Below are 54726 nucleotides of genomic sequence, written 5' to 3'. Positions count from 1 at the left end.
TCGTCGTCAACAACGCCGGGATCTCCATCTCCAAGCCGCTCCTGGAGACGTCGGCCAAGGACTGGGACCTCCAGCACGACATCATGGCCCGGGGTTCGTTCCTCGTCTCGCGCGAGGCCGCCCGGGTGATGATCGCGCAGGAGCTGGGCGGCGACATCGTCTACATCGCCTCCAAGAACGCCGTCTTCGCCGGCCCCAACAACATCGCCTACTCCGCCACCAAGGCCGACCAGGCCCACCAGGTGCGACTCCTCGCCGCCGAGCTGGGCGAGCACGGCATCCGGGTCAACGGGATCAACCCGGACGGCGTGGTGCGCGGTTCCGGGATCTTCGCCGCCGGCTGGGGCGCTCAGCGCGCCGCCGTGTACGGCGTGGAGGAGGAGAAGCTGGGCGAGTTCTACGCGCAGCGGACCATCCTCAAGCGCGAGGTGCTGCCCGAGCATGTCGCCAACGCCGTCTTCGCCCTCACCGGCGGGGAGCTGACCCACACCACCGGTCTGCACATCCCGGTCGACGCCGGCGTCGCGGCCGCCTTCCTGCGGTGACGGGCGTGAAGTCGTACGCCGCGGTCGACCTCGGCGCGTCCAGCGGACGTGTCATGGTCGGCCGCGTCGGGCCGGACAGCCTGGAGCTGGCCGAGGCGCACCGCTTCCCGAACCGGCCCGTGCGGACTCCCGAAGGGCTGCGCTGGGACATTCTCTCGCTGTACGGCGGTGTCCTGGACGGACTCCGGGCGGCGGGGCAGGTCGACTCGGTCGGCATCGACAGCTGGGCCGTGGACTACGGGCTCCTCGACACGGACGGGTCGCTGCTCGGCAACCCCGTGCACTACCGGGACTCCCGGACCGACGGCATCGCCGAGAAGGTCTGGGCGACCGTGCCGGCCGAGGAGTTGTACGCGGCCACCGGGTTGCAGTACGCCCCCTTCAACACGCTGTACCAGCTCACGGCGGCCCGCTCGTCGGCTCAACTGACGCAGGCCGAGCGGCTGTTGCTCATCCCGGACCTCCTCACGTACTGGCTGACCGGCGAGCAGGGCACCGAGCTCACCAACGCCTCGACGACCCAGCTGATCGATCCCCGGACGCGCGAGTGGTCGTACGACATCGCCGCGCGGCTCGGGATCGACCTGGACCTCTTCGCGCCGCTGCGGCAGCCCGGCGATCCGGCCGGTGTGCTGCGGCCCGAGGTGCTGGAGGAGACCGGGCTCGCCGGGCCCGTGCCGGTGACGGCCGTCGGTTCGCACGACACCGCCTCCGCGGTGGCCGCCGTACCGGCCGGGGGCGAGCGGTTCGCCTACATCTGCACCGGCACCTGGTCGCTGGCGGGCCTCGAACTGGACGCGCCCGTGTTGACCGAGGAGAGCCGGGCCGCCAACTTCACCAACGAGCTGGGGCTGGACGGCACGGTCCGGTATCTGCGGAACATCATGGGGCTGTGGCTGCTCCAGGAGTGCGTACGGGCCTGGGGCGAGCCGGAGTTGGGGGCGCTGCTCCTCGACGCGGCCAAGGTGCCGGCGCTGCGGTCGGTCGTGGACGCGGGGGACGCGGCGTTCCTGGCGCCGGGGCGGATGCCGGAGCGGATCGCCGAGGCGTGCCGTGCCTCGGGGCAGCCGGTGCCCGCCTCCCCTGCCGAGATCACGCGCTGCATCCTCGACTCGCTGGCCCTCGCCCACCGCAGGGCGATCGCCGACGCACAGCGGCTCGCCGGGCATCCGGTCGACGTCGTGCACGTCGTGGGCGGCGGCACCCGCAACGCGCTGCTGTGCCAGCTGACCGCCGACGCCTGCGGGCTGCCGGTGGTCGCGGGCCCGACGGAGGCGGCGGCCCTCGGGAACGTCCTGGTCCAGGCCCGGGCCCATGGGCTCGTCGGCGACCTCGCGGACGGCCGGCGGCTGCTCACCCGTACGCAGCCGCTGACCCGGTACGAGCCCCAGGGGGACACCACGCCGTGGCGCGAGGCGGAGGCCCGGCTCGCCGATCGGTGAGCGGGGTCTCCCCGGCGCCCCCCAGCCGCACTACGCTTCACTCATCCGATGATCGATCACAAGGAGCCGCGATGCGTGTCGCCCTGTTCCTGACCTGTGTCAACGACACGCTCTATCCGGACACCGGGCGCGCCGTGGTGAAACTGCTGACCAGGCTGGGCGTCGAGGTCGACTTCCCGATGGCCCAGACCTGCTGCGGACAGGCGCACTACAACACCGGCTACCGCCATGAGGCGGAGCCGATGGCCCGGCATTTCTCCGATGTCTTCGGGGAGTACGAGGCGATCGTCACGCCGTCCGGATCGTGCGGGGCGATGGTGCGGGAGCTGTATCCCCGGATGGGTGAGCGGGCCCGGGCCGAGGGGCGCGGGGACGGCCTCGCGACCACGCTGGCTCCCGTGATCCCGAAGACGTACGAGCTCACGGAGTTCCTGGTGGACGTCCTCGGGGTCACGGATGTCGGCGCCTACTACCCGCACAAGGTGACCTACCACCCGACCTGCCACGGACTGCGCAGCCTCGGGCTGGGCGACCGGCCCCGGCGGCTGCTCCAGGCCGTGAAGGGGCTGGAGCTGGTGGAGCTGCCGGGTGCGGACGAGTGCTGTGGGTTCGGTGGCACCTTCGCTCTCAAGAACGCCGATGTCTCGGCGGCGATGGGCGCGGACAAGGTGCGCAACGCCGAGTCGACCGGCGCCGACGTGCTGTGCGCGGCCGACAACTCCTGTCTGATGCACATCGGCGGCACGATGGCCCGGCTGAGCACGGACATGCGGCCGGTGCACATCGCGGAGATCCTGGCGGGCACAGAGGAGGAGCCGACGGCATGAGCGGAACGTTCGTAGGGATGCCGGCCTTCCCCGAGGCCGCGCACGAGGCCGTCAACAACCAGACCCTGCGCGGCAATCTGCGGCACGCCACGCACACCATCCGCGGCAAGCGCGAGAAGGCCGTCGCCGAGGTCTCCGACTGGGCGGAGCTGCGCGAGGCGGGCAAGCGCATCAAGGACCACACGCTCCGTCATCTCGACCGGTACCTCGTGCAGTTGGAGGAGTCGGTGACGGCCGCGGGTGGCAGCGTCCACTGGGCGGCCGACGCCGACGAGGCCAACCGGATCGTGACGCGACTGGTCGAGGAGACCGGGGAGTCGGAGGTCGTCAAGGTCAAGTCGATGGCCACGCAGGAGATCGGGCTCAACGAGGCGCTGGAGGAGGAGGGAATCCGCGCCTACGAGACCGATCTCGCCGAGCTCATCGTGCAGTTGGGCAAGGACCGGCCCTCGCACATCCTCGTTCCGGCGATCCACCGCAACCGGGGCGAGATCCGCGACATCTTCGAGCGCGAGATGAGCCAGTGGGGGCGTCCGGCCCCCGAGGGGCTCACCGACACGCCCGCCGAACTCGCCGAAGCCGCCCGCCTCCACCTCCGCGAGAAGTTCCTGCGCGCCAAGGTCGGTGTCTCCGGCGCCAACTTCATGATCGCCGAGACCGGCACGCTGGTGGTCGTGGAGTCCGAGGGCAACGGACGGATGTGTCTGACCCTGCCCGAGACGCTGATCTCGGTCGTCGGCATCGAGAAGATCCTGCCGACCTGGCAGGACCTGGAGGTCTTCCTGCAGACACTCCCCCGCTCGTCGACGGCCGAGCGCATGAACCCGTACACCTCGATGTGGACCGGCACTTCGGACGAGGACGGTCCGCGCGCCTTCCACCTGGTCCTGATCGACAACGGCCGCACCGACACCCTCGCCGACGAGGTCGGCCGCCAGGCCCTGCGCTGCATCCGCTGCTCGGCGTGCCTGAACGTCTGCCCGGTCTACGAGCGGGCCGGCGGCCACGCCTACGGCTCGGTCTACCCGGGCCCGATCGGCGCCATCCTCAGCCCTCAACTGAGGGGTACGCAGAGCGAGATCGACGCCTCGCTGCCGTACGCGTCCTCGCTGTGCGGGGCCTGCTACGAAGTGTGCCCGGTCGCCATCGACATCCCCGAGGTGCTGGTACATCTGCGGGAACGGATCGTGGAGGGCGGCCCGGTGGTCCGCGAGGGCAACAAGGTCGTGCTCAAGCCGGCCAAGGGACATGCCGCCGAGCGGGCGGCCATGCGGGCGGCCCGTTGGGCGTTCGCCCACCCCGGAGCCCTGCGCACCGGCCAGCGCCTGGCCTCCCGCACCCGCCGCCTCCACCCGCGCAAGCTGCCGGGTCCCGGCAAGGCGTGGAGCGGCACCCGGGATCTGCCGCCGCTGCCGGCCGAGCCGTTCCGGGACTGGTGGCAGCGGACGAACGGTGGAAAGGGCGGTGCGAAGTGAGCAGCAGGGAACGGATCCTGGGCCGGGTGCGGCGCGCGCTGGCGGATGTCCAGCAGGACGACATGCCGTACGACCAGGCGGTCGCGCGGGACTATCTGCGCGAGCACGGCGACCGGAGTGTCGCGCAGACCGTCGATCTGTTGGCCGAGAACCTCGCCGACTACCGTGCGGTCGTGCACCGTTGCACCGCCGACGACCTGGCTGTGACGATCGCCGGGATGCTGGCCGCACAGGGCGCGAAGACGGTGCTCGTGCCGCCGGGTCTCGAACCGTCCTGGCTCGCCGAGACCGAGGCGGAGCAAGTGCCGGATCGGATCGAGAGCACCCCTCACGAGCTGGACCGGATCGACAGTGTCGTCACGGCGTGCGCGGTGGCCGTGGCGGAGACCGGCACGCTCGTGCTGGACGGCTCCCCCGACCAGGGCCGCCGCCGCATCACCCTCGTCCCCGACCACCACATCTGTGTCGTACGGGTCCCGGAGCAGGTCGTCTCCTCCGTGCCCCAGGCTCTCGAACGCCTCGACCCGACCCGCCCGTTGACCTGGATCTCCGGTCCTTCGGCGACCAGTGACATCGAGCTGGACCGGGTCGAGGGGGTGCACGGGCCGCGCACCCTGGAGGTCGTACTGGTGGGCTGAGCGCTCGGTCATCGCGGGACCCTCACCGGCCGGTCCGCCCGGGCTCCGTGCGCGCGGCGGACCTGCCGGAGTCCCCCGCCGTCAGGTACCGGTCGAGAGGCGGCGACTCGGCCAGTACCGCGCCGATGGTCACCGCGAAGGTGATCGCGGCGCACAGGACGATCAACCACGACAGCAGGACCAGGACCAGCCCCAGGGAGCCGTACGCGCCGAGGGCCCGGTTCAGCGCGGCGGGCATGTAGAGCCGGGCGGTCAGCCCGAGCGCGGTCGTCGCGGCCGCGGCCAGGACGGCGCCGGGCAGCAGCGGCAGCCAGGGCACCCGGGCGGCCAGCAGCAGACGCTGCGTCCAGAGCCATACGCCCGTACCCATCAGGAACAGCAGCGGCGTGCCGAGCCAGAGGCCGGCGCCGAAACCGTCGCGGACCGGGCCCTGTATGAGGATCACGAGCGTCATCGCGAGCAGCCAGGCCACCCAGCGCCACGCGGCGATGCGGGTGCCGGCCCTCGGCAGTCGCCACGCGCGCTCGCAGACCCGGGCCATGGCACGGCTGAAGCTGGTCGCGGAGATCAACGCCACCGCCACGCCGATGGCACCACCGGTCTCACGGAAGCCCGGGTCGGTGGTGCCGCCGAGCAGCTGGTCCAGTTCCTGGCCGGACCGGCCCGTCAGACCGAATATGGCGCGCAATGACTCGCCGAGCTGGTCGCGCACGCTCTGCGGGGTGAACGCGGCGATGGCGAGCAGCAGCGGCACGGCGGCGAGGAAGGCCTGTGCGGCCAGCCTGGTTCCGGCGTCCAGCAGGTTCCCGGACAGCAGCCGGCCCGTCAGGTCGGTGATGACGGGAAAGCGTCGTTCGGCGCCGGTACGCAATCGTTCCAGCCGCTCGGTCCACGCCATGCCGCCTCCCGATCATGCGCAGGGTGAGAAGAAACGTCAGCCGTCGAGAGTGTCCCCGGCGGCCGCTCCGCCGAGCCCCTGCCGCTCCGGCCGGGCCGCCACCCGGCTCAGCACGGGATCGGTCGGCATGCCGAAGGTCAACCGGTCCAGGGCATCGCGGCGCTCGACGACGGGTTCCCTCCGGTCGGCGGGTGCGGCCGCCGCCAACCGGTCGAGCAGGGCCCGCAGTCGTCGTACGGTCTTCGGATTCGAGGCGCCGGCGACGGTCCGGACGACGAGGGCGATGGCCGTGACGACGAAGCCGGCGAGCGTGATCATGCCTCCGACGACCGCGGCGAGGGCCGCCTGGGGCGTGGACGCGTCGAAGCTCAGCCCGTCCGCGGGCAGGTGCCGTTCCCAGCGTGGCATGACCCGGCCCAGAAGTGCCCCCGCGGTCACCATCAGGAGTGCGGCGCCGTGGCCGCGGGCGCGCCGGGCCCGCTGACTGCCTCGGCTGCTGTGCGCGCCGGGCGCGCAGGGGCTGCGTCACGAGCGGCCGGAGCCGGGCGTGCGGGACCCGCGCCGGTGCCGGGAGACGGTCGCCGCGGCATGGGCGCCCGGTCCCCCTGGGCGGGGCGGACGCGCGGAGTCCTGCGTGCTCATCGGCCTCCTCGGTCGCCGGTTCACCGGAGGGAACCTCGAGTGTCGGACGCGGTGGGCGGACGGGCCAGCCGTGGCGGGCCGTCGGTGTGACACCTGCCTCGGACAGGGCGGGCCGTCGCTCCCCGGGGCGCCCGCCGTCGCCTCGTGGGAACCGCGGACCGGTCCGCCCGGCGTTCAGCCGTACTGCGTACACCGGGTCGTGGGCGGGAGGCGACCGGGTGAGGGTGGCACTGGCCGAGTCCGGCGTCGTCCGCGAGGGAGACCGAGATGTCCCAGACCACCGAGCCCAAGCCCGCCGCGCCAGGGGTGGCGCGGGCCAACCAGGCGGTGCGTCAGCGCTTTCCGTTCGACGACACCCAGGACCTCGAAGACGCGCGGCGCGGCTTCATGGGCACGGCCCGGGACAGCGTGGTCCGCGACGCCGAGGGCGCGCGGTGTGGGACCTCGACGCCTACGGGTTCCTCGACCAGGACTGCCCGGACACGGCCAAGGCCACCTGAGCGATCCGGACCCGGACTTCGCCGTCGTCACGCCGTGATCCGGGAGCCCGGCGGCGGACCCGTGCCGTCGCCGGGCGCGTCGACCGGTCAGCCCCGAGCGGACGTGATCTCGTACCGGCCGGACGGCAGCCGATAGCTCGCGACTCCGTCCTCGAAGCCGAGGAACCCGACACCCGGCGCCCGTGACAGCGGCGTCCGCCCCTCCCGGACGGTCGCCGGGTCGGTGGCGGGGATGCGCAGGGTCGCCGTGCTGTTGGCGGGGACCGCTGCCCGGTAGGTCAGCTCACGGTCCTGCACGGTCCACTCGCTGACGATCTCGCCGTACGGCGACAGGTGCGAGCCGGACACCCGGGTGATCTTCCCGGTCGGGTCGAGGTGCGGCCTGAGGAAGAAGTGCTTGAAGCCGGGGTGGGCCGGGTCCTTGGCGATGCCGGCCATGCTCTCGTACATCCACTCCATGATCGCGCCGTAGGAGTAGTGGTTGAACGAGTTCATCTCGACGGGCCCGAAGCCGTCCTCCTTCGAGTACGAGTTCCAGCGCTCCCAGATGGTCGTGGCGCCGTTGCGCACCGAGTACAGCCAGGAGGGCATCGCGTCCTGGTGGAGCAGGGCGTACGCGAGGTCGGCGCGGCCCTCGTCGGTGAGCACCGGGGCGAGGACGTTCACGCCGAGGAAGCCGACGGCGAGGGTGTTCTCGCCGTAGCGCACGCGGGTGCTGTCGGGGTGGGCGGCCTTGTAGGCCTCGTCGTTGCCGATGTTGTCGGCGAGCAGCGTGACGAGTTGGCGGCGCTGGGCCTCGGTGTCGTAGAAGCCGAGCTTGAGGACCCACAGGAGGGCGGTCTGGCTGTCGTCCTCGGGCGTGCCGCCGAGCCACTCGGGTGCCTTGCCCAGGCTGGAGCGGACGGTGACCTGTCCCGTGGTCGCGTCGGTGGCCAGGTACTTGGTGACGAAGGCCCGCTTGATGCGGGAGAAGAGTTCCTCGTAGGTGCCGGCCTCGGCGGTGCGCCCGGTGGCGTGGGCCATGTCCGCCATGAGGCGGGCGCTGTGGCCGTAGTAGATGTCGCTGATCAGCTGGGTGCTGGTGTCCTGGAAGGCCAGCCAGTCGCCGAAGATGGCGCCCTGCCCGGCGTAGGTGTCGCCGGTGCGCCGGCGGATCCAGTCCAGGTACTTGGTCATCGCGGCCCAGCTGCGGTCGATGACGGTGGTGTCGCCGGACATCTGCCACACCGTCCACGGCACGACCACACCGCAGTCCGCCCAACCGCTCGCCGGGATGGGCTGGTTGTAGCGGCTGCCGGGGGCCACCCAGGTGAACTGGGCGCCGTCCAGGCCGTAGATCCGCTGTGAGTCGATCAGGGATTCCTCGAAGTGGCTGAGGAAGTTGACCGTGTCGGCGTTGTAGAGGCCGGTGTTGGAGAAGAGCTGCGTGTCGCCGGTCCAGCCGAGGCGTTCGTCGCGTTGCGGACAGTCGGTCGGCACCCACAGGTAGTTGCCGCGCTGACCCCAACGGACGTTGCTGATCAGCTGGTTGATGTCGGCGTCGTCCGTCTCGACGGTGCCGATGTCGTGGATCGCGGAGGTGGCGACCCGGCCGGTGAACCCGGTGAGGGTGACGGTGTCGGTGGTGGTGACGGAGACGTAGCGGAAGCCGTAGAAGGTCAGCGAGTCCTGGTGGGTCTCGCCCTGCGGGTCGCCCTTGAGGGTGTACGTGCTGGTGGCCTTGGCGGCGCGGAGGTTGGCCCGGTAGACGGAGCCCTCGGGGCCGTCGGCGCCCTCGCTGGTGTCGTTGAGCATCTCGCCCGGTTTGAAGGCGACTTGGGCGCCCTCGAGGCCGCTCAGGGTGTAGCGGGGGACGCCGACCAGGTTCTGGCCGAGGTCGATCACGGCGGTCTCGCCGGGGCGGAGGGTGACGGGGAGGGTGGCGGTGCGGCTCTCGCGGAACGCGTCGCCGTACACGGTGATCGACTCGGGCTCGCGGTCCCACTCGGGCATCAGGCGGGCGCTCTCACCGGGGTGGGCCACCAGCCGGGAGTCCGGGAACCTGGTCGTGAAGTCGTGCTCCTCGACGCCGGACCAGGCGGAGGCGTCGAAGCCGCCCGCCGTCCAGCCGGGTATCTCCTCGCGGGCGTCGTAGGTCTGCCCGTCGTAGATGTCGTCGGCGCGGTACGGGCCGGTGTCGGCGGCCTTCCAGTCGTCGCCGGGTGCGGTCACGACGGTCTGGGTGGAGCCGTCGGCGTACCGGATCAGGAGCCGGGCCTTGAGGGCGAGACGGTCGCCGCCCGCGGTGTAGTACGAACTCCCTTCGGAGACGCGGCTGTTGTACCAGCCGTTGCCCAGCACCGCCGCGAGCGTGGCCTGCCGCTCCCCGGCGATCAGGGCGGTGACGTCGTAGGTCAGGTAGCTGACGCGGGCGTCGTAGTTGGTCCAGCCCGGCGCGAGGAGTTCGAGGGTGGTACCGCTGCCCTGCGGCACCGCGACCCGGTGGCCGTTGACGTAGGCGTCGTACACGCCGAGGGCGGAGACGTAGAGCCGGGCCTCGCGCACTCGTCCCCGCCGGAGGGCCGCCTCGGTGCGCAGCAGGGGCGCGCCTTCGCTGTTCGGTGCCTTGCCGGCCATGGTGATCCACCGGGCGCCGTCCCAGCCGGTGACGCCGTCGGTGCTCAACAGGCCCGTCTCGAAGTGGGCGGTCGGGGTGCCGGGGAGGGCCCGGCCGTTCTCGTCCCAGACGCGGACCGTCCAGTGGTAGCGGGTCGAGGGGCGAAGGTCGTCGCCGTCGTAGCGGACCGCCACCGACCGCGCCGAGGTGATGCGTCCGCTGTCCCACACGTCCCCCTGACCGTGGGCCAGGCGGTCGGGCGAGGAGGCGACCAGGATGCGGTACGCCGTCTGGCGGCGGCCGCGGGTCGCGGAGGCGGTGCGCCAGCCGAACCTCGGGCGGGCGGCGTCCACGCCGAGCGGGTTCGTGCGGTGTTCGACCGTGAGGCCCTCGACGGCGGTGCGGTCCGCGGCGGGCGCGGCGGAGGCGGCTCCCGCGCCGCCGATGCCGCCCGCCATGGCCACCGGTACGGCGCCCAGCGCCGTGGTGAGAACCGTTCTGCGGCGTACTGTCCTGCCGTTCGTGCTGTCGACTCCGTCGGTCATGCCGTAGTCCCTTCGGCTGCTCGGAGTTGTATCGATTCAGCTCGGTTGGCGGTTGAAGCTAGTGGCGATCGGTAAGCATGTCTACCGGCTGGGCAGTGCGGGTTTCGGGCAGGTGATTGAAACCGTTCAAAACCGGAACCCGCTCTACGCCAGCCGGTGGGACCCCACGGGAAGGCGGTACGCGACGCGCGCCGTTAGCGTGAGTGCATGATCCGGTTCGAGCAGGTCGGCAAGCGGTATCCGGACGGCACGACGGCCGTGGACGGCCTGAGTTTCGAGGTGTCCGAGGGTGAACTCGTCACGCTCGTGGGCCCGTCCGGCTGCGGCAAGACGACCACCATGATGATGGTCAACCGGCTGATCGAGCCGACCTCGGGACGGATCCTCGTGAACGGCGACGACATCGCCGCTGTCGACCCGGTACGGCTGCGGCGCCGGATCGGGTACGTCATCCAGCAGGTCGGGCTCTTCCCGCACCGCACGATCCTCGACAACACGGCGACCGTGCCGGCGCTGGTCGGCTGGAAGCGGGCGAAGGCGCGGGCGCGCGCCGCCGAGCTGCTCGACCTGGTGGGTCTGGACCCGAAGCTGTACGGGCCGCGCTATCCGGACCAGTTGTCCGGCGGACAGCGGCAGCGCGTCGGCGTGGCACGGGCGCTGGCCGCCGATCCGCCGGTACTGCTGATGGACGAACCGTTCGGCGCGGTCGACCCGGTGGTGCGCGAGCAGTTGCAGGACGAGTTCCTGCGGATGCAGGCCGCGGTGCGCAAGACGGTACTGCTGGTCACGCACGACATCGAGGAGGCGGTACGCCTCGGCGACCGGATCGCCGTGTACGGACAGGGCCGGATCGAGCAGTTCGACACGCCCGGCGCGGTTCTCGGGGCTCCGGCGACGCCGTACGTGGCCGAGTTCGTGGGCGCCGACCGTGGGCTGAAGCGGCTCTCGGTCACCGACATCGAGGCCGACGACCTGGAACAGCCGCCGCTGGCCCGCCCGGACGAGCCGGCCGGGACGGCGGCGGCGCGGCTGGGTGCGGAGGGGGCGCGCTGGGCCGTCGTCCTGGACGACCGGGGCGAACTGCACGGCTGGGTCGGCGTCGACGACCTCGGGGCGGGCGGCACGGTGGGCGACCGCGCGCACCGGATGAACGCCTGGGTGCCGGTGGGCGCCCCGCTGAAGCAGGCGTTCGGCGTGATGCTCCAGCACGACGCGGGGTGGGTCGCGGTGCTGGACGGGGCGCGCTTCCTGGGGGTGCTGACTCCGGCGAAGCTGCACGAGGCGCTGCGGAGGTCGGTGGACGCGGACGCGCTCGGGGTGCCGCGGGATCAGGTGCGGTTCGACTCGGTGGCCGACGCGTAGGCGCTCCGCCGGGTGCGCCGGTGGGGTGGGTGCGCCGTGATGGTTGCCTGTCGTCTGCGGGTCCGTTGTGGCTGGTCGCGCAGTTCCCCGCGCCCCTGAAGGGCCCTGCGGGCCTCCTCAGGGGCGCGGGCCGTGCGCTGTTGTCAGTGGTGCGTCCTACGCTCGCGGCTTGAGAGCTTCGGGAACCTTCGATGTCGCGGACTTCACGCCTGCCTCCGTACCGGCCTCGGCGATCGAGACGGCCGTGCCCGTCGGGGTCGCACGCACCGGGTGTGGTTCGACTACGAGTTGGACGCGTAGCTCACGAGCTCTTGCCCGGCCGGCGGGTCGAGTCGCGGCCCAGGATGCCGAAGGCCCAGCGTTCGTTGAAGCCCGCCACGAAGCCGATGGCGCACCAGAAACCCCAGAAGTCGGTGCCCTTGACGGCGGAGCCGGCGCTGCCCGGGGCCGGGCAGATCTCGGCCGCCGTGGCGGGCGTCTGGAAGACCGGCACGATGCCTCCGCTGAACAGGAAGTAGACGGCCAGCGCGAGGACCCAGCCGACGAAGACCCGGTAGAGGCCTTCGTGGCGCATGCTGCGGGCCATCTGGCCGGGTACGACCACGCCCTCGCGCCCGTTGGTCTGCCGCCGCGCGAGCTGGTCGGCGCTGCCCCGCAGCCGTACGAGAACGCTGAGCACCGCGCCGAACGCGCCGACACCTCCGCACACGACGGCGCCCAGCAGGCTCCAGCGGTTGGTGCAGTTGAGCGTCACGCCCATCGCCCCGAGCAGACCCACGCCCCACAGCAGCGGTGCGGCGAGCAGCAGCAGGCTGAGGGCGGAGCCCAGACCGAGTCCGATGTTGAGGCCCCGGCTGACGGCCGTCGCGCTGTCCTGCGCCAGCCGGCCCCTCAGGTCGGCGATCTCCTGGTCGAGGTACTCAGCCAGATGCTCGTTCGGCTTCTGGTCGCCGAGCCGCGGGTCCGTCAGCGCGTTGCCGAGCACCCGCACCACGGTCACGCGCGCCGACACCCTCGTCCGGTGTTCGAAGGCGCGCTGCGAGGCCCCGTGGAGCAGTTGCAGCTGGAGCTGCTGCTCGGGGTACAGATCGCCGAACTGCAGATAGGCACTGTCGAAGCCGGCCGGCACCACGTCGACGAGTCCCTCGGGCCGCAGCTCGGTGTCCGCGCCGTCGACCGATTCACGCATTCCCCGCCACCACGGGTGGCGGTCTCCCCCGTTGTTGTCCCCCATGAACCGGGTGTACCCGCACGGCCGGGCCCCGGGAAGCCTCCCCACCGCACCAGTACGGTCACCGTCGTCACGGAGGCGTCACGTCAGCTGTAGACGATCGGGCAGCCGCGGCGCAGGGAGTGCTGGGCGGCGCGCAGATACAGCGCCACGTAGAAGGAGGCGTCCAGATCCTCTCTCCTGCGGAACGGACGGGAACGGCGGCAGACCACGCCTGCTCAACTCCTCGTCGAGCCCCGAGGCGATCTCGCCGTAACCACCCTCGTGGTCACCGCGCCAATCCCGTGCGTCGACACTGACCAGATAGACACCCATGCCCGCAATGTACGGCGCCCCACTGACATCTCACTTCAGCAACCCCTTGTCCTCCAGGTAGCTCCGTGCCACGTCCTTCGCCAACCGCCGCCAGCTGTCCACCTGTTGGTTCATGGAGGCCAGGTCGGCCGTCGTCAGGACGTCGTTGAGCTTGCCGAGCGCCTTGGTGACCCCCTCGCTGCCGGCGCGGGAGCGGTTGACGACGGGGACGACGTAGTCGGCGTTCTGGAGGTGCTTGTCGTCGGCGGGGAGGACCAGGCCGAAGTCCGTGAGGGTGGCGTCGGTCGTGGTGGTCAGCACCATCTGGTCCTGGCCGCTCTGCACGGCCCGTTTGGCCTGGGTGGTGCCGATGCCCTTGGGGTCGACGCCGGTGATGTCGATGCCGTAGGTCTTCTTCAACCCCGGTTCACAGTATGGTCGTTGGACGCACTCGTCACCGGCGGCGAGCCGCACCTCCAGGCCCGAGGCGCCGAGGTCGCTCAGGGTCTTCAGGTCGTGCTGCCGGGCGTAGGAGGCGCTCACGGCGAAGGCGTTCTGGTCGACGGCCTGCCCGCGTCCAGGACCGTGAGTCCGCGTGGCGTGGCCAGTCGGCGCAAGGCCGTCATCGTGGCGTCGAGGTCGGGTGAGCCGACCGGGGCCGCGTCGGCGCCGTTGGTCTTGGCGTTGAGCCAGTCGGCGAAGGTGGCCGCATACTCGGGCACGACGTCGATCTGGCCGGATTCCAGGGCCGGTTCGTACAGTTCGCGGTTGGCGACGGTGAGCAGCGATGTCTTGTACCCGGCCTGGTTCAGCAGCCACGCGTACATCTGGGCGAGCAGGTCGCTCTCGGTGAACCCGGCGGACCCCACGGTCAGTTGGTGGCTGTCGCCGGGAGCGGCGGTGACCGCGCCCTGGTTCTCCAGGGAGGGGCCCGTGGAGCAGCCGGTCAGCAGGAGGACGAGGGCCGTCCCCGCGCATCGCCTCATCGCGTCCCCCTCGCCCAGCGGGGCGCCAGCCGCTCGGCGATCTCGAAGAAGCCCTCCACGATCAGCGCGAACACCGCGACGAGCACCGCTCCGGCCACCACCTGCGGCGTACTGGCGAGGTTGAAGCCCGCCGTGATGATCCGGCCCAGCCCTCCCCCGCCCGCCAGCGCGGCGATCGTGGCCGTCGCGACGAGCTGGACGGCGGCGATGCGTACGCCGGTCAGCACCATGGGGAGCGCAAGGGGCAGTTCCACGTGGAGGAGCATCTGCCGCCCCGTCATGCCCATCCCCCGGGCCGCCCGGACGACGCCGCGGTCCACCTCGCGCATCCCGACGTACGCGTTGGTGAGCAGGGGTGGGAGGGCGAACAGCACCAGGGCGACGACCGTCGGACCCTCTCCCCAGTCCCCGACGGGGGTCACCAGCAGAAGGACCAGCACGGCGAACGTGGGGACCGCGCGGCCGACGTTGGAGATGTTGACCGCCAGGGCGCCGCCCTTGCCGAGGTGGCCGAGGACGAGGGCCACCGGGAGGGCGATCAGACAGCTGATGACCAGGCAGACGACGGTGAGGACGAGGTGTTGCAGCAGCCGGTGCCAGATGCCGTCGTCGCCCGCCCAGTGGGCGGAGTCGGTGAGCCAGTCCCAGGTGTCGGTCAGGGTGGTCATCCGCGGGCCGCCCTCGTCCACGGGGTGATCAGCCGCTGCACACCCAGGAGCAGCACGTCGGCAGCGACGGCGATCACGACGCACAGCACGGAGGCGGTGAGGACCTGTGCCTTGAAGTAGGTGTTCATGCCCGCGTAGATGAGGTTCCCGAGCCCGCCGAAGCCCACGATCGCGCCCACCGTCACCAGCGACACCGCGGAGACCATGGCGATGCGCAGGCCGGCCATCGCGGCGGGCAGGGCGAGCGGCAGTTCGACGGTGAGGAGGAGGCGGATCGGGCCGTAGCCCATGCCGCGGGCGGCCTGTCGGGTCTCCTCGGGGACGGCCCGCAGCCCGGCGAGGATGTTCCGTACGAGCAGGGTGAGCGAGTAGAGGACGAGGCCGGCCACGACCAGGCCGGCCGAGAGTCCGTACACGGGCAGGAGCAGGGAGAACATCGCCAGGGACGGGATGGTGTAGAGGATCGTCGTGACGGCGAGGGCGGGACCGGACGCCCAGCCCCAGCGGCGGGCCAGCACGGCGAGCGGCAGGGCGATGACGAGGCCGATGAGCACCGAGACCGCGGTGAGCTCCAGATGCTGGACGACCGCGTCGAGGAGGATCTGTCGGCGGGTGCTCAGATACTCGCCGCAGATCCTCCCCCAGCTCTCGGCTTCGCTCGAGCCGGGGGGACCCCCTTGTTGCGCGCTGGCAGTCGTCCGGGGGCGCGGTCACGACTCCATTGCACCGGCGGGCCAGGGGGTCGGCTCGCTGGGGTGACCCGTACGGGGTGTCGCTGGGTACACCCCCCGATACGGGTTCTGGGCCCAATGTGGTCCCCGCGACATCTCCGTAATTTCTCTGTCAGGGCACACGGAGTGCCGGACCGAGAGGTGAAGACGATGTTTCGCACAGGCTCGCGACGTACGCACGACACGGGACCCGCCGCCGAGGCGCTGCGGCTGGTCAAGGTCACCAAGACCTACGGCAGCGACGACAGCGCCGTCACCGCTCTGGACGGGGTCACGCTCAGCCTGGGCCGGGGCACCTTCACCGCGGTGATGGGCCCGTCGGGTTCCGGCAAGTCGACGCTGCTGCAGTGCGCGGCGGGGCTGGACCGGCCCGACAGCGGCATCGTCGTCGTGGACGGCACCGAGCTGACGGGCGGCGGCGAGGCCGAGCTGACGAAGTTCCGGCGGGGCCGGATCGGGTTCGTCTTCCAGCAGTACAACCTGCTGGAGACGCTGACCGTCGCGCAGAACACGGTGCTGCCGCTCAAGCTGGCCGGGCAGCGCGTCGACCGGAAGCGGGCCCGGGAGATCCTGACGCAGGTCGGTCTCGGCGACCGGCTCGGGCACCGTCCCGACCAGTTGTCCGGCGGTCAGCGGCAGCGGGTCGCGATCGCCCGGGCGCTGGTCGCCGAGCCCCGGGTGATCTTCGCGGACGAGCCGACGGGTGCCCTGGACACGCGCAGCGCCCGGGATGTGCTGCGGCTGCTCCAGGAGGCGGTGCGGGTGCACGGGCGGACCGTGGTGATGGTGACGCACGACCCGGTCGCCGCCTCGTACGCCGACTCGGTGCTGTTCCTCGCCGACGGCCGGCTGGCCGGCGGGCTGACCGCGCCGACCGCGGACGCGGTGGCCGAGCGCCTCGCGCACCTGGGCGACGATGTGACGGCGGGGGTGTGAGCCATGTTCGTACTGGCCATGCGGTCGATCCGGCAACGCCCCGGACGGTTCCTCGCGACGCTGCTGTCCGCCTTCCTCGGCGCGGCGATCATCATGACGTTCAACTCGATGCACGACACGGCGGCGCGAAGCGGCGTCGACTCGGTGAGCGCGGAGACGCTGACGACCGCGGCGAGCGTGGTCGGGGGGTACGGCTCTCTGCTGGTGTTCTTCGCCGTGGCCTCCACACTCACGGTCAACGTGCGCCAGCGGGCCGCCGAGTTGGAGCTGCTGCGCTGCTCGGGAGCGACGCCGGCGCAGATCAAGCGGATGGTGGTCGGTGAGGCGGTGGCCGTCGCCCTGGTGGGTGCCGCGCTGGCGATCGGCCCGGCGATGCTCGGCGGCCAGGCGCTGCTGGACCTGTTCCAGGACAACGGTCAGGTGGCGGCCTCGGTCGACCACGCCTTCGGTCCGATCGCGTTGATGTCGGGAGTCACCGTCACGCTGCTCGCCGCCGCGGGCGCCGCGTTCCTCGCGGTACGTCGGGTGACGAACGGACAGCACCGACAGAGGGGCCGGGCGCGGAAGTTCTTCACCTACGCCGCTCTCGTGGCCGGCGCCCTGTCGGCCACCTCCACCTTCGCCTTCTCCGGCACGGACGAGGCTCTGATGGCACCGCCGGCGTACGGGGCGATCCTGCTGTCGGTGGGGCTCGCGATGCTGGCACCGCGGCTCCTCGAGGGCGTCCTGGACCGACTGCACCTGTCGGGTGCGGCGGGCTGGCTGGCCGTGCGCAATCTGCGGGAGCGGGCCGGGCACCTCGCCGGGATCCTGATGTCGCTGATCCTGTTCACGGCGATGGCCACGGCCACGCTCACCATGCAGTCGGTGGAGAGCGACGCCATCGACGCCTCAGGACTCGTGAAGACGGTGGACGCGAAGAACCTGGAGACGCTGAACTTCACGGTCGTCGGGATCATCGTGGTCTTCGTCTGCGTGATGCTGGTCAACTCGCTGTACGCGGCGACCACTTACCGCGGCCGGGAGTTCGGCCAGCAGCGGCTGGCGGGGGCGACGCCGAATCAGGTGCTCGGTGTGGTCGGGGCCGAGACGCTGGTCCTGACGGTCACCGGAGTCTTCTTCGGCACGGTCGCCGCGCTGGCGGGGACCGTTCCCTTCACCGTGGTGCGCACCGACTCGGTGCTGCCGGGCCAGGCCTTCGGCATCTGGCTCGCGGTGGTGTCGGTCGCCGTGGTGGTGACGCTGGGGACGAGTCTGGCGACGGCCCGCAAGGTGCTGCGCACACCGGCGACGGAGGCGGTGGGACTGGCCGCCTGAGAAGGACGTACGCGATGAGGGGCGGCTGCTTCGGCAGCCGCCCCTCACCTGTCGTCGGTCGTCGGCGGTCCGGCCTTGCGCCTCGACGCGGATGTGCACACCGTCACGCCGGCAGAGCCGGGCCGGGCCCGGATCCGGGGTGACACGAGCGCTGAACAAGCGCTTAGATAAGTGGACTGTCCTGGACCGCTCACGCCGCCGACCTGGAGGCCCCCGTTGTTCACTTCCGTCGACGACGTCTCCGCGCGCCTCGCCGAGACCGGCTATCTCGCCTCGCCCTCGGTCGCCACGACCGTCTTCCTGGCCGACCGGCTCGGCAAGCCGCTCCTGGTGGAGGGCCCCGCCGGGGTCGGCAAGACGGAGCTCGCCAAGGCAGTGGCCCAGGTGGCGGGGGCGGAGCTGGTGCGGCTGCAGTGCTACGAGGGCGTCGACGAGTCCCGGGCGCTGTACGAGTGGAACCACGCCAAGCAGTTGCTGCGGATCAGCGCGGGCCGCGACGAGACGTGGGACGAGGCCCGCACGGACATCTTCAGCGAGGAGTTCCTCCTCACCCGCCCGCTGCTGACGGCGATCCGCGGCGACGAACCGAAGGTCCTGCTGATCGACGAGACCGACAAGGCGGACGTCGAGGTCGAGGGCCTGCTCCTGGAGGTGCTGAGCGACTTCCAGGTCACGGTGCCGGAGCTGGGCACGATCACCGCCACCCGCCGCCCCTTCGTCGTCCTCACCTCCAACGCGAGCCGCGAGCTGTCCGAGGCGCTGCGCCGCCGCTGTCTGTTCCTCCACATCGGCTTCCCCGAGGAGGAGCTGGAGCGCCGGATCGTGCGGCTGAAGGTGCCGGGGCTCGACGCGGCGCTGGCCGAGTCGGTGGTGCGGGTGGTGGGTGCGCTGCGGGCGATGGACCTGCGCAAGCTGCCGTCGGTCGCGGAGACCATCGACTGGGCGCACACGCTCCTCGCGCTCGGCGCCGACACGCTCGACGAGACCGTCGTACGCGACACCCTGGGCGTCCTCCTCAAGCATCAGGACGACGTCCTCAAGGCGGCGGCGAAGCTCGATCTGGACGCGCTGTGAGCACACCGGTCGCCGAGCGACTCACGTCGCTCGTCGCCGCCCTGCGCGCCCACGGCATCCGCGTCGGCACCGGCGAGACGGTGGACGCCGCCCAGGCCATGACGGCGCTCGGCCTCGCGGACCGGGAGCTGCTGCGCGAGGGACTGGCGGCGACGCTGCTGCACGGCACGGCCCAACGGCCGGTGTTCGACCCGGTCTTCGACCTCTACTTCCCGCGGGGCGTCGGCGCGCCCGAGACCGGCACCACGAGCCGCGACGGTCTGCGCGACCGGCTGGCGGCCGCCCTCGCCGCCAACGACGAGGCCGTGATGGCCCGGTTGGCGGTCGAGGCCGTCGACGGCTTCGGCGGATACGGCTCCTCCCCCGCCTCGGACGGCTGGTCGTCGTACCAGACCCTCGAACGGGTCCGCCCGCAGACGCTGCTCGCCCGGGTCCGCGCCGACGTCCGTGCGCAGGGCGGGAGTTCGGGGTTCGCCGACCGGCTGCTCGACGACGAGATCCGGCGGCGTATCGAGTCCTTCCGCGCCTTGGTGGCCACGGAGGCACGGCGTCGGGTGGCGGAGCGACGCGATCGGGACGAGATCGCCCGGCGTGCGGTGCGGCCCACGGCCGACCGGGTCGACTTCCTGTTCGCCGGGAAGGCCCAACTGGCCGAGCTGCGCAGGACGGTTCAGCCGCTGGCGCGGAAGCTGGCCACGCGGCTGGCGGCCCGTCGGCGCCGGGCGGCCCGGGGCACGATCGATCTGCGGCGGACCCTGCGCGGTTCGTTGTCGACCGGCGGGGTGCCGATGAAGCCCGTACTGCGCAGGCGCCGCCCGGCGCGGCCCGAACTGGTGCTGCTGTGCGATGTGTCGGGCTCGGTCTCCGGCTTCTCGGACTTCACGATGCTGCTGGTGCAGGCCCTGCACGACCAATTCAGCAAGGTGCGGGTGTTCGCCTTCGTCAACCGGATCGACGAGGTGACGGGACTGCTGGAGCACGGCGCGGCCGACGCGGCGGGACTCGGCGCCCGGATCCAGTCCGAGGCGGCGCTCACGGGCTATCACGGCAGCAGTGACTACGGCATGGCGCTGGGCGAGTTCGCGGAGCGCTACGGCGACGCGGTCGGCCCGCGCACGACCGTGTTCGTCCTCGGGGACGCCCGGACGAACATGAGCGACCCCAACCTCGCGGCCGTACGGCAGATCTCCGAACGGGCCCGGCGCGTCTACTGGTTGAACCCCGAGCAGCACGCGCAGTGGGGTACCGGCGACTCCGCCGCGCCGGAGTACGCCGAGCTCGTCGAGATGCACGAGTGCCGCAACGCGAAGCAGCTGGGCACGCTGGTGGGACGGCTCCTGCCGATCTGAGCGCCATACTGTGCGGATGGACATGCGGGCCGGACAGGACGCCCGGCGCTGGCTGGCGGAGGCCGGCGTCACACAGGTCGGCGACGACGCGTGGATCGACGGCGACGCTCCCGAGAAGCAGCTCACCGCCAACGAGGTCGCTCAGTCCTGGGCGGGACAGGCCTTCACCGACGAACGTCTGGACGCCGCCGGGCGGTTGGGGCTGGCGTTCGGGCTGCTGGATCTCCTCGACGACTACTGGGTGACCTGCGAGATCCGCTTCGCCGACCGGGGCCCGAGCGGCCCGCTGCCGCCCGACGTCCTCTGGGACGGCTATCGGCGGCGCCTGGAGGCCCCCGAGACGGCCGACGCCGTGACCTACTCGCTGTGGGTCGACTGGTTCGAGGACCGCGACACCTGCGCGACCGCCTTCGCCGAAGTGCTCGGACGCGACGCCGACCACCTGCGGACCGACAGCCCGCAACCGCTGCTCCGCCGGGCCCGCCGGGTCCTGGAGTGCTCGGGCCCGGTTCCCTGGGCGGTGAAGGAGCGCGCGTACGGCATCGCCGCCCGCCTCCCGGCACTGCACCCGGCGCTCTTCAAGGGCCTGCTGGGCAGTTACCGCGACGTCTACGGCGACCTCGAACCGGCGGCCGCGCTGGGCCTCCTCACCGGGCTGAACCTCCCGGCGGACACCGCGCACTCGGCGGAACTGCGCGCCGTGCTCACCGCCGGGCACAGGAACCACCACCACAGTCCGCACGCCTGGGAGGAAGTCCGCAGGTGACCAGGAGGGGGTTCGCCGGAGGCCTCTCGACACGCAGGAAACCGATCAGTTCACTCTGCGTCAAGCAGGTAGATCGATCGGTTTCCGTACGGCAGGCCGACCCCGAAAGTCAGCTGTCACTCTTCTTGGCGTAGTCCGTGGCCATGCCGCCCGCGAAGTCGTAGACGATGCACTGTTCGTCGCCCACCACCCAGGCGTCGTGCCCCGCCGAGACCACGAAGACATCGCCCGGGCCCACTTCGCCCTCGTTGCCGTCGTCCATGCGGATGTGCATCCTGCCCTGGACCACATAGCCGTTGTGGTGGACCTCGCAGCTGCTGGTCCCCGCGATGGGCGCCACGGACTCGGACCAGCGCCAGCCCGGTTCGAACGTCCCGACAGCGAAGTCGAGACCCGTCAGATGGACGGCTTCCAGATGCCCGCGGGGGAAGTCCCGCCGCTCGTCCGGCTTGTCGAGGATCTTCATCTCCAGCATGTCGACGCTCCCTTCAGACCGCTCGCTCGGACCGGGCCGGTCTCCGTCCCCCGGCCACCACACGCGGCACCGGCGGGGGCCGAGCCCCACCACTCCATCGTCCGCCCGTCAAGCGGGAGCCGCCATTCGGGCGGGCTACGCCCCGGCGCCGCAGAGGCGGGCGAAGCGCTCGGCGTCCACGTTGCCGCCGGAGACGATCACTCCCACCCGCTCCGGAAGCTCCTCCACACGACCGGACAGCAGCGCGGCCAGCGGAGTCGCACCGCTCGGCTCGACGACGATCTTGAGGTGCTCGAAAGCGAACCGCATCGCGTCCCGGATCTCGTCGTCGGTGACCAGCACGATCGCGTCGACGAGCCGCCGGTTCACCGAGAACGTCAGCTCGCCGGGCGTGTGCAGGAGCTGCCCGTCGGCGATGGAGCGGGGAACCGGGATCGTGACACGCCGACCGGCCTCCAGGGAGCGCTTGGTGTCGTCACCCGTCTCGGGTTCGACGCCCACGACCCGGATGCCCGGGTGGAGCCCCTTGGCCCCCGTGGCGCTTCCCGCGATCAGCCCGCCACCACCGACGGGCGCCATCAGCGCACCCATCTCCCCTTCTTCTTCAAGGAGTTCGAGGGCCGCGGTGCCCTGTCCGGCGATGACATGCGGGTGCTCGTAGGGTGGGATCAGGGTGAGCCCCCGCTCGGCGGCCAGGGCTTCGGCGAGGGCGACGCGGTCACCGGTGTAGCGGTCGTACGTCACGATCTCGGCGCCGTAGCCGACGGTGGCCTCCCGCTTGGAGCGCGGGGCGTCCTCGGGCATGACGATCACCGCGGTGCTGCCGAGTTCACGGGCGGCCAGGGCGACCGCCTGGGCGTGGTTGCCGGAGGAGTACGTGGCGATGCCGCGAGACAGCTGCTCGGGCGTCAGCCGGGAGGCCGCGTTGTAGGCGCCGCGGAACTTGAAGGCGCCCACGCGCTGGAAGTTCTCGCACTTGAGGAGGACCTCGGCGCCGACGCGGGCGTCGAGGGTGCGGGAGCGGAGTACGGGCGTACGGTGGGCGACTCCCTTGAGCCGCTGGGCCGCGTCGCGAATGTCGTCGAGGGTGACAAGAGGGGTCGGGATCGGGGTCGTCACTCGGTGCCTCCATCGGGGGTCGTCACTCGGCGCCGCCGTCCGCGTCCGTGGTCGTGGCGCGGGCCTGGGAGAGGTAGCTGTAGGCGGAGGCGCGGGAGATGCCGAGGCGGGTCGCGACCTGCTCGATCGCACGGCGCACGGCGAAGACCCCACGGTCGTCGAGGCTCCGGAACAACGTGAGGCGTTCCGTGCGGTCGAGGGCGCCCCACGGCTGGTGTCGGTGCGTGTCGAGGATGGCGTCGACGACCGAGTCGATGTCGTCGCCGAAGGTGGTGACCGGCAGTTCGGCGGGGGTGCCGCCGATTCCGGCCAGCGCGCCGAGCAGCGCGTGGGCCTCGCTCGCGGCGGTGACGTCGAGGTTGACGCACAGGGCGCCGAACACGGTGCCCGTGGAGTCCCGCAGCACCATCGTGGACGACTTGACCGTCCTGCCGGCCTGGGTGCGGGTGACGTAGTTGAGCTCGTCGCCCGCCGCGTCCCCGCGGGCGACGATCCGCATGCCGATCTCGCTCATCGCCCCGCCCACCGCACGCCCGGTCACCGAACCGGCAAGGGCGACCACGGACTTGTCGGGGTTTCGATAGTCGTGCAGCACCACCTCGCACACCGGGCCGAACGTCGCCACCAGCCCGTCGACAACGGGCGTCAAGGCGGCGACGATCGCGTCCCGCTCCGCTTCCAGCGCTCGCTCGGACATCATGAGTTCTAGACTATCAGTCCAATCTCTGGACATGTAGTCCAGATCGTCGACATCCGACGTCGAACGCGGCGTCCTGCTCTCTGGCACTTCTGGGGACACGTGGCGGGATCGCTGTCCTCGGCCCGCGTGATCCGGCCAGATCCGGCTCCTGTCAGCCCGATGACTGGGAGTTGTCAGCTTCGCGGACTTCCATGACGCCAACTCCCTTCCCCCACCCCGAGGAGTGAGATGACCGACACCGTTCCCGACTTCCCGATGGCGCGCGCGGCCGGCTGCCCCTTCGACCCGCCTCCGGAGATGCTGCGGCTGCAGAGCGAACGGCCCGTCGCCCGCGTCCGGCTGTGGGACGGCAGCACTCCCTGGCTCGTCACGCGCTACGAGGACCAGCGGGCGCTGTACGGCGACGCGCGGCTGAGCGTCGATCCCCGGCGGCCGGGATTCCCCCACTTCGCAGGACTGCGGCGCCTTCGTCCAGCTCTCCGGCGTCCTCAAACGGGTCGCCGTGAAGCTCTCCAAGACCTGCAACGACCTGCGGCTGACCTCGTCCGGGCCCACCGCAGGGCTCGGCGAGATCAACCTGCCGCCGGTGCAGGCGGGTTCGTCGATCATGCCCGGCGTGGTCAACCCGGTCATCCCCGAGGTCGTCAACCAGGTCGCCTTCGAGGTCATCGGCAACGACCTCACCGTCACCATGGCCGCCGAAGCCGGACAACTCCAGCTCAACGCCTTCGAACCCGTCATCGCCTACAGCCTGTTGCGCTCCCTGACACATCTGCGCGCGGCCTGCGACACCCTGGCCCGCTGTGTCCCCGGCATCACGGCCAACCGCGAACACCTCCACGACAGCGTCCACCGCTCCATCGGTCTGGTCACCGCGCTCGCCCCGCACATCGGCTACGCCGCCTCCACCGCCCTCGCCCGCCAGGCCCTGTCCACCGGCCGCCCTGTCAAGGACCTCGCCGCCGAGGCCGGCCTGCTCACCGCGGCCCAACTGGACGTGCTCCTGCGGCCGGAGAACCTCGCCGGGCGCCACTTCGCACAGGGCTCGGCGGCAGCGACTCCGTGAACGACGGCGCAGGCACACGGGCGGACGCCGAGGCCGGTGCGGTGCGGCCGGGGTTCACACCGGTCACCCGAGCAGTCGGATCGCCCTGTCCGCTGGGGTACCGCGCTCAGTCGAGGCGGACGCCCGTGCGGCGCTCCAGGGCCTGGAGCAAGCGGGCCTGGAACTCTTGGTCCTGGGCTGTGGGGTGAGGTGACTGCGGGCTCCGGTGGTACCAGTAGCCGCCGGTCCGCGGGGTCACGTCGGGGTGGGTGGCGAGCCACGTCTGTGTCCGGTGGCCGGCGGTCAGGTCGTCCGGGGCGCCCGCGCCGCCCATGCGGGTGGGGACCCAACCGGGGTCGACCGCATGGCTGGTGGTGCCGTCCCAGCGGGAGGCGAGGGCGAGCGCGAGGGTGGTGACCCACAGTTTGGTGTCGTCGTAGGCGGCGCTCGCGGTGGCCAGCTCTCTCAGCTCGGTGGAGCCGGTTCGGTGCATCGAGCTGCTGAGGTAGATGAGTCTGGCCGGCTTGTCCATCAGCGCCGTGAGCACATACGGCGCGACGGTGTTGACGGTGACCGCGTCCGGAACGTGCATGGTGCCGGCGTTGTGGATGACGGCGTCGAAGCGGCCGAATTCAGCGGCCTGCCGGGCGACGCCGGGGATTTCGTCCGGCTGGGCGAGATCCCCGGTGATGACGCCTCTCCACCGGGCCTTGTCCTCCGGGTCGGTGAGACGGGCCGGGTTGCGCACATGGACGACCACGTCGTGGCCGTCGTCGGCCAGCGCGTCCGCCGTGTTGCGCCCGAGCCCGCTGGACGCTCCGGTCACCAGGATCAGTGCCATGTCGGTGCCCTTTCCTCTGTGGCGTGCCGGGCCTCAATTCGGCGGACTGGTCGGCGACTTCGGAGCGGCGGTGGTGGCGGGGTCGTGCGTGGCGACCCAGGAGACGAGGAGCCTGAGGCCTTCCCCGGAGGGTTACCGGGCCATGGACGAGCGCCGCGCCACGAAGGTGCTCCTCACCCTCTGACCCGCGCGGGATCCGCGGGTCAACGCACCCGTCCGCGCGGCTTCAGCGGCACCGGCGGCAGTGCGGGAGCGGGCAGGGGAGCGCCGTCGTAGCCCTTGACCTCGCCGAAGCGTGAACCGGTCGTCCAGTCCGCACGGGCCTGTTCGATCTCCTGCTGGGTGCGGCCGATGAAGTTCCAGAACATGATCAGCTCTTCCTCGAACGGCTCACCGCCCAGGAGCATCACGGAGGCCTCCGACTCGGCGCGCAGCGGCAGTTCGGTGCGGCCGCAGCCGAGGTAGAGCATGGAGCCGGGCAGGACCGGAACGCCGTCCACCCGTGCCTCGCCGGACATGGACAGCACGGCGTACTCGAAGTCCGGTTCCAGCGGGAGGCGCACGTCCGCGCCGCGGGCGAGGGTCAGGTCGGCGCCGACGATGGGGGTGTACGTCGTTCCGGGCGAGGTCGCGCCGTCGAGGGCGCCGAGGATCAGGGTGGCCGAGAGGCCGGGTGCCGTGACGACCGGCAGTTCGGCGTGGTGCTCGAAGTGCGGGTCGGTGTGGCGGTCGCTGTCGGGCAGGGCCACCCACAGCTGGGCGCCGTGGAGATAGGGGGCGTGCGACTTGGGGCTCTCCTCGGAGTGGCTGATGGCCCGTCCGGAGGTCATCAGGCCCAGCTCGCGCGGGTGGATCGTCTGGAGGCTGCCGGTCGAGTCGCGGTGCAGCACCTCGCCCTGGTGCAGCCAGCTCACCGTCTGCAGGCCCATGTGCGGGTGGGGCGGCACCTGCATACCGGGCTCGTCGGCGATGTCGTCGGGGCCGTAGTGGTCGACGAAGCACCATGCGCCGACCATGCGGCGCCCCAGGTTGGGCAGCAGCCGGCGGACCTCGGTGGACTCGCCGAGCTTGACGGTGCGCGGGCTGAGGAGTTCGCGAACGGGCTCCGCCACCACGAAGCCGCGGCCGCCGCACAGGGCGGGAGCCGCCTCGCGATCAAGATTGCTCATGGCGCCCAACCTAGACCCGCGAGCGGCGTCCCGTCAGTCCGTCGTCGGGGCTGTCCCGGCTCGTTCGAAAAATAGTAGCCATGTACATAGTAGCCATGTACTGTATTTGTCATGAGCGAGGGTTCCGAGAAGGCGACACCTGGATTCCTGGTGTGGCGACTGTCGATGAAGTGGCGCACCGCGGTGGACCGCGCGATGGCTCCGCTGGGGCTCACCCATGCGCAGTACTCGCTGGTGGCGTCCTTGTACGGCATGCAGCGCGCCGGTGAGCGCCCCAGTCAGCGGCGCCTCGCCGACCACGTGGGGCTGGAGCCGCTGTATGTGTCCAAGCTGGCGCGATCCCTGGAGTCCGCGGGCCTCCTGGAGCGCACCCGCGACCCCCGCGACCCACGCGCCGTACAGCTGACCCTCACCGAGCAGGGCCGCGACACGACCCGGCAGGCCATCAAAGTCGTCCAGGGGCTCCTGGAGCAGCTGCTGGCACCGTTCGGCGGTCAGGACAGCGAGCGCACCCGGGACTTCAAGCACGACCTCGTGACCCTGCTCGACGCACCTCTGGATCCGCTCGCCGTCACCGGCGAGCCCGACAAGGAGCAGTCATGACCACCACCACTCCCCTGCTCAACCCCCGAGTCATAGCCCTGGCCCACTACGCCGCCCGTGGCGTCCTGGAGCGGGTACTGGCCCGCCACGGCGCGACGTTCCAGCAGTCCGTCACCCTGCGGGTCGTGGCCGTCGCCGACGGACCGGTCGAGCGGGGCCATCTCGTCGACAGTGTCGTCGGCTCGCTGAAGATCGACGCCGCGGAGGCCCATGCCGTGGTCGACGAGCTGATCGCCGCGGAGCTGCTGGCTCCCCCGGAGCCGTCACGGGTACGGATCACGGACGCCGGACGGGAGCTGTACGACAGGACGTCCGCCGAGACCGCGCCCATCACGGCCCGGATCTACGACGGCATCCCGACGGAGGATCTCGCCGTCGCCGGACGAGTGCTGACCCTCATCGCCGACCGGGCCGACGCCGAGCTCGCGACCCTCGACAAGTAGTGGAATATTGAACCAACTCTCTCCGTTGACGGCCTCGAAGGAGGTCGGAGTGGAGATGACGTACTACGACCACGGAACACCGGCGGAGCGCTGGGAGCGCGCGCGGATGTTCTTCGACGCCAAGGACTACGCCGCCGCGGCGCGCGTTCTCGACGGGCTGGTCGAGGAGGTGCCGGAACAGACCGGACCGCGGCTGCTGCTGGCCCGCTCCTACTACCACTCGGCCCAACTGCGCCGCGCGGAGACCGAGTTGCGCATCATCGTGGAGCGCGACCCGGTCGAGCAGTACGCCCGTCTGATGCTGGGCCGCACGCTGGAGCGGCAGGGGCGGCACGAGGAGGCCGGTCCGCACATCCGCCTCGCCTCCGCGCTCGCGGGCGACTTCGACACGCTCTGAGCACGACAGCAGGGCCCGGTTCCGTCACGGAACCGGGCCCCTGTGCTGCCGTACCGTCAGGCCGCCACGTCGGCGCGCCTCCCCCGCCGGTGGCTGATCTCGCCGAGGACGATGTCGACGACGATGAACGCGGCCAGCGGAATGCCGAGGAGCGGGACGTAGTACCCGAGGACCGCGATGGCCGCCACGCACGGCAGCAGAACCAGCGGGGGCACCTTCTGCCAGGCGCCGCGCGGGATCGGACGGCCGAAGGCTGAGCCGCGGCCGCGCTGCCACCACATCCGGTAGCCCCACACGATCAACAGGATCAGGGAGAGCGCGAGCAGCATCAGGGCGATCTGGTTGACCAGACCGAACAGGACACCCGTGTGCAGGTCGATGCCCCAGCGGGTCAGCTTGGCGAGAACCGGGTGGTCGGCGAACCGCAGCACGTCGGTGACCTCGCCGGTGATCGGGTCGACGGCCACCGCGTCCTGCTTCGTGGGGTAGCCGCGCCCCACCTGCTTCACCACGTACATCGACGCGGCGTCGGCGGGCGGGACGATCTCGACCGGGTCACCGAGCCCCTCGGCCCGCGCCGCCGCCAGGATCGTGTCTAGGCCGACACCGTGCTCGGCGTCCCCGGCCGAGGTGGACGCGCCGTGCCCGGAGTGGTCGCCGCCCGCGCTCGCGGAGATCGAAGGGGTGGCCTGGTGCAGCGAGGTGCGCAGTACGTCGATGTTGGCGCCGGCGTAGGTGGACCAGGTCAGACCGGTCACCGACAGGAAGAGGAACCCGGCGGCGGCCCAGGCGCCGACGCCGCCGTGCAGGCCCAGGGTGCGGCGCCGCCCACTGGTCCCGCGCAGCTTGCGCTGGGCCCGGCGGCGGGTGAACCACATCACCAGGCCGGCGCTCGCGATCACCCACAGCCAGCTCGCCGCGAACTCGCTGTAGACGCGGCCGGTCTCGCCGAGGTGCAGATTGCGGTGGAGCCCGGAGATCCAGGTGCGCAGGGGGAGTGCGCCGGTCGAGCCGTACTGTTCGAGGGCGCCTTCGACCTCGGCGGTGTAGGGGTCGACGAAGACGGCGAGGGTGTGGTCGGCGTCGACGCCCTTGACTCCGGACAGCAGGACCCGGGTTGTCGCGTCGTCCTCCGGGGAGGGGCGGACAGCCGCGACGGCGCCCTCGGGGTGGGCCTCGCGGGCTGCGGTGACCTGCTCGGAGATGGGCAGTTTGATGTCTCCGACCTCGGAGACGGTCAACTCGTCGGAGTAGACGATCTTCTCGGCCTGGAAGGAAGCGGCGTAGAGGAGTCCGGTGCAGGCGGCCACGAGAAGGAACGGCGCGACGAGCAGTCCGGCGTAGAAGTGCAGGCGCAGCAACAGGGGGCGGAGCGGCGCCCAACTGCTGCGTGACGGCATCGGATCGGCGGCTTTCTGGGCCTCGTCCGTGGTCCTCGTGAGAGCGGAGGTCATCGGCGGTTCTTTTCTGGGGCAGGGGACGTTTCTCGGCTGTGCCGGTCCAGTAGTCGGGGGAAGAGGCCTTCGAGTTCCCGGGGATTGAAGTGACCTGCGTCACACAAAGGTGGGCGGGACGGCATGGCATCCTGGCGCGATGGCAACTCCCCGTCATCACGTGCCCCTTGCCGGGCTGGTCGAGGAACTCCTGGCGGGCGAGGGCCCGCTGCCGATCGTGGCGGCCGGTGATCCGGTGCTGCGGCGCGGCACCGAGCGGTTCGAGGGGCAGCTGGACTCCGCAATGCTGGCCCGGTTCGTCGAGGCGCTGCGGATCACCATGCACGCGGCGCCGGGCGTGGGCCTGGCGGCTCCGCAGGTCGGCGTGCCCCTGCGGATCGCGGTGATCGAGGACCCGGCGCCGGTGCCGGACGAGATCAGGGTGGCGCGCGGACGGGTGCCGCAGCCGTTCCGGGTGCTGGTCAATCCGTCGTACGAGGCGGTCGGTACCGCGCGCGCCGGGTTCTTCGAGGGCTGTCTGAGCCTGCCGGGCTGGCAGGCGGTGGTGGCGCGCCACGCCGAGGTGCGGCTGACGGGCGAGGACGAGCACGGGCGTGCGGTGGACGAGGTGTTCTCCGGATGGCCGGCGCGGATCGTGCAGCACGAGACCGATCACCTCGACGGCCTGCTCTACCTCGACCGGGCGGAGCTGCGGTCGCTGTCGTCGGGCCAGGCGATGGCGGAGCGTTGGGCACAGCCGACGCCGGCGGAGGCCGCCGAGTCGCTGGGCTTCGCACTGCCGTAGCCGGGCCGCGAACGGCCGCAACCGAAAATCGGAGGCGCCGATCCACGCGCCTCCCTTACCGTGGCCGCATGTCGACGCCCCGAATTTCCTAGCTGAGGACCCACTTACACGCCACCCGTGTGTCCTCTTGCTAGTTCGGAGCGTTCTCTCATGATCACCGTTCGTGGTGTCGACGTGCGCGTCGGCGCGCGTCTGCTGCTGTCCGACCTCTCCTTCCACGTCTCCCCCGGCGACCGCATCGGCCTGGTGGGCCGCAACGGCGCCGGAAAAACCACCCTGCTGAACACGTTGGTGGCTGCGCGCCTTCCTGGCGAACCTGCGGTCGGGACTGGTCCTGATCAGCCACGACACGTCCCTGCTGGCCGACACCGTCAACCGGGTCTTCCACCTGGACCCGCACCGCGCCACCATCGACGTCCACAACACCGCCTGGGGCGCCTATCTCGCCCAGCGCGAGGCCGACGAACGGCGCCGCACCCGGGAACGGGCGAACGCCGAACGCAAGGCGGCGTCCCTGCACGCACAGGCCGACCGGATGCGTGCCCGGGTGTCGACGGCGACGGCCGCGAAGAACATGGCCCGGCGCGCCGACCGGCTGCTCGGCGACCTCGAACCGGTGCGGCGGGCCGACAAGGTGGCCAGGATCCGGCTGCCCGAGCCGGAGCCCTGCGGCAGGATCCCGCTGGCCGCGATCGGCCTGACGAAGTCCTACGGCGACCATCGCGTCCTTGCGGGCGTCGATCTGGCCGTCGACCGGGGCAGCCGCCTGGTCGTGCTCGGGCCCAACGGAGCGGGAAAGACGACCCTGTTGCGGATGCTGGCGGGCCGGGACACCCCGGACGCCGGCCGGGTGGTCCACGGGCACGGACTGCGGCTCGGCTACTTCGCGCAGGAACACGACACCCTGGACCGGGAGTCGACGGTCGGCGCACATCTGGCGGCCGCCGTCCCCCCATCTGACGGACGGTGAACTGCGGCGTGTGCTGGGCTCGTTCCTCTTCTCCGGGGACAACGTCGACAAGCCGGTCGGTGTCCTGTCCGGCGGCGAGAAAACCCGCCTCGCCCTGGCGGGTCTGGTGCACTCCGGTGCGAACGTCCTGCTCCTGGACGAGCCCACCAACAACCTGGACCCGGCGTCCCGCGCCGAGGTGCTGGCCGCGGTGGGCACGCATCCGGGCGCGGTCGTCATGGTGACCCACGACGACCGCGCCGTGCAGGCGCTGCGCCCGGACCGGGTGCTGCTGCTCCCGGAGTCCGAGGAGGACCTGTGGCACGAGGACTACCTGGAGCTGCTCACGCCCGCGTGAGCACCGGCCTCAGTTGTCGCGGTAGCTCTCCAGCAGCCGCAGCCACACCTCGCTGATCGTCGGATAGGACGGCACGGCGTGCCACAGCCTGCTGATCGGTACCTCTCCGGCGACGGCGATGGTGGCGGAGTGGATGAGTTCGCCGACGCCCGGGCCGACGAAGGTGACGCCGAGGAGGATCTCGCGCTCCAGGTCCACGACCATGCGGGCGCGGCCCCGGTAGCCGTCGCCGTACAGGCTCGCGCCGGAGACGTTGCCGAGCTCGTAGTCGACGGCGCGGACCCGGTGGCCGGCCTGTTCGGCCTCCGCCAGGGAGAGGCCGACGGCGGCGGCCTCCGGGTCGGTGAAGACGACCTGGGGTACGGCGGAGTGGTCGGCGGTCGCGGCGTGCGCGCCCCAGGGGGCCGTCTCCAGGAGGGGGGCGCCGGAGGCGCGGGCCGCGATGGCGGCCCCGGCGATGCGGGCCTGGTACTTGCCCTGGTGGGTGAGGAGGGCGCGGTGGTTGACGTCGCCGACGGCGTAGAGCCAGTCGTTGCCGGTGACGCGGAGGCTGTCGTCGACCTCCAGCCAGGAGCCGGGTTCCAGGCCGACGGTGTCGAGGCCGATGTCGTCGGTGCGGGGGGCGCGTCCGGTGGCGAAGAGGATCTCGTCGGCCTCGATGCGGTCGCCGGCGTCGGTGACGACCACGACGGTGCCGTTCTCCCGGGTCACCGAGGCGACCGAGGTGCCGGTGCGGACGTCGGCGCCCGCCTCGGTGAGGCCCTCCTGGACCAGTTCGCCGGCGAAGGGCTCCATACGGTTCAGCAGACCCTTGCCGCGGACCAGGAGGGTGACCCGGGAGCCGAGGGCCTGCCAGGCGGTGGCCATCTCGGTGGCGACGACCCCGCCGCCGACCACGACCAGCCGGCCGGGCGCGGCCTTGGCGCTGGTGGCCTCCCTGCTGGTCCACGGCTTGATCTCGTCGAGTCCGGGGAGGTCGGGCAGGACGGCGCGGGTGCCGGTGCTGACGACGACGGCGTGCCGGGCGGTGAGGATCTTGTCGCCCACGGTGACCGTGCGGGGGCCGGTGAGGCGGCCGTGGCCGCGGTAGAGGTCGGCGCCGATGCCCTCGATCCAGCGGACTTGGCCGTCGTCCTTCCAGTGGGAGGTGTACTCGTCCCGTCGTGCGAGGACCGCGGCCGTGTCGAGGGGCCCCTGCACGGCGGGGGCGAGACCGGGCAGGCGCCGGGCGTCGGCCTGGGCGATGACCGGGCGCAGCAGGGCCTTGCTCGGCATACAGGCCCAGTAGGAGCACTCGCCGCCGACCAGCTCGCTCTCCACGACCGCGGTGGAAAGACCGGCCGCACGGGTGCGGTCGGCGACGTTCTCCCCCACGGGCCCGGCACCAAGAACCACTACATCGTAGGTGGTGTACACAGTGGATTCCGTTTCCGTCATGGGGTCAGTCTTACGGGTGGTGTGCGCTCAGGCCACATGGGTACGCGCGCGGAATACCTACTCGGCCTGCCGTGTTTGCGACGACGGCTTCGCCCCGACATCAGGAAGAGGGATTCACGCCATGAGCAAGACCGTGGAGCTCACCAAGGAGAACTTCGACCAGACGGTGACGGACAACGAGTTCGTGCTGATCGACTTCTGGGCGTCCTGGTGCGGGCCGTGCCGTCAGTTCGCGCCCGTCTACGACAAGGCCGCCGAGGCGAACCCGGACCTGGTCTTCGGCAAGGTGGACACGGAGGCGCAGCCGGAGCTGGCGGCGGCCTTCGGGATCCAGTCGATTCCCACGCTGATGATCGTCCGTGACCGGGTGGCCGTGTTCGCCCAGCCGGGCGCGCTGCCGGAGGCCGCGCTGACGGATGTGATCGGGCAGGCCCGGAAGCTGGACATGGACGAGGTCCGCAAGTCGGTCGCCGAGCAGCAGGCCAGCGCCGAGCAGAACGGCCAGTAGCCGTACGGCTGTTGAGACACCGCATCCCGGTCGGGGCTCACCGCTGAAGGGGAAGTCCCGTGTAGTTGGCGGCCAGTTCGGAGGCGGCGTGCCGGGATGCGGTGATGCGGCGCAGCCGCGCCAGTTGCATTCGGTGCTCGAAGGGGTCCGCGTCGGGCCGGGTGTGCAGCATCGTCGTCATGTCGTACGAGAATCGGGTCGCCTGCCAGACGCGGGCGAGGCACGACTGCGAGTAGGTGTCCAGGAGTTGCTCGGAGCCGGTGCGGCGCAGCTCCGCGAAGGCGCGGCCGAGCAGGCGTACGTCGGACACCGCGAGGTTGAGGCCCTTGGCGCCGGTCGGCGGGACGATGTGGGCGGCGTCGCCGGCCAGCAGGAGCCGTCCGTGGCGCATCGGTTCGTGGACGTAACTGCGCATCGGGGTCACGGACTTGGCGGTGATCGGGCCGCGGCGCAGGGTCCAGTCGGCGTCGATGGCGAAGCGGGCGGCGAGTTCGTCCCAGATACGGTCGTCGGACCAGTCGTCCGGGTCGGTGCCGTTGGGGACCTGTAAGTACAGGCGCGACACATGCGGTGAGCGCATGCTGTGCAGGGCGAAGCCGCGCTCGCCGCGGGCGTAGATCAACTCGTCGCAGGACGGGGCGACATCGGCGAGGATCCCGAGCCATGAGTACGGGTAGTCGTGCTCGTAAGCACGGCTCACCTCGGCGGGCACGGTGTCGCGGGCGATGCCGTGGAAGCCGTCGCAGCCGACGACCCAGTCGCAGCTCAGGGTCTGTTCGCGGCCCTCGTGCACGAACCGCACGACCGGTGCCGCGGTCTCCGGCTTCTCGATCGCGAGCGCCTCCGCCTCGAACAACAGCGGTGGCCCGTCGGCCAGTTGGAGGGCCACGAGGTCCTTCACGATCTCGGTCTGGGCGTAGATCGTGACGGTGCGGCCGCCGGTGAGGACCGGGAAGTCGATGTGGTGGCGTTCCCGGTCGAAGCGCAGCTCGATGCCCTGGTGGACCAGGCCCTGCGCCTCCAGTCGCTCGGCCGCGCCGCACTCGCGCAGGGCGTCGACCGTGCCCTGCTCCAGCATTCCGGCACGCTGGCGCTGTTCGACGTACTCGCGCGTCCTGGCCTCCAGGACGACGCAGCCGATGCCCGCGCGGTGCAGCAGGCGGGCGAGGAGCAGTCCGGCGGGGCCACCGCCGATGATGCCGACCGTCGTGCGCATGGCACGCCTTCCGTGAGTGACAGCCTCAGGCTCAGCCTCTCAGCTGGACCCGCGGTGCACCACCGTCGCTCCCAGCACCTTGTGCGTCTCGGGCACGGCGCCGGGGTTGCGCACCGCCCGGTCGACCAGTTCGGCGAGGTCGCGGCCGGAGGGCAGTTCGAGATGGACCGTGCTCAGTCGGGGCCGCAGGAGCCGGCCGATCATCAGGTCGTCGGCGCCGATCAGCGCCGTCTCGCCGGGCACGTCGATCCCCTGGTCCTGCAGGGCGCGCATCAGCAGCATCGCGTACTCGTCGTTGTACGCGAACACCGCGTCCAGGTCGAGGTCGCGCCAGCGGGCGGCGAGCCGGGCGCCGGCCTCCTCGGTGTGGGCGAGGGGCAGATGGGTCACGGTGGCGTCGGTGCCGCGCAGGGCGTTGCGCACGCCTTCGAGGCGGGGCAGCGAGAAGGCCTCCAGGCCCGCCTCCTCGGGGACGACGACGCCGATGCGGCGCCGGCCGCGCTCGTACAGGTGGGTGCCGGCGCAGTGGCCGACCGCCTCGTGGTCCATGAGCAGGGCGTGGGCGCCCTCGACGGACTCGGGGCCGAGGGTGACGACGGCGCGGGCGCCGGAGCGCTTGAGGACCGCGACGCCCTTCGGGCCGAGCCCGGCGCCGGGCACCAGGACGGCGACCGGGCGGAGTTCGGCCCAGGCGCGGGCGGCCTCGTCGCCGTGCAGTCCGACGCTGCCGTGCTGCACGACGGTGTAGTCGAGGCGGCTGAGGGCCCACTGGAGTTCGTTGATGAACTGGCCGTACAGCTGGCCGACGGGGATGGTGGGGGCGGGCATCAGGACCAGGCGGCTGTGTCCGGCGCGCAGGCTGCGGGCGGCCGCGTGCGGCACGTATCCGAGTTCCTTGGCGGCCTCGTGGACACGGCGGCGGGTGGGCTCACTGATCCGGACGGCGCTGGTGTTGTTGAGGACGTAGGAGACGGTCGCGCGCGAGACGCCGGCCAGACGGGCCACATCGGCGCTCGTGGGAACCGAGCGCGGTGCGGGCGACGCGGGGGCGGGCGTTTTCGGTATCTGCACCATGACGTGACGCATCTTTGCAGAACCTGTACGAGTCGCCTCTCAGCGGGTCGCCCCGGTGCCCGTCACGCGGGCCACCAGATCGGCCCAGCCGGCCTCGATGCGCTCCATCGGCATCCCGCACTCCCTGGTCAGGTGGTGGATCAGGGCGGGGTCGAGATACCCGAGCAGCGTCCGCGCCAGGAGTTCGCAGTCGGCGTCCGGCACGATCTGGCGCAGCAGGACCGTGACGTGCATGGTGAGCGCACGGTGCGACGGGTGGAAGAACCGGCGGGTGGGCTCCGGCTCGGCGGCGAGGTGGAGGTCCAGCTGCTCGGCCGTGCGGTACAGGACCGCCACGCCGAACGCCCGCAGCCGATCCAGGGGCGGCGCCCCGGGGCCCAGGGGCGGCGGGCCGCCGAGGAAGTCCTCCTGCAGCTTCTTCGCCGAGTGGTCCAGCAGTGCCATCAGCAGGCCGGTGCGGTCGCCGAAGCGGCGGAAGACGGTTCCCTTGCCGACCTGGGCCGCGGCGGCCACCGCCTCCATCGTGACCCCGGCGGCGCCGTGCTCGGCGATCAGCCGGGCGGCCGCCTCCAGCAGCCGGGCCCGGTTGCGCGCGGCGTCGGCACGCAGACAGGGCTCCTCCTCGGGTGTGCCGAGCTGCAGCAGCTCGGCCTCACCCGCAGGTTCCTGAGGCCTGGGAAACGGCGGCAGAGAGGCGGACATGACGACAGCGTAAAGCATCGGGAATGAAACTGGACCGCGGTCCGGTTAGGGTGATAGAAGTTAAACGGACCCCGGTCCGTATTGTGACGGCACTGTTTCAGCATCTTGGAGTTCGCATGTCTGTTCGCATCCTTGCGCTCGTCGGCAGCCTTCGCGCCGGTTCGCACAACCGCCAACTGGCCGAGGCGGCCGTCAAGTTCGCTCCCGAGGGTGCCAGTGTCGAACTCTTCGAGGGCCTGGCCGAGATCCCGTTCTACAACGAGGACATCGACGTCGAGGGCAGCGTCCCGGCCCCGGCCGCCAAGCTGCGTGAGGCCGCCCAGGCCGCCGACGGCTTCCTGCTCTTCTCCCCCGAGTACAACGGCACCATCCCGGCCGTCCTGAAGAACGCCATCGACTGGCTGTCCCGCCCGTACGGCGCCGGCGCCTTCGGCGGCAAGCCGGCCGCCGTGGTCGGCACCGCGTTCGGCCAGTTCGGTGGCGTGTGGGCGCAGGACGAGACCCGCAAGGCGCTGGGCATCGCCGGCGCCACGGTGCTGGAGGACGTCAAGCTCTCCATCCCCGGTTCCGTGGTCCGTTTCGCCGAGACCCACCCGGCCGACGACGCCGAGGTCGCCGCGCAGCTGACCGAGGTCATCGCCCGTGTGCACGGCCACGCCGGCGAAACCGCTGCCGCCTGATCATCTCCTCGCGGCGAGGGGCCTGAGCTCATGGAGCTCCGGCCCCTTTCTCATGCCCTTACGACCTCACGCCCGCACAACCCCTCACGCCCGCATGACGGTTCAGCCCGTGATCGAGAAGAAGATCGTGTCCTGGCTGTACCAGTCGATCGACTGCGCGGACCGCCACTCGTCGTGCTCGAACTCCAGCTGTCCGGCGAGCTGCCCGAGCTCGTACGAGAAGGCGCTGTCGATACGGTCCAGGACGGCGCGGTAGGCGTCCGCGGCCGGCTTCGCCCTGGCCAGCGGCAGACGGCCGATGTCCGGGGTGCCGTCCATGGGATACGGGATGTGGAACGGGATGCCGTCGGGCGGTCCGGCGAACAGGAAGTCGCCCGGCAGCAGGTCGGCGGGGACGCCGAGGCGGCGCAGCTCGTCGTCCATCAGCCCGAAGAAGGTCGAGGGCTTGGAGAAGGTGCCCAGCTGGTACGGGTCGCTGCCGTTCCTGTCGATGATCTTCTGCAAGGCGGTGTAGTAGGCGTTGCCCGCGCACTCGGCGTCCGAGTCGGCGCGGCCCGCTATGAGGTGGTCCAGCGCCTCGGGGACGGTGAGGCCCCAGTCGATGCCCTGCCGTTCGAGGTCCGCCTGGTGCGCCTCGGCGTACTTGCGGACGTTGCCGAGGATGCGCTGCTGATTCTTCGTCAGTTCGCCGGCGCCGAGGAAGCCGATGATGTCGTTCTGGTCGGCGGTGTTGTAGCTGATGTTGCGACTCATGATCCCCATGGTGCCAAACGGCACTGACAACGCTCAGGCCACAGCGGTGGACGCCAGCTCCCGCAGCTGCGTCAACGCGGCCTCGACCGCGGGGCGTTCACGCCCGGCGCGCCGCGTGCAGGTGAGCAGCTTGCGGTGCGGGTTGCCGGTGCAGGGCACCCGCGTGACGGGCAGGTGCGGGGCGAGTTGGGCGAGGCGCGGGATCAGCGCGACGCCGAGCCGATGGGCGACGAGATGGGCCGTGACGTTCCAGTCCACGGCGTGGTGCACCACCGCGGGGCTGAACCCGGCCTCCGCGCAGGCGGAGATGATGTGCGGGCGGCAGGGGCTGTCCGGCATCGGGGCGATCCACTCCTCGTGCGCCGCCTTCGAGAGCTCGACGCGCTCGCGCCCGGCCAGCGGATGATCGGCGGGCACCACGAGGTCGAACGGGTCGTCCAGCAGCGGCTGTTGGTCGAAGCGGACGTCGTTCAGCGGCGGGTTGTGCGGGGTGGCCTCCACGATCGCGAGGTCGGTCTCGCCCTCGAAGAGCAGATCGAAGCTCTCCGGCACATCCGCCTCCTGGATCCGCACACTCAGCCGCGGATACCGCTCCTGCAGCCGCACCGCCATCGGCGCCAGCAGCACCGAGATCGCCACCGGGTAGCCGCTCACCCGCAACGGCCCGCCGGGCGCGCCTTGTTCGGCGCGCAGATCGAGTTCCGCCTGTTCCCAGCGGGCCTGGATGGCGTCGGCGTGCGCCAGCAGGCTCTCGGCCGCCGGGGTGAGACGGATTCCCCGGCCCTGGGGTTCGAGGAGGTCGACGCCGAGGTCGCGGGCGAGCTGGCGGATCTGCTGGGAGGCGGCGGACGGGGTGAAGTGCAGGGCGTGGGCGGCCGCGGTGACCGTGCCGTAGTGCGCGACCGCGCGCAGGACGTGGAGCCGACGCAGATCAATCATGAAGTCCACGCTTCAAGGTGAGGTCCGGAAAGTCAACCTGGACGTGTACGAAGCATGCGCTGCACCCTGGTTGTGTCGCGACGGTCAATCATCCATGACGTACGAGGAGTCCCCATGACCAGCCCGACCGGCACGACCATGGCCGGCACCGTCTGCCCGCACTGCGGATGGCCGGACGGCGCCGAGCCCTTCCAGGTGGTGTCCCGGCACGCCACCGCGGCGGGCCGCACGGTGTGGACCCGCTGCGGCTGCGGCTCGCTGCAGGTGCGTGTGGTCGACGACCGCGGGATGCGGATCGTCTCCCGCAGCGGGCCCGCCGTCCCTCAGTCGAGTCCCGCCAGCCGCTGAACGGCGGGGGCCGCGAACCGCTCGATGAACGCCGCCGGCTCCCCCGTGCGCGGGGAGAGGATCACGGTGTCGATGCCGAGCTTGGTGTAGCCCGTGATGTCCTGGGTGAAGGCGTCGAGGTCACCGGTGGTGAGCGGGTCCCCGGAGTAGGCGACGGTCTTGCGGATCGCGTCGTAGTCGCGGCCCTCGGTGTCGCAGTGGCCGCGCAGGACGTCGAGCTTGTGCGCGACCTCCTCGGGTGTGGTGGTGAAGAGGTTGCAGGCGTCGCCGTACCGGGCGACCAGCCGGAGCGTCTTCTTCTCGCCGCCTCCGCCGATCATGATCTCGGGGCGCGGGTCGCTGACCGGGGCCGGTACGGACAGTGTCTCGGCGAGCCGGTAGTGCTTGCCCTCGAAGGGGCCGTTCGCGTCCGGGTCCCACATCTGCAGGCAGATCCGCAGGGTCTCCTCCAGCCGCTCGAAGCGCTCGGCGACCGGCGGGAACGGCACACCGAGGCCCGCGTGCTCCCGGTCGTACCAGGCGGCGCCGATCCCGAGGGTGGCCCGGCCGCCGGACAGGACGTCCAGCGTGGTGGCGATCTTGGCGAGCAGTCCGGGGTGCCGGTACGACACCCCGGTCACCAGGGCGCTGAGCTGGACCGTCGAGGTGCGGGCCGCGAGATAGCCGAGGGTCGTGTAGGCCTCCAGCATGGGGTCCTCGGCCCGGTCGTTGAACTCCATCTGGAAGTAGTGGTCCATCACCGACAGCCAGCTCAGGCCCGCGGCCTCGGCGGCGTCGCCCGCCGCGGCGAGTTCGGCGCCGAGCGCGGGCCCTCCCCCGGGATGGTCGAACCGGTTGATGTGCACGCCCACGCGCATGGCCGTCTCCGTTCACCAGGGTCGTAACCGACCCTGGTGACGCTAGATCTTCGAGCGCTCTCGAAGTCAAGAGGCTCGGCTAGGAGACCCGCTCCTCCTGCTTCCTGGAGGCACTCAGGCTCGTGAACGTCGTGACGGCGAGGACCAGCACGATGAAGCCGAGCGAGAAGGGGATGCTGATCTCGGGCACATGGACGCCGGACTCGTGCAGGGCGTGCAGCACCAGCTTGACGCCGATGAAGCCGAGGATGATCGACAGGCCGTAGCTGAGGTGGACGAGCCTCTTCAGCAGGCCGCCGATGAGGAAGTACAGCTGGCGCAGCCCCATCAGCGCGAACGCGTTGGCCGTGAAGACGATGTACGGGTCCTCGGTGAGGCCGTAGATGGCGGGGATGGAGTCGAGCGCGAACAGCACGTCGGTGGAGCCGATCGCGAGCATCACGACCAGCATCGGGGTCATGACCCGCTTGCCGTTCTCCTCGATCCACAGCTTGGTGCCGTGGTAGCGGTCGGCCACGCCGAAGCGCCGCTCGACCATCTTGAGGAGCTTGTTCTCCTGGTACTCCTCCTCGTGCTCGTCCTTGCGGGCGTCCTGGACGAGCTTCCAGGCGGTCCAGATCAGGAAGGCGCCGAAGAGATAGAAGACCCAGGAGAACGTGGAGATGATCGCCGCGCCGGCCGCGATGAACCCGGCGCGCAGCACCAGGGCCAGCAGTACGCCGACCATGAGGACCCGCTGCTGGTACTGCGAGGGCACCGAGAACTTCGCCATGATCAGGACGAAGACGAAGAGGTTGTCGACGCTCAGCGACTTCTCGGTGATGAACCCGGCGAAGAACTCACCGGCCGGCTTTCCGCCGCTGAAGATCAGCAGACCGATGCCGAAGAGACAGGCCAGTACGACCCAGACGACCGTCCAGATGCCGGCTTCCTTGATCGACACGTCGTGGGGCTTGCGGCCGATGAAGAAGTCGACGGCGACGAGCACGCACAGGGCGGCTACCGTCAACAGCCAGACGGAGAGGGACACGTTCACTTGTTACTCCTGGTACGTGTGGGGCCTTCACAGGGTTGTCTCAGGTTGTGATCCCTTCCACCCCTGACAGGTGAACAGAAGGTCATGACATGGCAAGGTCCCAGGTCACACCGGTGCCACCCGCCGGACGGCGGGCAGGTTCCGCCGTCCGGCGGCGCCCCGGACGGCCTGCAGGGCGCGAATCATGTCGGCATGAGCCGCCGCGTTCCCGCGTGAGGAGAAGACATGACCCTGGTGCCGCCGCCGTTCGACCCGGAGCTTGCCGGAGCCCTGGAACTGATCAAGGAGTTCATCTCCCCGGGGATGACCCGGGAGGACATCGAGCAGATACGTCAGGGCCCCGGCATCCAGATGCTGGCCGAGCTGGACCTGACGCTCGACGGCTTCTTCAAGGTCGAGGACCGCGTGGTGCCGGGTCCCGAGGACGCCCCCGAGATCTCGCTGCTGATCTGCCGCCCCACCGTGCCCTCGGCCGCGGGTCCGCGCCCCGTCGTCTATCACGTGCACGGCGGCGGCATGGTCCTCGGCACCAACCGGGTGGGCGTGGACGTGGCGCTGGCCTGGGCGAAGGAGCTGGACGCCGTCGTGGTGTCGGTGGAGTACCGGCTGGCCCCGGAGGACCCGTACCCCGCGCAGATCGAGGACGTGTACGCCGGTCTGGTGTGGACGGCGGAGCACGCCGGGGAGCTGGGTGCCGACCCGGAGCGGATCGTCCTCGCGGGCGCCAGCGCGGGCGGCGGACTGTGCGCGGCCCTCGCCCTGCTCACCCGGGACCGCCAGGGGCCGCGTCCGATCGGCCAGGTGCTGATGTGCCCGATGCTCGACGACCGCAATGACACCCCGTCCTGTCACCAGATGGCGGGCCTGGGCGTCTGGGACCGGACGGCCAACGAGACCGGCTGGACGGCGCTGCTCGGTGACCGGCGCGGTGGCCCGGACGTGCCCGCGTACGCGGCGCCGGCCCGCGCCGAGGACCTGACCGGGCTGCCCCCGGCGTTCCTGGACGTGGGTTCCGCGGAGACGTTCCGGGACGAGGTCGTCGCCTACGCCTCCCGGATCTGGCAGGCCGGGGGGATCGCCGAGCTGCATGTGTGGCCGGGCGGCTTCCACGGCTTCGACGGTTTCGCCCCGCAGGCGGCGCTGTCCCAGCGGACACGGGCGGCGCATCTGGACTGGCTGCGCAGGCTCCTCGACGCGTGACCGTGCGGCACGGCTCCCGTCGGGTGGTGCCCGGTGTGAGCCGCGGGGCTCCCCGGCCGGGCCCCGCATACCGCACCATGGACCTATGAAAGAGCTGGCCGGGCGCCTGACCGCGCTGGACCCGGACGCCGGTGCCGCCGTCCAGGTGATCGCCTACTTCGACCGGCTGGCCGAGTCACGGGCCGGTCTGGAGGCCCTGGTGCGTGGGGCGGCCGTACTGGCCGGGGTGCCCGCGCGGCTCGTCGACGCGGACCGGCGGGTGCACGTGCGCGTGGAGGCCGACGGCACGCGCCGCGACTCGGATCTGCCACCGGATCCGGCCTGGCCGTCGGCGGCGCTGGCGCCCGGCGGGGTGCCCGCGCTGTGGCTGGAGCGGGCGGCCGAGCCCAGCGTGGTGGACGCCGTGATCCTGGAACGGGCCGCCGGTGCCGTGCGGCTCGTCCTGGACCGCACTCGCGGCCGGGTCCCGGTCGACGATCCGGCTCTGGTGGAGACACTGCTCGACGCCACGGCCCCGGAACCGGCCCGGCTGCACGCGGCGCGGCGCCTGGGCCTCGACCCGGCGGTGCCCGCGCGCGCCGTGGCCGCCGCCGACGGCCTGCCCCGGATCGTCCCCGAGCAGCGCGGTGCGGGACTTCCCGCCGGGCGCCTGGGTCTGGGCCCCGCCGTGCCCGTGCTCGACCTGCCGCGGTCCTGGGCCGCCGCGCGCACCGCGCTGCGGTTCACCGCGGAGGGCACCGCACAGGATCCCGGTCAGCGTGTGGTGTACGCCGACGAACTGGGCGGCACGGCTCTCCTCGCCGATCTCGTCGTACCGGGGGCCGAACCCCCGCCCGATGTCATCGCGTTGGAGTCCGCGGCCGCGGCGACGCCGTGGCTCCTGGCCACGCTGCACGCCGTCGCGTCGACGGCGAGTCTGCGGGCGGCCGCCGCGGAGATCAACGTGCACCACTCGACTCTCCAGGACCGGCTGGTGCACGCCGAGCATCTGCTGGGCTGGCCCGTGCGCACCCCGCAGGACCGCTTCAGGCTGCAACTGGCCCTGACGATGCGCCACTTGGCCCGCTCATAGACGCGGTCACCGTCACCGTCACCGGAACTCGTGGACGACCTCGATCTCGCCGACGATGTGCGCGTTGAACTCGTCGAGCTCCTCGGCCGGCACCCACAGCTCCAGGATCGTCTCGCCGCCCGCCTGCTGGACGGGGTAGCGGCGCAGGAAGTCCGAGTCGACCTCGAAGCGGGTCACGAAGCCGGCACCGTCGTGCTTGACGTTCCAGTCCCGGGCGATCTTCACGGCGTAGTCCTCGTTCAGGACGGGGTAGAAGATCGGCTGCTCGGGCAGCCGGGGCGGCCAGGCACGCCAGTTCAGCTCGCGGACCAGATCCAGTTCGACGGGGCCGGTGGGGCGCCAGAGGGTCGTCGTCGGTCGGGGGCTGGTCATGGGGGTCGCGCTCCGTACGTGATCGATGTGTGTGGTCGATGTGCGTGATCGATCGGAACGCGGCGACCCTACCGGTGGCGGCGAGGCACCGACCACCGGGTTTCACTGCTCAGCGCAGCTGGTCCATGAGGGCCAGGGCGGCGGGGCGACGGCCATGTCCCCTTTCGGGGAACTCCCGTACCCAGTCACGCGCCTGGGCCTCGTAGGCGGGCAAGGTGTTGAAGGACCAACTGCGATGAGGCCCGTCGCGTCACCCGCGGGAGAACGGAGATTCATTGTGCCGACGAACAGCACCGCCGACCTGACGGCGGACCCGTCACCGGACCGGATAGAGCGTCTCGACGAGGAGATCATCACCCTCCTTGCCCGTCGCCGCGCCATGGCGCAGGAACTGCCTCCCCCCGCGCGCGCCCGCGCCGTCGATCCCGAGTTCACGGAGACCGTACGGGAGTTGACGGACCGCTACCGGCAGGAGCTCGGCGGCGCCGGCGAACTCGTCGCCCGCGCGGTGATGGTGCTGTGCCATCCGAGCCGCCAGTCCTGATCACGCGGGGTGAGGAGGGAGGGCCGGGGGTCCTTCCTCCCCGGCTTACAGACGACCGCGTGCACATGACTTGGATCACTTTGACAGTGTCCTCGATTTGGCCGTACAAATAGGCCATATGAGCGTCCCGAAGCTTCCTCTGTCCGGGATCACGGTCGTCAGCCTGGAGCAGGCGGTCGCCGCCCCCTATGCCACCCGGCAGCTGGCCGACCTCGGCGCCCGGGTCATCAAGGTGGAGCGCCCGGGCGGCGGTGACTTCGCGCGGCGGTACGACACGACCGTCCACGGTCACTCCAGCTATTTCGTCTGGCTGAACCGCTCCAAGGAATCCCTCACCCTGGACCTCAAGGATCCGCGCGGCCTGGAGATCCTGCACCGGCTCCTCGACGACGCCGACGTCTTCGTGCAGAACCTCGCCCCCGGAGCAGTCGACCGCCTCGGCCTCGACACGGACACGCTCACCGAGCGTTGGCCGCGGCTCATCCCGTGCACGATCTCCGGATACGGCACCGACGGACCATGGGCCGACCGCAAGTCGTACGACCTGCTGGTGCAGTGCCAGACCGGCCTGGTCTCCCTGACCGGAACCCCGCAGGAGACCGCGCGGGTCGGGATCTCGGTCGCCGACATCGCCGCCGGGATGTACGCCTACAACGGCGTCCTGACCGCCCTGTACACACGCGCCACCACGGGCACGGCCCACCCGGTGGAGGTGTCCCTCTTCGAGGCACTGGCCGAGTGGATGGGCCAGCCGGCCAATTACACGCGGTACGGCGGCAGCCAGCCCCCACGCCTGGGCACCCAGCACGCCACCATCGCCCCCTACGGCACCTTCAGATCCGCCGACGGCAAGGACGTCCTGTTCTCCATCCAGAACGAGCGCGAGTGGGCCGTGCTGTGCGCGGAGTTCCTCGGTGATCCCGAGCTGACCGCCGACCCGCGCTTCGCCACCGGCTCCGACCGTGTCGCCCACCGCGAGGAGCTCAACGCCGTCGTCGCCGAGCGCTGTGCGCGCTCCGACGCCGAGGAGATCCTCAAGGACCTGGAGGACATCGGCATCGCCTGCGCAGGAGTCAACGACATCGCCGCGTTCCTCGACAACCCCGTGCTGGCTGCCCGTGGCCGCTGGCGCGAGGTGGGTGTACCGGGCGCCACCGTGCAGGCCCTGCTGCCCCCGGCCGACCTGGCGGGGCTGCCCGCCCGCATGGACCCCGTACCGGCGGTGGGCGAGCACACCGACGCGATCCTCACCGGGCTCGGCCACAGCCACGACGACATCGAGGCGCTACGCGCCGACGGCGTCGTCTGATGACGGGGTGACGTCGCTGCTCGAGCAACCACAGCGTGAGAGCACCTACCTGAAGCTCGCCCGCGAACTGCGCACCGCGATCCTGCGGCACGACTACCCCGAGGGGGTGCGGCTGCCGACGGAGGCCCAGCTCGCCGAGCACTACGGGATCAGCCGGCAGACCGTCCGCCGGGCCTTCCAGGACCTGGTGACGGAAGGGCTGGTCCACCGGGTGCCGGGGCGCGGCACCTTCGCCACGCCCCGCGACGAGCAGTATCTGCGCCAGTTCGGCTCGGTGGACGACCTGATGGGCCTGTCCATCGACACCCGAATGCGGGTCGTCACGCCCCTGCACCGACGGGTCGACGTCGACGCGGCCGGGCGACTGGGCCTGCACACCGACCGGGTGCACAGACTGGCCTTCGTCCGGCTGCACGAGGACACCGCGTTCTGCCACACCGCGGTCTCCCTGCCGCCCGCCGTCGGCCAGTTGCTGGAGTCGGTCCCCGAACTCACCGAGCCCGGCACCCCCAGCGCCTCCACCGTCATCGGCTTCCTCGACGGCCGGCTGCCCGAACCGATCGCCGAGGCCGAGCAGAGCATCACGGTCGCGGAGGCCACCCCCGAACTCGCCGAGCACCTCGGCTGCGAACCGGGCCGCGCGCTGCTGCGCATCGACCGCGTCTACCGGTCGGTCGCCGGACAACTCGTCGAGCTGGCGATCAGTCACTTTCTGCCCGAGCACTACTCGTACCGCGTACGGCTGCGGCGCAGCGGCCGGTGACGCCGTATGCCGAATGTCGAATGTCGAAAGAGGAGCAATTGCCGTGAGTCTCAAGATAGTTGTGACCGTGAAGTACGTGCCCGACGCCACTGGCGACCGGCACTTCGCCGATGACCTGACCGTCGACCGTGACGACGTGGACGGTCTGCTCTCCGAGCTGGACGAGTACGCGGTCGAGCAGGCGCTGCAGATCGCCGATGAGGCCGATGACGCCGAGGTCACCGTCCTGACGGTGGGTCCCGAGGACGCCAAGGACGCACTGCGCAAGGCGCTGTCCATGGGTGCGGACAAGGCGGTCCACGTCGAGGACGACGACCTGCACGGCACGGATGCGATCGGTACCTCGCTGGTGCTGGCGAAGGCGATCGAGAAGGCCGGCTACGACCTGGTGATCTCCGGTATGGCGTCCACGGACGGCACCGCGGGCATCGTGCCGGCGCTGGTCGCCGAGCGTCTGGGCGTCCCGCAGGTCACCCTGCTGTCCGAGGTCTCCGTCGAGGACGGCACGGTGAAGGGCCGTCGTGACGGCGATGCCGCGTCCGAGCAGCTGGAGGCGTCGCTGCCGGCCGTCGTGTCGGTCACCGACCAGTCGGGCGAGGCGCGTTACCCGTCCTTCAAGGGCATCATGGCCGCCAAGAAGAAGCCGGTGGCCTCCTGGGATCTGTCCGACCTCGACATCGAGGCCGAGGACGTGGGTCTGGACGGCGCCTGGACGGCCGTCGACTCCGCCACCGCGCGCCCGGCACGTACTGCCGGAACCGTCGTCAAGGACGAGGGCGAGGGCGGCAAGCAGCTCGCCGAGTTCCTCGCGAGCCAGAAGTTCATCTGAGAGAGGGTGCCTTGATCCATGGCTGAAGTTCTCGTCTACGTCGATCACGTGGACGGCGCCGTCCGCAAGCCCACCCTGGAGCTGCTGACCCTGGCCCGCCGCATCGGCGAGCCGGTCGCCGTCGCGCTGGGCAACGGCGCCGCCGACACCGCCGCCGCGCTCGCCGAGCACGGCGCCGTCAAGGTCCTCACGCATGAGGCCGCCGAGTACGCCGACTACCTGGTCGTCCCGAAGGTCGACGCCCTGCAGGCCGCGTACGAGGCCGTCTCCCCGGCCGCGGTGCTGGTGCCGTCCTCCGCGGAGGGCAAGGAGATCGCCGCCCGTCTCGCGCTGCGGATCGGGTCCGGCATCATCACCGACGCCGTCGACCTGGAGGCCGGTGACGAAGGCCCGGTGGCCACCCAGTCGGTGTTCGCCGCCTCCTTCTCCACCAGGACCCGGGTCGTCAAGGGCACCCCGGTCATCACCGTCAAGCCGAACTCCGCCGCCGTGGAGGCCGCCCCGGCCGCCGGCACCGTCGAGGCCCTCACGGTCTCCTTCGGCGCCCTGGCCACCGGCACCAAGGTCACCGCCCGCACCCCGCGTGAGTCGACCGGGCGTCCGGAGCTGACCGAGGCCGCGATCGTGGTCTCCGGCGGCCGCGGGGTCAACGGCGCGGAGAACTTCGCGCTCATCGAGTCCCTCGCCGACTCCCTCGGCGCGGCCGTCGGCGCCTCGCGCGCCGCCGTCGACGCCGGCTGGTACCCGCACACCAACCAGGTCGGCCAGACCGGCAAGAGCGTGTCCCCGCAGCTGTACATCGCCTCCGGAATCTCCGGCGCGATCCAGCACCGGGCCGGCATGCAGACCTCCAAGACGATCGTGGCGATCAACAAGGACGCCGAGGCCCCGATCTTCGACCTCGTCGACTACGGCGTCGTCGGCGACCTCTCCGACGTCGTCCCCGCCCTCACCGAGGAGATCAACACCCGCAAGGGCTGACGTGGTTGCACCGCCTGGGGTGGCTGCGGCATCCGTCAGCCACGGCTCGGCGAGAATCACAATGTCACTCAGGGGAATTGAGGGTATCTCTGTCGGGAGAGGAGGTGCCCGACCTGTCGGTAGGACCGTTGTCGCTACACCGCAGTAAAGTTCTCCCCATGGCAGAGAAGGCGGACCAGCCCTTGGGCACTCCCACCGAAGAGCCGGCCTGGAAGCAGCGGGCGGTCGAGCGGTCCACTCAGGCGGCGAAGCGCCGGGCCGAGCAGCGGGTGGAGCGGTTTCTCGACGCGGCCCAGGCGATCATGGCGGACAAGAGGACGACCGACTTCACCGTGCAGGAGGTCGTCGACCGCTCCAAGCAGTCGCTGCGCAGCTTCTACCAGCACTTCGACGGCAAGCACGAGCTGCTGCTCGCCCTGTTCGAGGACGCCATGAGCAAGTCGGCGGAGCAGGTGCGTACCGCCGCGGCCGAGCACTCGGACCCGCTGGACCGGCTCAAGGTCGCCGTGCGGACCCTGTTCGAGAACTCCTGCCCCGACCCGGCCGCGAAGCGCCCGCTGTTCACCGACTTCGCGCTGCGCCTGCTGGTCTCGCACCCCAACGAGCTGCGGGTCGCGAACGCACCGCTGCTCGCCCTGCTGACCGAGCTGATGACGGACCTCGAGGAGGCCGGTCTGCTGCGCGAGGGCTTCGAGCCCCGCAGGGTGGCGGCCCTCACCATGCAGACCGTCATGTTCAACGCGCAGTCCAGCGGCCAGACGGGCTCCCACCCGATCACCGCCGACGAGATCTGGGACTTCTGCGCGAAGGGGTTCACGCTCAGCTGAGGCGCCGGCGTCGGCGAGGGTGTCGGTGCGCGGGATCACGGTGGTCACCCAGCCGACGCTCGTGGCCCGGCGCGGTGACGACTACGAGGACCGCGTCGAGCCCGAGAACCGGCCGGACCTGTGGCCGTACGCCGGTCTGCTGCGGGCGGGCACCCGGGGTCGGCAGCGGCGCCGGGGCTCCGCCTGACGGCCCCGGCGGGACGTCCGCTCATCGGCCGCGCGGCTCCGGCGGTACCGGTTGGCGTGAGGCGCGCTGATCGAGCCTCTTCAGGGCGGTCTCGCCCCACTTGAGGTTCGACCGTTCGAAGGCCATGCCGCCGAGCAGGGTGAGGTAGGGCCCGATGCGGTCGGCCTCGGCGAAGTACTCGTCCTCGGTGCGGCCGGCCAGCATGCGCTCCCGCATCCGTTCGTACCGGGCCAGCTTGGCGGTGGACCGCTCCACGCGCTCGGCGATCGCGGTCCGTACGGCGCCGGCGTCACCGATGTCGACGCACTGGACCTTGACCATGAGCTCGTCGCGGATGGCGGTCGGCTTCGCGGGCACGTCGGCGATGTACGCGCGCAGGATCTCCAGACCGGCGTCGGTGAGGGAGAACAGGCGCTTGTTGGGGCGGCGCTCCTGCTGGACCACGTGGGCGGAGACGAGGCCCTCGGCCTCCATGCGCTCCAGCTCGCGGTAGAGCTGCTGCGGGGTGGCCATCCAGAAGTTGGCGACGGAGGCCTCGAAGCCCTTGGCGAGGTCGTATCCGGAGGCCTCGCCCTCCAGGAGGGCGGCCATCACCGCGTTGCGCAGAGCCATGGGCCCAACCTAATTGATTAGTCAATGGGGTGCATGGAAGCGGGCCGGGGCATCGCGAGCAGCTCGGGCCGCTTGGCCCGACGGCCGTCGCCCGACGACCGGCCACGGACCCGTCGTACGAGCCAGGGGCCGAGGAAGGAGCCGGCCCAGCGCAACTCGCCGCCGACCGCCCGCAGGCCGGAGGCCGCCCGTGCGTCGGCGGGCAGCGGGCGGGTCCAACCGTCGTCGCTGCCCGGCAGGTCGAGGGCGTCGGCCACGGCGGCGGCGATCCGGGCGTGGCCGAGCGGGCTGGCGTGCAGCCGGTCGGGGCTCCACAGGCGCGGGTCGGTCACGACCGGATGGTGGGAGGTCTCGGCGACCACGACTCCGTGCCGGGCGGCGGCCTGTCGGATGCGGTCGTTGAGGACGATGATCCGGGGGCCGATCGGGCGAGCCAGCGGGGTGATCCGCGCGACGTCCGGGAAGGTCACCGTCGCCACGCGGGCGCCCTGCGCGGTGAGTGCGGCGAACATCGCCTCCAGGTGCCCGGCCACCTCGTCGGCGTCGAAACGGGGCCGCAGCAGGTCATTGACCCCGGCGACGACCGTGGCGAGGCCGGGCTCCAACGCGAGGGCCGGCGCGAGCTGTTCGTCCCGCACCTGCCCGGCGAGACGGCCGCGCACGGCGAGGTTGGCGTAGAGGAGCTCCGGTGTGTCCCGGGCGAGGTGCTCGGCGAGCCGGTCGGCCCATCCGCGCAGTCCTCGCACGTCGTCGCCGTCGCCGCACCCTTCGGTCTGGCTGTCGCCCAGGGCGACGTACCGCAGAGATCCGTTCTCCGTCATGGCCGACCGCCTCGCTTAGCCAAATAGACACTTACTAACATTGTTGACTATAGCCGGGTGGCCGTCACATCCCAAGGGCCGAGAACGACCCCAAAACCGCTTGCCCCTCCGCGGGGGTGGTGGATGCAATGTCCGGCATGATCACCTCGGAGCACCCACCCCGGCGAGACGGATCGTCCGTCCGGATCGGCGTCCTCGTTCCACTCACTCGCCCTGGCTGGGTCGAGGCGGGCCGGCACGTCCTCGCGGGCCTCGAACTGGCCGCTCGCGAAGTCAACGAGACCGGCGGGATCGCCGGTAGCCCCCTGGAGCTGGTGGTCCGGGACACCGCGGCCGATCCGGAGAAGGCCGCGGCGGCCGTGGACGAGTTGGCTCGCCTGGGTGTGGCCGCCCTGGCCGGGGAGTATCACAGCGTCGTCGCGCGGGCCGCCGCCGGCCGCGCCGACGCCCTCGGGGTGCCGTTCCTCTGCTCGTCGGCGGTGCTCGACGCGCTCACGGAACAGCCGACGGACTGGGTCGCGCGCCTCTCGCCGCCGCAGTCCCGTGGCTGGCGGATCTACGCGGACTTCCTCCTCGGCGCGGGCCACAGCCGTATCGCCGTGGCGACGCAGCCGAGTGTCTACTGGGCATCCGGGACCCGCATCCTGCGAGACCACCTCGCCGAGCGCGGCGGCACCGTCGTCGAACTCGACATGAGCGCGCTCGCCCCCGCGGCCGTGTGCGACGCGCTCGTCGAGCAGCGCGCCACAGCCCTCCTTCTTCTGGTCGGACACCCGGAGCCGGCCGTCCCGGTCGTCGAGTCCGTCCGCCCCGACCGGCGTCTCGCCGAGGTCCTGATCGGTGCGCCGGCCGGGCAGCCGGAGTTGACCGAATGGGCGGCACTGCTGGGCGAGGACGGCGCCGGGGTCCCGTTCCTGCGCTATCTGCCCGAGCGCCTCACCCCACTCGGTGCGCAAGTCGAGACAGCCCTTCGCGAACGGCTCGGCGAAGCGCCCTCCTTCGTGGCCTTCGAGGGCTACGACACGGTCGCCGTCCTCGCCGATCTGCTGCGTACTCACGGTACGGACCGGGCGGGCATCGCCGGATCCTGGCCGCGCGTCGCGGTCGAGGGCACCCGCGGGCGGATCGGGTTCTCCCGCATGCCGGGCATCAGTGTGTGGCAGTGGGCCTCGCCGCCGGTCCAGGTCGTCGATCGCGATCCGGCGGAACCCGGCCGCTTCCGGATCCTGCATACGGGCTGAGGGTGCAGGGCCACGCGGGCCGAAAGCGCAGGGCGGCGCCCCGTCGAGGAGCGCCGCCTTCGTCCTGTCTAGGCGGCGTGCTCGTGCTCCACGACCGCCGACCGTCCCGCGAGCAGCAGTCCGCCGGCGACCAGCCCCGAGGCGAGCCCCAGGACGCCGACGGCGGTGGCCAGGCTCCCGACCACGGACTCCAGCCCGATCAGGATCAGCGGGCAGACGAACTCGCCGAAGAAGAAGGCCGCCGTCCACAGTCCGGTGCCGCGCCCGCGGTCGGCGTAGTCCAGCCTGGACATCGCGACGGTGAGCAGGGACGGCAACAGGACCCCCGTACCGAGGCAGTTGAGCACCGCGCCCGCGATCAGGAGCACGGGGCCGCTCGCCAGCGCCATGACCACGAACCCGGTGCCGCACAGCGCGAACACGACGGGCAGCCGGCTCGCGGGGGTACCCGGCAGCCTGGTGAACGCGATCGATCCGGCCACCGTGGCGGCACTGGCGAGGGCGGTGGCCAGGCCGATGACGCCGGTGGAGGTGATGCCCAGGTCGTCGAGCAGATAGGCCGTTTCGACGGGCACGGTGTAGAAGACCATGGCACCGAACACGGTCAGTGCGCAGATGCCGGCCAGCCGTCGGACGGGGAACGGGCGTGACTCGGTGGTGAGTTCTTCGGAGGCGTCGTCCTGGCGGAGCCTGGGCAGGGCGGTCGCCATGAGGGGGGCCAGCAGCAGGCCTACCGCGTAGATCCAGAAGGGTGCGCGCCAGCCCGCCGAGCCGGCCGCGCCGCCGATCACGAAGAACGCGGTGGCGGAGGCGGAGGCGCACATGGTCTGCAGGGCGAGATAGCGGTCCCGGACACGGCCCGTGTAGTAGTCGCCGATCAGTGTGGTGCAGCAGGTCATGATCGCGGCCTCGGTGATGCCGACCAGGACCCGGGAGGCGACGATCGCGCCGAGCGAGTCGAGCCAGAGCGGGGCGGTGCCGAAGAGCGCGTACAGCACGGTCGCCACGACCAGCAGGCGTCTGCGGCCCAGCCGGTCGACGATGACGCCCGCGAAGGGTGCCAGCAGGGCGAGCGCCAGCGCCGGGACGGTCAGGACCACGGGGACGAGCGTCTTGGCGCCGGGTACCGAGTCGAAGTGGTCCTGCATCTTCGGCAGCACGGGGGCTATCAGGACCGCGCCGAGGACGGGCAGACAGCTGCCGGCCATCAGGAGAGGGGCGCGCAGGGGGACGGATCCGGGCATGGCGGGGCTCCACGTAAGGGGGCAGGAGGTGCGGCGACTGCGCACCGGAGGGAACTGCGCCCGAGCGGCGGGCGTCAGGAACTGCCCCGACTATGAACCGGCTCGCCCGCCGCGCCTACCCCTCAGCCGATCGATCTCCCGGATCGGGATCATCCACCGGCTGGATGCCCTGCCCCTCCGTCGCCTCGCCGTCGTGTCCCGTCACCGAGGCCCCGACCCGTGCCGCCGTCTCGCGCAGCCACATGTGCGCGGCGTCGTGGGTGTGCACCGGATGCCACCACAGGGCTTCCTGGAGGGGCACGGACTCATAGGGCGCCTCCATGATCCGCACGGGGGCCACGCCGCGCAGCCGCTCGGCGAGGAGCGCCTGGACCAGGGCGATGCGACGGGTCCCGGCGACCAGGAACGGCAGCACCGTGAAGCTGTCGACGGACACCTCGACCTTGGGTTCGATGCCGAGCATGCCGAGCTGGCGGACCGCCGGGGCGTCGTAGGTGCGCTGGTACGTCACCCAGGGCAGCCGCGCCACATCGGCCCGGGTGAGCCGCTCGCCCACGTCCGGATTGTCGTCGGCGACCAGGAAGACCCACTGGTCCCGGTAGAGCTCGGTGGCGGGGAAGCCGCTGATGATGCCGTGCGGCATGAACAGTCCGTCGGTGGTGCTCAGGAGGGTGCCGGCCTGCTCGACGATGCCGGTCGGGGTCTGGACGAAGCGCAGCCGGATGCCGGGGGCCTCCTGGTGGACCGTGCGGGCGAGTTCGGCGCCGAAGACGGCCACCGCGTAGTCGGAGGACACGATCGTGAACTCCCGCTCCTCCACCGCCGGATCGAAGTCCGCCTGGCTGGTGAAGAGGCGTTCCAGCAGATCGCAGGCGGTGGAGGTGCGGTCGAGGAGGACCTGGCCGAGCGCGGTCAGCTCGTAGTGGCCGCCGACGCGGGAGAGCAGGTCGTCGTCGAAGTGGCGGCGCAGCCGGGACAGGGACGCGCTCATCGCGGGCTGACTCAGACCGACCCGGCGCCCGGCGCGCGTGACGTTGCGTTCCTCCAGGAGGGCACGCAGGGCGACCACGAGGTTGAGGTCGAGGCTGGCCAGGTTCATCGCGCGCCCTTCGGTGGTCATAAATCGCATGGATGATCCGCATCCACGGAATCGATTTCCCAGATTACGAGAGGAGGGCCCAGATTAGTCACATCGCCATCAGGAGGACACGCCCGTGAAATCTGCAGCCTTCTCCGGACCGTTCGCACTCGGTACCTTCTCCGCCCCTGACCAGGTCCCTTTCCCCGGCCTCCTGGTCCCCGAGGGGCGGGTGCTGGACCTTCGGACGGCTCTCGACGACCCCGCCCTGACGACCCGTGCGGTCTTCGAGCGCTGGACCGAGCTGCTCCCCCGGCTGCACGAGCTGGCGGCGGACCCGAAGGCCGACCGCCGGCCCCTGGAGGGCCTGCGCGTCCACGCTCCCGTCGAGCCCCACCAGATCTTCCAGTCCGGTGCCAACTACCGGCAGCACGTGATCGACCTGGAGGTCGCCCACCGCTCCCCCGACGACCCGCGCACGGTCGAGGAGGCGCGGGCCGAGATCGCCGAGATCATGGACCGCCGGGCCGCCGAGGACCTGCCGTACGTCTTCATCGGACTGCCGAGCGCGATCACCGGCCCTTACGACGACGTCGTACTCCCGTCCTGGGCCGAACAGCCGGACTGGGAGCTGGAGTTGGCGGCCGTGATCTCCCGGCCCGCCTACCGGGTGTCCGTCGAGGAGGCCCTGGAGTACGTCGCCGGGTACACCATCGCCAACGACCTCACCGACCGCGCCACTGTCTTCCGCCGGGACATGAAGGCCATCGGCACGGACTGGCTGCGCAGCAAGAACGCGCCCGGCTTCACCCCGCTCGGCCCGTGGATCGTGCCCGCCGGGTCGATCGCCGACCCCGGTGACCTGCGGGTCACGCTCCGGCTGAACGGCGAGACGATGCAGGACGAGTCGACCAAGGACATGCTCTTCGGCGTCGCG

General features: G+C 71.3%; 56 protein-coding genes and 4 pseudogenes (2 of these 60 cut by a window edge). 33 read left to right on the top strand and 27 right to left on the bottom strand.

Annotation, left to right across the window (positions count from 1 at the left end):
* The 5 genes from OHU89_RS42700 to OHU89_RS42680 all read left to right on the top strand — a co-directional run.
* On the top strand, positions 1-545 hold the end of the coding sequence (locus OHU89_RS42700) for a bifunctional aldolase/short-chain dehydrogenase (protein ID WP_405650618.1). Its footprint begins 1495 nt before the window's first position; 545 of the gene's 2040 nt are visible here — the last part of the coding sequence; its start codon lies beyond the left edge, outside the window; it ends in the stop codon at positions 543-545.
* Between the two features lie 5 nt (positions 546-550).
* Complete coding sequence (locus OHU89_RS42695; RefSeq protein WP_405650616.1) at positions 551-1987, top strand: rhamnulokinase family protein; 1437 nt, start codon at positions 551-553, stop codon at positions 1985-1987.
* Positions 1988-2058: 71 nt separating this feature from the next.
* Positions 2059-2814 (top strand): (Fe-S)-binding protein, encoded by a 756-nt coding sequence (locus OHU89_RS42690; protein WP_405650613.1) that lies wholly within the window; start codon positions 2059-2061, stop codon positions 2812-2814.
* Positions 2811-4289: a LutB/LldF family L-lactate oxidation iron-sulfur protein gene (locus OHU89_RS42685; RefSeq protein ID WP_405650611.1), complete on the top strand. Its 1479-nt coding sequence runs from the start codon at positions 2811-2813 to the stop codon at positions 4287-4289. Before OHU89_RS42690 ends, OHU89_RS42685 begins: the two co-directional genes overlap by 4 nt.
* Entirely contained in the window at positions 4286-4927 is a 642-nt protein-coding gene (locus OHU89_RS42680; protein ID WP_405650608.1) for a lactate utilization protein C, read from the top strand. Before OHU89_RS42685 ends, OHU89_RS42680 begins: the two co-directional genes overlap by 4 nt.
* Positions 4928-4949: 22 nt before the next feature.
* Here OHU89_RS42680 and OHU89_RS42675 read toward each other — a convergent pair whose 3' ends face one another.
* The 3 genes from OHU89_RS42675 to OHU89_RS42665 form a co-directional block, all read right to left on the bottom strand.
* Complete coding sequence (locus tag OHU89_RS42675) at positions 4950-5825, bottom strand: YhjD/YihY/BrkB family envelope integrity protein (protein ID WP_266884844.1); 876 nt, start codon at positions 5823-5825, stop codon at positions 4950-4952.
* A gap of 36 nt (positions 5826-5861) precedes the next feature.
* Positions 5862-6233, bottom strand: coding sequence for a hypothetical protein (locus OHU89_RS42670; RefSeq protein WP_405650605.1), 372 nt, complete (start codon positions 6231-6233; stop codon positions 5862-5864).
* Positions 6234-7054: 821 nt separating this feature from the next.
* A complete protein-coding gene (locus tag OHU89_RS42665; protein WP_405650603.1) occupies positions 7055-10108 on the bottom strand; it encodes a family 78 glycoside hydrolase catalytic domain in 3054 nt (1017 codons plus the stop codon).
* Positions 10109-10315: 207 nt separating this feature from the next.
* Between OHU89_RS42665 and OHU89_RS42660 the strand changes: the two genes are divergently transcribed.
* Positions 10316-11470 (top strand): betaine/proline/choline family ABC transporter ATP-binding protein, encoded by a 1155-nt coding sequence (locus OHU89_RS42660; protein ID WP_405650601.1) that lies wholly within the window; start codon positions 10316-10318, stop codon positions 11468-11470.
* A gap of 301 nt (positions 11471-11771) precedes the next feature.
* Here OHU89_RS42660 and OHU89_RS42655 read toward each other — a convergent pair whose 3' ends face one another.
* The 5 genes and pseudogenes from OHU89_RS42655 to OHU89_RS42635 all read right to left on the bottom strand — a co-directional run bounded on the left by OHU89_RS42655 (position 11772) and on the right by OHU89_RS42635 (position 15284).
* Complete coding sequence (locus OHU89_RS42655; protein WP_405650598.1) at positions 11772-12659, bottom strand: hypothetical protein; 888 nt, start codon at positions 12657-12659, stop codon at positions 11772-11774.
* A 128-nt stretch (positions 12660-12787) separates the two neighbouring features.
* Positions 12788-12913: a hypothetical protein gene (locus tag OHU89_RS42650; protein ID WP_405655119.1), complete on the bottom strand. Its 126-nt coding sequence runs from the start codon at positions 12911-12913 to the stop codon at positions 12788-12790.
* Positions 12914-13046: 133 nt separating this feature from the next.
* Positions 13047-13981: pseudogene (locus OHU89_RS42645) on the bottom strand (ABC transporter substrate-binding protein).
* Positions 13978-14649, bottom strand: a complete 672-nt coding sequence (locus OHU89_RS42640) for an ABC transporter permease (protein WP_405650595.1) — start codon at positions 14647-14649, stop codon at positions 13978-13980. The pseudogene OHU89_RS42645 and the gene OHU89_RS42640 overlap by 4 nt, the downstream one beginning before the upstream one ends.
* Positions 14646-15284, bottom strand: coding sequence for an ABC transporter permease (locus OHU89_RS42635; protein ID WP_266899157.1), 639 nt, complete (start codon positions 15282-15284; stop codon positions 14646-14648). Before OHU89_RS42635 ends, OHU89_RS42640 begins: the two co-directional genes overlap by 4 nt.
* 246 nt (positions 15285-15530) lie before the next feature.
* Here OHU89_RS42635 and OHU89_RS42630 point away from each other — a divergent pair, with 246 nt between their 5' ends.
* From OHU89_RS42630 to OHU89_RS42610, 5 genes are all read left to right on the top strand, one after another.
* Positions 15531-16316 carry an ABC transporter ATP-binding protein gene (locus OHU89_RS42630; RefSeq protein WP_266884872.1) on the top strand — a complete coding sequence of 262 codons (786 nt, stop codon included), beginning with the start codon at positions 15531-15533 and terminating at the stop codon, positions 16314-16316.
* Between the two features lie 3 nt (positions 16317-16319).
* Entirely contained in the window at positions 16320-17633 is a 1314-nt protein-coding gene (locus OHU89_RS42625; protein ID WP_405650592.1) for an FtsX-like permease family protein, read from the top strand.
* Positions 17634-17849: 216 nt separating this feature from the next.
* Positions 17850-18707 carry a MoxR family ATPase gene (locus tag OHU89_RS42620; RefSeq protein WP_266884876.1) on the top strand — a complete coding sequence of 286 codons (858 nt, stop codon included), beginning with the start codon at positions 17850-17852 and terminating at the stop codon, positions 18705-18707.
* Complete coding sequence (locus OHU89_RS42615) at positions 18704-20056, top strand: vWA domain-containing protein (protein ID WP_405650590.1); 1353 nt, start codon at positions 18704-18706, stop codon at positions 20054-20056. Before OHU89_RS42620 ends, OHU89_RS42615 begins: the two co-directional genes overlap by 4 nt.
* A gap of 16 nt (positions 20057-20072) precedes the next feature.
* On the top strand, positions 20073-20822 hold the full coding sequence (locus OHU89_RS42610; protein ID WP_405650588.1) for a hypothetical protein: 750 nt from the start codon (positions 20073-20075) through the stop codon (positions 20820-20822).
* A 109-nt stretch (positions 20823-20931) separates the two neighbouring features.
* Here OHU89_RS42610 and OHU89_RS42605 read toward each other — a convergent pair whose 3' ends face one another.
* The 3 genes from OHU89_RS42605 to OHU89_RS42595 all read right to left on the bottom strand — a co-directional run bounded on the left by OHU89_RS42605 (position 20932) and on the right by OHU89_RS42595 (position 23116).
* Positions 20932-21297: a cupin domain-containing protein gene (locus OHU89_RS42605; RefSeq protein ID WP_405650585.1), complete on the bottom strand. Its 366-nt coding sequence runs from the start codon at positions 21295-21297 to the stop codon at positions 20932-20934.
* A 135-nt stretch (positions 21298-21432) separates the two neighbouring features.
* Positions 21433-22416, bottom strand: a complete 984-nt coding sequence (locus tag OHU89_RS42600) for a pyridoxal-phosphate dependent enzyme (RefSeq protein ID WP_405650583.1) — start codon at positions 22414-22416, stop codon at positions 21433-21435.
* A gap of 22 nt (positions 22417-22438) precedes the next feature.
* The gene (locus OHU89_RS42595; protein WP_405650581.1) at positions 22439-23116 is read right to left on the bottom strand and encodes a transcriptional regulator; all 678 of its coding nucleotides are present in this window, start codon (positions 23114-23116) and stop codon (positions 22439-22441) included.
* A 448-nt stretch (positions 23117-23564) separates the two neighbouring features.
* On the opposite strand from OHU89_RS42595, the pseudogene OHU89_RS42590 reads away from it, so the two are divergent.
* Positions 23565-24182 (top strand): annotated as a pseudogene (locus OHU89_RS42590) (lyase family protein); the annotation flags it as partial.
* A gap of 106 nt (positions 24183-24288) precedes the next feature.
* On the opposite strand, the gene OHU89_RS42585 reads toward OHU89_RS42590, so the two are convergent.
* On the bottom strand, positions 24289-25002 hold the full coding sequence (locus tag OHU89_RS42585) for an SDR family NAD(P)-dependent oxidoreductase (protein WP_405650579.1): 714 nt from the start codon (positions 25000-25002) through the stop codon (positions 24289-24291).
* Here OHU89_RS42585 and OHU89_RS42580 point away from each other — a divergent pair.
* On the top strand, positions 25001-25186 hold the full coding sequence (locus OHU89_RS42580) for a hypothetical protein (protein WP_405650577.1): 186 nt from the start codon (positions 25001-25003) through the stop codon (positions 25184-25186). The genes OHU89_RS42585 and OHU89_RS42580 overlap by 2 nt on opposite strands.
* Positions 25187-25205: 19 nt before the next feature.
* Here the strand turns inward: OHU89_RS42580 and OHU89_RS42575 are convergent, their stop codons facing one another.
* Positions 25206-26171: a pirin family protein gene (locus OHU89_RS42575; protein ID WP_405650575.1), complete on the bottom strand. Its 966-nt coding sequence runs from the start codon at positions 26169-26171 to the stop codon at positions 25206-25208.
* 111 nt (positions 26172-26282) lie between these two features.
* Here OHU89_RS42575 and OHU89_RS42570 point away from each other — a divergent pair, with 111 nt between their 5' ends.
* The 3 genes from OHU89_RS42570 to OHU89_RS42560 are packed head-to-tail and all read left to right on the top strand — an operon-like array spanning position 26283 to position 27614.
* Positions 26283-26774 (top strand): MarR family winged helix-turn-helix transcriptional regulator, encoded by a 492-nt coding sequence (locus OHU89_RS42570; protein WP_266884894.1) that lies wholly within the window; start codon positions 26283-26285, stop codon positions 26772-26774.
* Positions 26771-27217 carry a MarR family transcriptional regulator gene (locus OHU89_RS42565; protein ID WP_405650572.1) on the top strand — a complete coding sequence of 149 codons (447 nt, stop codon included), beginning with the start codon at positions 26771-26773 and terminating at the stop codon, positions 27215-27217. Before OHU89_RS42570 ends, OHU89_RS42565 begins: the two co-directional genes overlap by 4 nt.
* A gap of 49 nt (positions 27218-27266) precedes the next feature.
* Positions 27267-27614: a tetratricopeptide repeat protein gene (locus OHU89_RS42560; RefSeq protein WP_171139178.1), complete on the top strand. Its 348-nt coding sequence runs from the start codon at positions 27267-27269 to the stop codon at positions 27612-27614.
* 56 nt (positions 27615-27670) lie between these two features.
* Here the strand turns inward: OHU89_RS42560 and OHU89_RS42555 are convergent, their stop codons facing one another.
* Positions 27671-29068: a PepSY-associated TM helix domain-containing protein gene (locus OHU89_RS42555; protein ID WP_405650568.1), complete on the bottom strand. Its 1398-nt coding sequence runs from the start codon at positions 29066-29068 to the stop codon at positions 27671-27673.
* A 139-nt stretch (positions 29069-29207) separates the two neighbouring features.
* Here OHU89_RS42555 and OHU89_RS42550 point away from each other — a divergent pair, with 139 nt between their 5' ends.
* The 3 genes and pseudogenes from OHU89_RS42550 to OHU89_RS42540 all read left to right on the top strand — a co-directional run.
* Positions 29208-29852, top strand: a complete 645-nt coding sequence (locus OHU89_RS42550; RefSeq protein ID WP_405650566.1) for a peptide deformylase — start codon at positions 29208-29210, stop codon at positions 29850-29852.
* A 150-nt stretch (positions 29853-30002) separates the two neighbouring features.
* A pseudogene (locus OHU89_RS42545) lies at positions 30003-30107 on the top strand (hypothetical protein); the annotation flags it as partial.
* 37 nt (positions 30108-30144) lie between these two features.
* Positions 30145-31159 (top strand): annotated as a pseudogene (locus tag OHU89_RS42540) (ABC-F family ATP-binding cassette domain-containing protein); the annotation flags it as partial.
* A gap of 9 nt (positions 31160-31168) precedes the next feature.
* Here the strand turns inward: OHU89_RS42540 and OHU89_RS42535 are convergent.
* Positions 31169-32596: a dihydrolipoyl dehydrogenase family protein gene (locus OHU89_RS42535; protein WP_405650564.1), complete on the bottom strand. Its 1428-nt coding sequence runs from the start codon at positions 32594-32596 to the stop codon at positions 31169-31171.
* A 121-nt stretch (positions 32597-32717) separates the two neighbouring features.
* On the opposite strand from OHU89_RS42535, the gene trxA reads away from it, so the two are divergent.
* Entirely contained in the window at positions 32718-33104 is a 387-nt protein-coding gene (gene trxA, locus OHU89_RS42530; protein WP_266884908.1) for a thioredoxin, read from the top strand.
* A gap of 37 nt (positions 33105-33141) precedes the next feature.
* Here trxA and OHU89_RS42525 read toward each other — a convergent pair whose 3' ends face one another.
* The 3 genes from OHU89_RS42525 to OHU89_RS42515 are packed head-to-tail and all read right to left on the bottom strand — an operon-like array spanning position 33142 to position 36114.
* A complete protein-coding gene (locus tag OHU89_RS42525; RefSeq protein WP_405650561.1) occupies positions 33142-34320 on the bottom strand; it encodes a 4-hydroxybenzoate 3-monooxygenase in 1179 nt (392 codons plus the stop codon).
* Positions 34321-34359: 39 nt separating this feature from the next.
* Positions 34360-35406 (bottom strand): LacI family DNA-binding transcriptional regulator, encoded by a 1047-nt coding sequence (locus tag OHU89_RS42520; RefSeq protein WP_405650558.1) that lies wholly within the window; start codon positions 35404-35406, stop codon positions 34360-34362.
* Between the two features lie 27 nt (positions 35407-35433).
* Positions 35434-36114 (bottom strand): TetR/AcrR family transcriptional regulator, encoded by a 681-nt coding sequence (locus OHU89_RS42515; protein WP_405650555.1) that lies wholly within the window; start codon positions 36112-36114, stop codon positions 35434-35436.
* Positions 36115-36212: 98 nt separating this feature from the next.
* Here OHU89_RS42515 and OHU89_RS42510 point away from each other — a divergent pair, with 98 nt between their 5' ends.
* Complete coding sequence (locus tag OHU89_RS42510; protein ID WP_266819701.1) at positions 36213-36776, top strand: NAD(P)H-dependent oxidoreductase; 564 nt, start codon at positions 36213-36215, stop codon at positions 36774-36776.
* Between the two features lie 102 nt (positions 36777-36878).
* On the opposite strand, the gene OHU89_RS42505 is transcribed toward OHU89_RS42510, so the two are convergent.
* Together OHU89_RS42505 and OHU89_RS42500 are read right to left on the bottom strand one after the other, a co-directional pair.
* Positions 36879-37529: a hypothetical protein gene (locus OHU89_RS42505; RefSeq protein WP_405650552.1), complete on the bottom strand. Its 651-nt coding sequence runs from the start codon at positions 37527-37529 to the stop codon at positions 36879-36881.
* Positions 37530-37562: 33 nt separating this feature from the next.
* Positions 37563-38468, bottom strand: a complete 906-nt coding sequence (locus OHU89_RS42500; protein ID WP_405650549.1) for a LysR family transcriptional regulator — start codon at positions 38466-38468, stop codon at positions 37563-37565.
* Between the two features lie 114 nt (positions 38469-38582).
* Here OHU89_RS42500 and OHU89_RS42495 point away from each other — a divergent pair, with 114 nt between their 5' ends.
* The gene (locus tag OHU89_RS42495) at positions 38583-38816 is read left to right on the top strand and encodes a hypothetical protein (RefSeq protein ID WP_046256809.1); all 234 of its coding nucleotides are present in this window, start codon (positions 38583-38585) and stop codon (positions 38814-38816) included.
* Here OHU89_RS42495 and OHU89_RS42490 read toward each other — a convergent pair.
* Both OHU89_RS42490 and OHU89_RS42485 read right to left on the bottom strand, forming a co-directional pair.
* Positions 38792-39673 (bottom strand): LLM class F420-dependent oxidoreductase, encoded by an 882-nt coding sequence (locus OHU89_RS42490; protein WP_266884924.1) that lies wholly within the window; start codon positions 39671-39673, stop codon positions 38792-38794. The two genes, OHU89_RS42495 and OHU89_RS42490, sit on opposite strands and share 25 nt — an antisense overlap.
* Positions 39674-39752: 79 nt before the next feature.
* On the bottom strand, positions 39753-40709 hold the full coding sequence (locus OHU89_RS42485) for a TerC family protein (protein WP_405650545.1): 957 nt from the start codon (positions 40707-40709) through the stop codon (positions 39753-39755).
* A gap of 225 nt (positions 40710-40934) precedes the next feature.
* Between OHU89_RS42485 and OHU89_RS42480 the strand changes: the two genes are divergently transcribed.
* Entirely contained in the window at positions 40935-41909 is a 975-nt protein-coding gene (locus tag OHU89_RS42480; protein WP_266884928.1) for an alpha/beta hydrolase, read from the top strand.
* Between the two features lie 85 nt (positions 41910-41994).
* Positions 41995-42981, top strand: a complete 987-nt coding sequence (locus tag OHU89_RS42475; RefSeq protein WP_405650541.1) for a helix-turn-helix domain-containing protein — start codon at positions 41995-41997, stop codon at positions 42979-42981.
* Positions 42982-42999: 18 nt separating this feature from the next.
* Here OHU89_RS42475 and OHU89_RS42470 read toward each other — a convergent pair whose 3' ends face one another.
* Positions 43000-43353: a hypothetical protein gene (locus OHU89_RS42470; protein ID WP_405650539.1), complete on the bottom strand. Its 354-nt coding sequence runs from the start codon at positions 43351-43353 to the stop codon at positions 43000-43002.
* Between the two features lie 277 nt (positions 43354-43630).
* Between OHU89_RS42470 and OHU89_RS42465 the strand changes: the two genes are divergently transcribed.
* The 7 genes from OHU89_RS42465 to OHU89_RS42435 all read left to right on the top strand — a co-directional run bounded on the left by OHU89_RS42465 (position 43631) and on the right by OHU89_RS42435 (position 48793).
* Positions 43631-43897, top strand: coding sequence for a hypothetical protein (locus tag OHU89_RS42465; protein ID WP_405650537.1), 267 nt, complete (start codon positions 43631-43633; stop codon positions 43895-43897).
* A gap of 118 nt (positions 43898-44015) precedes the next feature.
* A complete protein-coding gene (locus OHU89_RS42460) occupies positions 44016-45206 on the top strand; it encodes a CaiB/BaiF CoA transferase family protein (protein WP_405650534.1) in 1191 nt (396 codons plus the stop codon).
* Between the two features lie 7 nt (positions 45207-45213).
* Positions 45214-45969: a GntR family transcriptional regulator gene (locus OHU89_RS42455; RefSeq protein ID WP_405650532.1), complete on the top strand. Its 756-nt coding sequence runs from the start codon at positions 45214-45216 to the stop codon at positions 45967-45969.
* Positions 45970-46012: 43 nt separating this feature from the next.
* Complete coding sequence (locus OHU89_RS42450) at positions 46013-46798, top strand: electron transfer flavoprotein subunit beta/FixA family protein (protein ID WP_405650530.1); 786 nt, start codon at positions 46013-46015, stop codon at positions 46796-46798.
* A gap of 18 nt (positions 46799-46816) precedes the next feature.
* Entirely contained in the window at positions 46817-47779 is a 963-nt protein-coding gene (locus tag OHU89_RS42445; protein WP_405650528.1) for an electron transfer flavoprotein subunit alpha/FixB family protein, read from the top strand.
* A 158-nt stretch (positions 47780-47937) separates the two neighbouring features.
* Positions 47938-48606 (top strand): TetR/AcrR family transcriptional regulator, encoded by a 669-nt coding sequence (locus OHU89_RS42440; protein WP_405650525.1) that lies wholly within the window; start codon positions 47938-47940, stop codon positions 48604-48606.
* A 25-nt stretch (positions 48607-48631) separates the two neighbouring features.
* Positions 48632-48793 carry a hypothetical protein gene (locus OHU89_RS42435; RefSeq protein WP_405650522.1) on the top strand — a complete coding sequence of 54 codons (162 nt, stop codon included), beginning with the start codon at positions 48632-48634 and terminating at the stop codon, positions 48791-48793.
* A gap of 21 nt (positions 48794-48814) precedes the next feature.
* Here the strand turns inward: OHU89_RS42435 and OHU89_RS42430 are convergent, their stop codons facing one another.
* Together OHU89_RS42430 and OHU89_RS42425 are read right to left on the bottom strand one after the other, a co-directional pair.
* Entirely contained in the window at positions 48815-49405 is a 591-nt protein-coding gene (locus tag OHU89_RS42430; RefSeq protein WP_405650520.1) for a PadR family transcriptional regulator, read from the bottom strand.
* A 17-nt stretch (positions 49406-49422) separates the two neighbouring features.
* Positions 49423-50226 (bottom strand): SGNH/GDSL hydrolase family protein, encoded by an 804-nt coding sequence (locus OHU89_RS42425; protein ID WP_405650518.1) that lies wholly within the window; start codon positions 50224-50226, stop codon positions 49423-49425.
* Between the two features lie 128 nt (positions 50227-50354).
* On the opposite strand from OHU89_RS42425, the gene OHU89_RS42420 reads away from it, so the two are divergent.
* Entirely contained in the window at positions 50355-51467 is a 1113-nt protein-coding gene (locus OHU89_RS42420) for an ABC transporter substrate-binding protein (RefSeq protein WP_405650516.1), read from the top strand.
* Positions 51468-51535: 68 nt separating this feature from the next.
* Here the strand turns inward: OHU89_RS42420 and OHU89_RS42415 are convergent, their stop codons facing one another.
* Positions 51536-52711, bottom strand: a complete 1176-nt coding sequence (locus tag OHU89_RS42415) for an MFS transporter (RefSeq protein WP_405650514.1) — start codon at positions 52709-52711, stop codon at positions 51536-51538.
* A gap of 115 nt (positions 52712-52826) precedes the next feature.
* Positions 52827-53810: a LysR family transcriptional regulator gene (locus OHU89_RS42410; RefSeq protein WP_405654889.1), complete on the bottom strand. Its 984-nt coding sequence runs from the start codon at positions 53808-53810 to the stop codon at positions 52827-52829.
* Positions 53811-53925: 115 nt separating this feature from the next.
* On the opposite strand from OHU89_RS42410, the gene OHU89_RS42405 reads away from it, so the two are divergent.
* On the top strand, positions 53926-54726 hold the 5' portion of the coding sequence (locus OHU89_RS42405; RefSeq protein WP_405650512.1) for a fumarylacetoacetate hydrolase family protein. 183 nt of this gene lie beyond the right edge of the window; the window shows 801 of its 984 coding nt (coding positions 1-801); the start codon lies at positions 53926-53928; the stop codon falls past the right edge of the window.

The sequence above is a fragment of the Streptomyces sp. NBC_00019 genome, from assembly GCF_045041015.1.
Classification (GTDB): Bacteria; Actinomycetota; Actinomycetes; order Streptomycetales; family Streptomycetaceae; genus Streptomyces.
Note: the sequence above shows the minus strand (reverse complement) of the source record. Positions and strands in the feature narration are given on the sequence as shown.

Bases quoted from the DNA above. Each gene is read 5' to 3' on its own strand.
- OHU89_RS42690 (WP_405650613.1), top strand. From the start codon at position 2,059: ATGCGTGTCGCCCTGTTCCTGACCTGTGTCAACGACACGCTCTATCCG.
- OHU89_RS42685 (WP_405650611.1), top strand. From the start codon at position 2,811: ATGAGCGGAACGTTCGTAGGGATGCCGGCCTTCCCCGAGGCCGCGCAC.
- OHU89_RS42675 (WP_266884844.1), bottom strand. From the start codon at position 5,825: ATGGCGTGGACCGAGCGGCTGGAACGATTGCGTACCGGCGCCGAACGA.
- OHU89_RS42670 (WP_405650605.1), bottom strand. From the start codon at position 6,233: ATGCCACGCTGGGAACGGCACCTGCCCGCGGACGGGCTGAGCTTCGAC.
- OHU89_RS42665 (WP_405650603.1), bottom strand. From the start codon at position 10,108: ATGACCGACGGAGTCGACAGCACGAACGGCAGGACAGTACGCCGCAGA.
- OHU89_RS42660 (WP_405650601.1), top strand. From the start codon at position 10,316: ATGATCCGGTTCGAGCAGGTCGGCAAGCGGTATCCGGACGGCACGACG.
- OHU89_RS42655 (WP_405650598.1), bottom strand. From the start codon at position 12,659: ATGCGTGAATCGGTCGACGGCGCGGACACCGAGCTGCGGCCCGAGGGA.
- OHU89_RS42640 (WP_405650595.1), bottom strand. From the start codon at position 14,649: ATGACCACCCTGACCGACACCTGGGACTGGCTCACCGACTCCGCCCAC.
- OHU89_RS42630 (WP_266884872.1), top strand. From the start codon at position 15,531: ATGTTTCGCACAGGCTCGCGACGTACGCACGACACGGGACCCGCCGCC.
- OHU89_RS42625 (WP_405650592.1), top strand. From the start codon at position 16,320: ATGTTCGTACTGGCCATGCGGTCGATCCGGCAACGCCCCGGACGGTTC.
- OHU89_RS42610 (WP_405650588.1), top strand. From the start codon at position 20,073: ATGGACATGCGGGCCGGACAGGACGCCCGGCGCTGGCTGGCGGAGGCC.
- OHU89_RS42605 (WP_405650585.1), bottom strand. From the start codon at position 21,297: ATGCTGGAGATGAAGATCCTCGACAAGCCGGACGAGCGGCGGGACTTC.
- OHU89_RS42595 (WP_405650581.1), bottom strand. From the start codon at position 23,116: ATGATGTCCGAGCGAGCGCTGGAAGCGGAGCGGGACGCGATCGTCGCC.
- OHU89_RS42580 (WP_405650577.1), top strand. From the start codon at position 25,001: ATGTCGGTGCCCTTTCCTCTGTGGCGTGCCGGGCCTCAATTCGGCGGA.
- OHU89_RS42585 (WP_405650579.1), bottom strand. From the start codon at position 25,002: ATGGCACTGATCCTGGTGACCGGAGCGTCCAGCGGGCTCGGGCGCAAC.
- OHU89_RS42575 (WP_405650575.1), bottom strand. From the start codon at position 26,171: ATGAGCAATCTTGATCGCGAGGCGGCTCCCGCCCTGTGCGGCGGCCGC.
- OHU89_RS42570 (WP_266884894.1), top strand. From the start codon at position 26,283: ATGAGCGAGGGTTCCGAGAAGGCGACACCTGGATTCCTGGTGTGGCGA.
- OHU89_RS42565 (WP_405650572.1), top strand. From the start codon at position 26,771: ATGACCACCACCACTCCCCTGCTCAACCCCCGAGTCATAGCCCTGGCC.
- OHU89_RS42555 (WP_405650568.1), bottom strand. From the start codon at position 29,068: ATGACCTCCGCTCTCACGAGGACCACGGACGAGGCCCAGAAAGCCGCC.
- OHU89_RS42550 (WP_405650566.1), top strand. From the start codon at position 29,208: ATGGCAACTCCCCGTCATCACGTGCCCCTTGCCGGGCTGGTCGAGGAA.
- OHU89_RS42535 (WP_405650564.1), bottom strand. From the start codon at position 32,596: ATGACGGAAACGGAATCCACTGTGTACACCACCTACGATGTAGTGGTT.
- trxA (WP_266884908.1), top strand. From the start codon at position 32,718: ATGAGCAAGACCGTGGAGCTCACCAAGGAGAACTTCGACCAGACGGTG.
- OHU89_RS42525 (WP_405650561.1), bottom strand. From the start codon at position 34,320: ATGCGCACGACGGTCGGCATCATCGGCGGTGGCCCCGCCGGACTGCTC.
- OHU89_RS42520 (WP_405650558.1), bottom strand. From the start codon at position 35,406: ATGCGTCACGTCATGGTGCAGATACCGAAAACGCCCGCCCCCGCGTCG.
- OHU89_RS42515 (WP_405650555.1), bottom strand. From the start codon at position 36,114: ATGCTTTACGCTGTCGTCATGTCCGCCTCTCTGCCGCCGTTTCCCAGG.
- OHU89_RS42510 (WP_266819701.1), top strand. From the start codon at position 36,213: ATGTCTGTTCGCATCCTTGCGCTCGTCGGCAGCCTTCGCGCCGGTTCG.
- OHU89_RS42505 (WP_405650552.1), bottom strand. From the start codon at position 37,529: ATGAGTCGCAACATCAGCTACAACACCGCCGACCAGAACGACATCATC.
- OHU89_RS42500 (WP_405650549.1), bottom strand. From the start codon at position 38,468: ATGATTGATCTGCGTCGGCTCCACGTCCTGCGCGCGGTCGCGCACTAC.
- OHU89_RS42495 (WP_046256809.1), top strand. From the start codon at position 38,583: ATGACCAGCCCGACCGGCACGACCATGGCCGGCACCGTCTGCCCGCAC.
- OHU89_RS42490 (WP_266884924.1), bottom strand. From the start codon at position 39,673: ATGCGCGTGGGCGTGCACATCAACCGGTTCGACCATCCCGGGGGAGGG.
- OHU89_RS42480 (WP_266884928.1), top strand. From the start codon at position 40,935: ATGACCCTGGTGCCGCCGCCGTTCGACCCGGAGCTTGCCGGAGCCCTG.
- OHU89_RS42475 (WP_405650541.1), top strand. From the start codon at position 41,995: ATGAAAGAGCTGGCCGGGCGCCTGACCGCGCTGGACCCGGACGCCGGT.
- OHU89_RS42470 (WP_405650539.1), bottom strand. From the start codon at position 43,353: ATGACCAGCCCCCGACCGACGACGACCCTCTGGCGCCCCACCGGCCCC.
- OHU89_RS42460 (WP_405650534.1), top strand. From the start codon at position 44,016: ATGAGCGTCCCGAAGCTTCCTCTGTCCGGGATCACGGTCGTCAGCCTG.
- OHU89_RS42445 (WP_405650528.1), top strand. From the start codon at position 46,817: ATGGCTGAAGTTCTCGTCTACGTCGATCACGTGGACGGCGCCGTCCGC.
- OHU89_RS42440 (WP_405650525.1), top strand. From the start codon at position 47,938: ATGGCAGAGAAGGCGGACCAGCCCTTGGGCACTCCCACCGAAGAGCCG.
- OHU89_RS42430 (WP_405650520.1), bottom strand. From the start codon at position 49,405: ATGGCTCTGCGCAACGCGGTGATGGCCGCCCTCCTGGAGGGCGAGGCC.
- OHU89_RS42425 (WP_405650518.1), bottom strand. From the start codon at position 50,226: ATGACGGAGAACGGATCTCTGCGGTACGTCGCCCTGGGCGACAGCCAG.
- OHU89_RS42420 (WP_405650516.1), top strand. From the start codon at position 50,355: ATGTCCGGCATGATCACCTCGGAGCACCCACCCCGGCGAGACGGATCG.
- OHU89_RS42415 (WP_405650514.1), bottom strand. From the start codon at position 52,711: ATGCCCGGATCCGTCCCCCTGCGCGCCCCTCTCCTGATGGCCGGCAGC.
- OHU89_RS42410 (WP_405654889.1), bottom strand. From the start codon at position 53,810: ATGAACCTGGCCAGCCTCGACCTCAACCTCGTGGTCGCCCTGCGTGCC.